This window comes from Pseudomonas sp. NPDC007930 (genome assembly GCF_042958985.1).
In the GTDB taxonomy this organism is placed as follows: domain Bacteria; phylum Pseudomonadota; class Gammaproteobacteria; order Pseudomonadales; family Pseudomonadaceae; genus Aquipseudomonas.
Genome location: NZ_JBIBKC010000002.1, coordinates 502276 through 558139 on the forward strand (window position 1 = coordinate 502276; position 55864 = coordinate 558139).

A 55864-nucleotide genomic window follows, 5' to 3' on the forward strand; every position below is an offset into this window, starting at 1 on the left:
ACAGCCTGGCCTTCACCCTCAGCCACGGCGCGCACAGCTTCCTGGTCGGCTGGCAGCAGGTGAACGGCAACGAATACTTCGACTACCTGCACGAAACCAACGGGATCTTCCTGGCCAACTCGCTGTTGTCTGACTTCAACGGCCCGAACGAGAAATCCCTGCAGTTCGCCTACGGCCTGAACATGGCCGAATACGGCGTGCCGGGGCTGAAGTTCAACGCCTACACCGCCCGCGGCTGGGGCATCGACGGCACCCACTACAACAGCAGCGGCTATACCGATGTGAAGGCCCAGAACGGCGAGAGCCATTACGAATACGGCGTGGGCGCGGCCTACACCCTGCAGAGCGGCGCGCTGAGGAACAGCAGCGTGCGCGCCACCTACAGCGCCCATCGCGCCAGCGCCAACCAGGTCGATGGCAGCCTCAACGAACTGCGGGTGGTCACCACCATTCCGTTCAACATCCTGTAATACCGCGCCCCTGCCGGCAGCACGCCCGGCAGGGGCAACTACGCTATCAACAGCAGAGGGCCCAGCATGAAACAGCCTGCACTACGCACTGCCCTGGCGGCGCTACTGTTCAGCGCCAGCGCCAGCACCCTGGCCAAACCCTTGGTGGTGTGCACCGAGGCGAGCCCGGAGGGCTTCGACATCGTGCAATACACCGCAGCCACCACCGCCGACGCCTCGGCCGAGACGCTGTTCAACCGCCTGGTCGAGTTTGCCCCCGGCACCACCGACATCCAACCCGGCCTGGCCGAGCGCTGGGAGATCAGCGACGACGGCCTGCAATACACCTTTCACCTGCGCCCCGGGGTGAAATTCCACAGCACCGAGTACTTCACCCCCAGCCGCACACTGAACGCCGACGACGTGCTGTGGAGCTTCAACCGCCAGCTCGACCCCAACCACCCCTGGCACAACCAGGCCCCGATGGGCTACGGCTACTTCGAGTCGATGGGGCTGCAGGCGCTGATCCACAGCATCGAAAAAACCGACCCGATGACCGTGGTGTTCCACCTCAACCGCCCGGAAGCGCCGTTCCTGCGCGACCTGGCCATGGGCTTCGCGTCGATCTACTCCGCCGAATACGGCGACCAACTGCTCGCCGCCGGCACCCCGGAAAAACTCAACAGCCAGCCTATCGGCACCGGGCCGTTCATCTTCAGCCGCTATGCCAAGGACTCCCAGGTTCGCTATAAAGCCAACCCGGATTACTACAAGGGCAAGCCACCGGCCGACCCGCTGGTGTTCGCCATTACCATCGACGCCAACACCCGCCTGCAGAAGCTGCGCGCCGGCGAGTGCCAGGTGGCGCTGTACCCCAAGCCCGAGGATGTGGCCGCGCTGAAGGCCGAGCCGGCGATCAAGGTCGAGGAACTGCCCGCGCTGGTGGTCAGCTACGTGGCGATGAACACCGAGCGCCCCTGGCTCAAGGATGCCCGCGTGCGCCAGGCAATTGCCCTGGCGGTAGACAAACCCAACCTGGTGCGTACCCTGTTCGGTGAAGGCAACGCGGTGCTCGGCACCGGCCCCTACCCGCAAACGGTGCTGGGCTTCAATCATCACCTGGTCAACCCGCAACATGACCCGGCCAAGGCCCGCGAACTGCTCAAGCAGGCGGGTGTGCCCGAGGGCACCACGTTTACGGTGTACACCCGCAACGGTGGCGGCGTGACCAACCCCAACCCGGGGCTGTCGGCGCAATTGTTGCAGGCAGACCTCGCCAAGGTCGGCCTCAAAGCGGACATCCGCATGATGGAATGGGGCGAGATGGTCAAGGCGGTGAAACTCGGCCAACACGACCTGGTGTTCTACGGCTGGGCCGGCGACAACGGCGACCCAGACAACTTCGTGACACCCAACCTCAGCTGCGATGCAGCCAAAAGCGGTGAAAACGCCGCGCGCTGGTGCAATGCCGATTTCGACCGGCTGATCACCCAGGCCCGGGGCGAAACCGAACCTGCCAAGCGCGCCGCGCTCTATGAGCAAGCACAGGATGTGTTTAGCCAGCAGCACCCCTGGATCAGCCTGGCCTACCCCAAGCTGTTCGTGGCGCTGCGCAAGAACGTCGAGGGGTACCACATCAGCCCCCTGACCAATAACAACTTCGCCACTACCCAGGTGAAGTAAAAGAACGAAAGCCCGGCGTAACCCGCCGGGCACCAGTGCCTGACCGGCCGATGAGGTAAACACACACATGCTCAGTTTCATTGCCCGCCGCGTGGGGTTGTTGATACCCACGTTCTTCGGCATCACCCTGCTCACCTTCGCGCTGATCCGCCTGATCCCCGGCGACCCGGTCGAAGTGATGATGGGCGAGCGCCGGGTCGACCCTGAAATGCACGCCCAGGCCATGGAGCGCCTGGGGCTGAACAAGCCGTTGTACCTGCAGTACTTCGACTACGTGGGGCAACTGGCCCACGGCAACCTCGGTGAGTCGTTGCGCACCCGCACCAGCGTGTGGACGGAATTCCTCAACCTGTTCCCGGCCACCCTGGAGCTGTCGATCTGCGCGCTGATCTTCGCCGGGGTGCTCGGCCTGCTGGCCGGGGTGATCGCCGCGCTCAAGCGCGGTTCGATCTTCGACCACGGGGTGATGGGCATCTCGCTGGCCGGTTACTCGATGCCGATCTTCTGGTGGGGGCTGATCCTGATCATGGTGTTCTCGGTCAGCCTCGGCTGGACGCCGGTCTCCGGGCGCATCGACCCGCTCTACGACATCGAGCCACGCACCGGCTTCATGCTGATCGACGCCCTCTACAGCAGCGACGAAGGCGCCTGGATCGACGCGCTCAAGCACCTGATCCTGCCGTCGATCGTGCTCGGCACCATCCCGCTGGCGGTGATCGCCCGGATGACCCGCTCCTCGATGCTCGAAGTGCTGCGCGAGGATTACATCCGCACCGCCCGGGCCAAGGGCCTGTCGCCCGCGCGGGTGGTGTTCGTGCACGGCCTGCGCAACGCGATGATCCCGGTGCTGACGGTGTTCGGCTTGCAAACCGGCACCCTGCTGGCCGGCGCGGTGCTGACCGAAACGATCTTTTCCTGGGCGGGCGTGGGCAAATGGCTGATCGATGCCATCGGCGCCCGTGACTACCCCGTCGTGCAAAACGGCATCCTGCTGATCGCCTGCCTGGTGATCCTGGTCAACTTCGTGGTGGACATCCTCTACGGCCTGGCCAACCCACGCATTCGCCACCAGCGCTGAGGCCCCTTATCCATGAATAGCCAAACCCCTGTAACCGCGGCTGACCCCAGCCTGCTCTACCCCTCGCCGCTGAAGGAATTCTGGCAGGCGTTCGCGCGCAACAAAGGCGCGGTGGCCGGCCTTGCCTTCATGCTGCTGGTGGTGTTCTGCGCGCTGTTCGCGCCCTGGGTCGCCCCACATGACCCAAGCGAGCAGTTCCGCGACGCCCTGCTCACGCCACCGTCGTGGCTCGAAGGCGGGCAGTTCACCTACCTGCTGGGCACCGACGAGTTGGGCCGCGACCTGCTCTCACGGTTGATCCACGGCGCCCGCCTGTCGTTGCTGATCGGGTTGTCGTCAGTGGTGATGTCGTTGATCCCGGGGATTCTCCTCGGCTTGCTGGCGGGGTTCTTCCCACGCGCCATGGGCCCGGCGATCACCCGCCTGATGGACGTGATGCTCGCCCTGCCGTCGCTGCTGCTGGCGGTGGCGATCGTGGCCATTCTTGGCCCTGGGTTGATCAACACCGTGATCGCCATCGCCGTGGTGTCGCTGCCCAGCTACGTGCGCCTGACCCGCGCCGCGGTGATGGGCGAGTTGCACCGCGACTACGTGACCGCCGCGCGCCTGGCCGGCGCCAGCCTGCCACGGCTGATGTTCGTCACCGTGCTGCCGAACTGCCTGGCGCCGCTGATCGTGCAGGCCACCTTGAGTTTTTCTTCGGCGATCCTCGATGCCGCGGCGTTGGGCTTTCTCGGCCTGGGCGTGCAACCGCCAACGCCGGAGTGGGGCACCATGCTGGCCTCGGCCCGCGACTACATCGAGCGCGCCTGGTGGGTGGTGAGCCTGCCGGGCTTGACCATCCTGCTCAGCGTGCTGGCGATCAACCTGATGGGTGACGGCCTGCGCGACGCGCTGGACCCGAAACTGAAGAACGCGATTTGAGGGTTTTCACATGGCATTGCTAGACATCAAGAACCTCAGCGTGCGCTTCGGTGACCACAACGCTGTACCGGTGGTAGACGGCCTCAGCCTGAGCGTGGAGCGCGGCGAAGTGCTGGCCATCGTCGGCGAGTCCGGCTCGGGTAAATCCGTGACCATGATGGCCCTGATGGGCCTGATCGACGCGCCCGGGATCATCACCGCCGACACGGTGAACTTCGACGGCAACGACATGCTGCGCCTGGGCCGGCGGCAGCGCCGCAAGGTGGTTGGCAAAGACCTGGCGATGGTCTTCCAGGACCCGATGACCGCGCTGAACCCCAGCTACACCGTGGGCTACCAGATCGAAGAAGTGCTGCGCACGCACCTGGGCCTCAAGGGCAAGGCTGCCCGCCAACGCGCCCTGGAACTGCTGCGCAAGGTGGAGATTCCGGCCCCGGAAAGCCGCCTCGACGCTTACCCCCACCAGCTCTCCGGCGGCATGAGCCAACGGGTGGCGATCGCCATGGCGATTGCCGGCGAGCCCAAGCTGCTGATTGCCGACGAGCCGACCACCGCGCTCGACGTGACCATCCAGGCGCAGATCATGGAGCTGCTGCTGAGCCTGCAGAAGGAACAGGACATGACCCTGATCCTGATCACCCACGACCTCGCCGTGGTGGCCGAAACCGCCCAGCGGGTGTGCGTGATGTACGCCGGCCAGGCGGTGGAACTGGGCCATGTGCCGCAGTTGTTCGATGAACCCGCCCACCCCTACAGCGAAGCGCTGCTGGCGGCGATCCCCGAGCACAGCGAAGGCGCCGAGCGCCTGGCCACCCTGCCGGGCATGGTCCCGGGCCGCTACGACCGCCCCCAGGGCTGCCTGCTGTCGCCACGCTGCCCCTACGCCCAGGCCGACTGCGCCAGCAACCGCCCAGGGCTGGACCCTAAACGGCAAAGCCTGGCGCGTTGTTTCTACCCATTGAACCAGGAGGTGGCGTGATGAGCGTCGTACTCACCGCGCGCGACCTCACGCGCCATTACGAAGTCTCCACCGGGCTGTTCAAGCCCCACGCGCTGGTACGCGCGCTGAACGGCGTGTCGTTCCAGCTCGAGGCCGGCAAAACCCTGGCGGTGGTGGGCGAGTCCGGTTGCGGCAAAAGCACCCTGGCGCGCGCCCTGACCCTGATCGAAGAGCCCACCAGCGGCTCGCTGCAGATCGCCGGGCAGGAAGTCGCCGGCGCCACCAAGGCCCAGCGCAAGGTGCTGCGCCGCGACGTGCAAATGGTCTTCCAAAGCCCTTACGCCTCGCTCAACCCGCGGCAGAAGATCGGCGACCAATTGGGCGAGCCGCTGTTGATCAACACCGACCTGTCCCGCGAGCAACGCCGCGAAAAAGTGCAGGCGATGATGCAGCAGGTGGGCCTTCGCCCAGAGCATTACCAGCGTTACCCGCACATGTTCTCTGGCGGCCAGCGCCAGCGCATCGCCCTGGCGCGGGCGATGATGCTGCAACCGAAGGTACTGGTGGCCGACGAGCCCACCTCGGCGCTGGACGTGTCGATCCAGGCGCAGGTGCTGAACCTGTTCATGGACCTGCAGCAGCAGTACCAGACCGCCTACGTGTTCATCTCGCACAACCTGGCGGTGGTGCGCCACGTAGCCGACGACGTGCTGGTGATGTACCTGGGCCGGCCGGCGGAGATGGGGCCGAAGGAGGACCTCTACACCAACCCGCTGCACCCTTACACCCAGGCGCTGCTGTCGGCCACCCCGACGATCAAGCCAGACCCAGCCAAGCCACGGATCAAGATCGCCGGCGAACTGCCCAACCCGCTCAACCCGCCACCGGGCTGCGCGTTCCACAAGCGCTGCCCCTATGCCACGGAGAAGTGCGCCACTGAAGAGCCGGCGCTGCGGCCGATCGGAACGCGGCAGGTGGCGTGCCATTATGCGGAGCAGTTCGTGGCCTGAGGGTGGCATGGCAGGCCCCTCGCCCGGCACAGCCGGCCTCCCACCAGATTTGTGTAAGTGCTTGATTTAAGAGCCAACACAGAACCCGTGGGAGGCCGGCTGTGCCGGGCGAAGGGCCCTGAAGGTCACAAGATAATCTGCGTTCCCAACAACGTCAGAAACGCCGCCAACCACGCCGGGTGCGCCGGCCAGGCGGGGGCGGTGACGAGGTTGTCTTCGACGTGGGCCTGGCTGACTTCGATGTCGATATAACGCCCCCCGGCCAGCTTCACTTCCGGCGCACAGGCCGGGTAGGCGCTGCACTCACGCCCATCCAGCGCCCCGGCGGCGGCCAGCAGCTGCGCGCCGTGGCACACCGCGGCAATCGGTTTACGCTGCTCGGCAAAGTGCTGCACGATCGCCAGCACATCCTCGTTCAGGCGCAAATACTCCGGCGCCCGGCCGCCAGGAATCACCAGCGCGTCGTAATCCACCGCGCTGACCTGGCTGAAATCATGGTTCAGGGCAAACCGATGCCCGGGCTTTTCGCTGTAGGTCTGGGCGCCCTCGAAGTCATGGATCGCCGTGTGCACCGCCTCCCCGGCGCGCTTGCCGGGGCACACCGCGTGCACGCTGTGGCCCACCATCTGCAGCGCCTGGAAGGGCACCATCACCTCATAATCTTCGACGTAATCGCCGACCAGCATCAGGATTTTTTTTGCGCTCATGGCTTAGGCTCCGGGCAGGGTTACCTGAGCGTAGACCGTTTCATGCCCCGCGGCTAAGCGCCCCCAAGCGCCGCGACAATTCCTGCATGCCCCGGCTCAGCCCAGACAGCGCACCAGCATCGCGCGCGCCGGCGTCGGCGGCTTGCTGGATGCGCACCGCCAGTTCGTTGATCTCCTGGGTCACGTGGCTTTGTTCCTGGGCCGCCACGGCGATTTGCTGGGCGCGCTGGACGATGTCATCGAACGCCGTGACCGTTGCACCAAGCGAGGCCACCAGCACATCGGCCTGCGCCACCACGGTGCGCGTGCGGTCTTCGCCGGCGACCATGGTGGTCACGGCGCGGGCCGAGGCGCTGCGCAGCTCGGCAATCATCTGCTGGATCTGCTCGGCCGAGGCCTGGGTACGCCCGGCCAATGTGCGCACCTCGTCGGCCACCACCGCGAAGCCCCGGCCCTGCTCGCCAGCGCGGGCGGCTTCGATGGCGGCGTTGAGCGCCAGCAGGTTGGTTTGCGCGGAGATCGACTTGATCACCTCAAGCACCCCGCTCACGCTTTCGATGTCTTCGCCCAACCCCGTGATGGCTTGGGCCACGCCGGTCAGGTCGGTGGCCAGCGAGCCAATCGCTTCGCTGTTCTGCCCCACGTGCTGCTGGCTGCCGCGGGCGCTATCGAGCGAGCCCTTGGCGGTGTCGGAGCAATCCACCGTGGTGCGCGCCACTTCCTGGGCGCTGGAGGCCATTTCGGTGATTGCCGTGGCCAGCAGGTCGTTGTCTTCGCGCTGTTTGTCGGCGCGTTCGGCCATCAGCGTCGACAACCGCGCCACGTCATCGGCCTGCTGCTGCAGGCTGGCGGCTTCGGCGGCGATCGCCCGGAGCATGTTGCGCAGGGTGCCGGCGTAGCGGTTGACCGCGCCGCGCAGGGCGCCGATCTCGTCGGCGCGGCGGATGTCCAGTTGCTCAGCACCGGCACCGCCCTGGCTGAGGCGGTCGATCTGCGCGGTGGTTTCGTCGACCTGGCGCAAAATCGAACGCCCGGCCAGCCAGGCCAGGCCGAACACCACCAGCAGCAGCGGCAGCAGAATGCTGAGGATGTCGACGGTCAAGCGTTTGGCCACGGCGGTCATCTGCGCCTGCGGGGTGACCAGGCCGATCACCCAGCCAGTGGCGGGGATCCGCGTCAGGCTTACGTAGGCGGCGCCGCCCAACTGGGCTTCGTTGGCCACCGGGAAGGTGGTCGCCGGCGCCTGGGCGCGGCTGCGCCAGTCACTGACCTGGCTGAACCACGGCTGCGCCGCCAGCAGGGCTTTTTCATCCGCCTGGGCGGCACCGGGGAAGTACAACACCTTGCCCGAGCGGTCGAGGGCGAAGGCATAGCCGCCGGTGACCGCGCCATTCTGCTTGAGGAAATCCGCCAGGCCGGAGAGCGTCATGTCGATCGTGGCCACCCCGGCAAAGCGCCCGGCGCGTTGGTAGGGCACGGTGCAGGTGGTCATCAGGATCTTGCTGACCGGGTCTTCATAGGCGTCGGACCAGCCACAGCGGCCGGGGCTCGAGGCTTTGCCCTGCAGGTACCAGTCGGCGCTCTGGTAGGGGTCCGCGCCGGGGGCGTTGTATTCCTCGGAGTAGCCCAGGCCTTGGCCGCCGCGTGCCCAGTAGAAGCTGCGGCGCTCGGTGCCAGCGCTGAAGGCGTTGGGTTCGGGCCACAGGCCACCGCCAGCGATGGCGGGGTCCCCTTGGGAGTCGATAATGGGCGCCAGGTTGGCCTTGACCAGCTCTACATCGGCCGGCAGCGTGCCACCGAGGTTGGCCAGTGCCGCCACCCGGCCTTCGACCTCGCCCAGTTTGATCGACAGTTGCCCGGCAATCGCCGCGGCGGATTGCTCGGCGCGCAGGGTGTTGGTCTGGATCAGCTTGGGCTCGCCCGACAGCACCATCACGGCATAGATGGCCGTGGCGGTGAGGGCCACGATGAACAGCATCGCCCAACTCAGGCGGGCGATGATTTTGATGGGTAGCAGGCTCACGGTGGTTCCTTGACAACTTTATGTAATAAAACCGTCACAGGCATTTCCCGTGCCAGCCGGCTAGCTGCGCCGGTCGAGCAGGTTGACTACCAGCCGGTCGAGCCAGCCCCACACCCGCTGCTGCACCCGGCGCCATAGCGGGCGGGCCTTCCAGGCCGCCAGGGTCACCTGCCGGCTGCGCTCGAAGTCGGCCTCGAAACTGGCCTGCACCGCGGCGGTCAGGCCTGGGTCCAGCGCCTCGACGTTGGCTTCGAGGTTGAAGCGTAGGTTCCAGTGGTCGAAGTTGCACGAGCCCAGGCTGACCCAGTCGTCGACCAGCACCATCTTCAGGTGCAAAAAGCACGGCTGATACTCGAAAATCTTCACCCCGGCGCGCAACAGCCTGGGGTAATAGCGGTGCCCGGCGTAACGCACCGAAGGGTGGTCGGTGCGCGGGCCGGTCAGCAGCAGGCGCACGTCTACCCCCTTGAGCGCCGCCCGGCGCAACGAACGGCGCACCTTCCAGGTCGGTAAAAAGTACGGTGTGGCCAGCCAGATGCGGCGCTGGCCGCTGTTCAGCGCGCGCACCAGCGATTGCAGAATATCCCGGTGCTGGCGTGCGTCGGCGTAGGCCACCCGGCCCAGTTGCTGGCCTTGCGGCGGCACCCGCGGTACCCGCGGCAGGCCAAAGTGGGTGGGCGGGCGCCACTCGGTGCGGCGCAGGTTGGCCCGCCACTGGCGGTCAAACAGCATCTGCCAGTCGGCTACCAGCGGCCCCTGGATCATCACCATCACCTCATGCCATTCGCTTTGCGCGGCGCCCGGCTCCCAGAACTGGTCGGTCACGCCGGTGCCGCCGACCACCGCCAGGTCGCGGTCGACGATCAACAGCTTGCGGTGGTCGCGGTACAGGTTGCGCCCACCGCGCCACCACTTCACCGGGTTGTACAGGCGCAGCTCTACCCCGGCGCTGGCCAGCCGCACCGCCAGCGCATTGCCCAACGCCAGGCTGCCGTAACCGTCGAACAGGCAGCGCACCGGCACGCCACGCCCGGCGGCGGCTTCCAGCGCCGCCACCACCGCCTCGGCGCACGCCCCGGCCTCGACCAGGTACAGCTCCAGGTCGATGTGCTCGCGGGCCTGCTCGATGGCCTGGAGCATGCGCGGAAAAAACCGCGGGCCGTCGATCAACAGCTCGAATTGGTTACCGCTACGCCAAGGAAAGACCGGGCCGGCCATCGCCACTCCATGTTAAAAAAGACCCACGCCACGCGCGTCACGCGCTGTCATTATCGCAACATCCGGTTACAGACAACCGCCACGCGGAAATATCTCCGAGGAAACGCCGCCTATGAACAGCGATATTCATTATTACGAGCCGGCCCTGGGCCACGGCCTGCCCCACGACCCGTTCAACGCCATCGTCGGCCCCCGGCCAATTGGCTGGGTGTCCAGCCGCGCGGCGGACGGCACCCTGAACCTGGCGCCCTACAGTTTTTTCAACGGCTTCAACTACATCCCGCCGATCATTGGCTTCAGCAGCGTTGGCCGCAAAGACAGCCTCAACAACATCGAGGCCAGCGGCGAGTTCGTCTGGAACCTGGCCACCTTCCCCCTCGCCGAGCCGATGAACCAAAGCTGCGCGGCGGTGGCGCCGGAGGTGAACGAGTTCGAACTGGCCGGGCTGACCCCGGCCCCCTCGCGCAAGGTCGCGGCGCCGCGGGTGCTGGAGAGCCCGGTGTCGTTTGAGTGCAAGGTCACGCAGATCGTTCGGTTGCAGACCGCCGCGGGAGAGGCCGTTAACAGTTGGCTGGTATTGGGTGAGGTGGTGGCGGTTCACATCGCCAAGGTGCTGCTGAAGGAAGGTGTGTACGACACGGCCGCGGCAGACCCGATCTTGCGTGGCGGCGGCCCCGCGGACTACTTCCGCCTGGGGGAAAAATTCCTGATGCGCAGGCCCGGGGCCTGATCAGCCGGCGCGGCGCAGTTGCGGTGCAGCGCTGCGGCTGTACACCGAGTCGAAGGTTTGCACGTCGATGCGGGTGACCAGTTGGTCGCGCACCAGCAGGCTGAACACCTCCATGCTCGGCGACGCGAGCCAGCCGCCCAGGGCTTCGTCGCTGGCCCATTGGGCGCTGAGCATCCAGGTGCCTTCGTCATGGGCCGCGCGCTGGGCGGCGCACTGCAGGCAGCCGGGCGCCTTCAAGGTACCTTCGACCAGGTGCGCCAGGCACTCGCCCAAGGCCGCACTGCGCCCGGGGAAGGCACTGATGAACACGCAATGGCTGACGGCGGGGAAATGAGTCATGGTGTCTCTCCCTGATAGGTGTGGGGCAATGCTTCACGGTTACAGAGAATACCCGCCGGGTTAACACCGCGTTATCTCGATCCTGCCCGGTACTTGCCTGATCCTGCGGGGCGCTGGAAACCCACCGGCCCGGCAGGGTAAAAGGTGTTCAGCAAGGGGCTGGCAAAAAGCCTGTAAACCGGCGTTCGGGCAGGATCAGGCAAGCATCGAGCAGGATCGGCCTACCCTGTTGCACTTGCACAGAATTATCCTGCAACGCATTCACCCCCTCCCCAGGAGCCGCCCATGAGCATGGCCGAGCCGACCGACAGCAGCGTGCCCGCCGCACTGGAAACCCAGCGCCTGGAACTGGCCGGGTTGATCCGCAAGCACACCCGCTCCAGCGCCACCGGCGACGCCCACCAGGCCTGCGCGGTGCCGGGCCTGCACCTGGTGCGCTACGAACATTGCCGGCCATCGGCGGCGAGCATCGCCCAGCCGGCGCTGTGCGTGTTCGCCCACGGCAGCAAGGAGGTGTACCTGGGCGATGAGCGTTACGTGTACGACCCGCTGCACTTTCTGGTGGTGTCGGTGGCGATGCCAGTCAGCGGCCGGCTGCTCAACGCCAGCCCCGAAGACCCGAGCCTGTTGATCCGCCTGGACATCGACCCGGCGGAGATCAACCAGTTGATCGCCGACGCCGGCCCGCTCAGCGTGCCCGCCCGCCCTGCCGAGCGCGGGCTGTATGTGGAGCGAATGGAAAGCACCCTGCTCGATGCGTTGATCCGCCTGGTGCGCCTGGTGGAAACCCCGCGCGACATCCCCATGCTGGCGCCGTTGATCCGCCGTGAAATCCTCTACCGCCTGCTGCGCGGCAAGCAGGGCCAGCAGTTGTACGAAATCGCCCTGTGCAACAGCCAGACCCACCGCGTCAGCCAGGCCATCGACTGGCTCAACGGCCACTTCGAAAAACCCCTGCGCATCGACGACCTGGCGCGCCGGGTCAACCTGTCCAGCTCTACCCTGCACCACCGCTTCAAGGCCATCACCTCGATGAGCCCGCTGCAGTATCAAAAGCAACTGCGCCTGCAGGAGGCGCGGCGGTTGATGCTCAACGAAGGGCTGGAGGCCGCGGCGGCGTGCTACCGGGTGGGCTATGAAAGCCCGTCGCAGTTCAGCCGCGAGTACAGCCGCGCCTACGGGGCGCCGCCTTCGCGGGATCTGGCGCGGTTGCGGGCGGGGGCTTGAAGGGCCCATCGCCCGGCACAGCCGGCCTCCCACGGGTTCTGTGTTTACCTGTAAATCAAGTACTTACACAGATCTAGTGGGAGGCCGGCTGTGCCGGGCGATGGGCCCGCCAAGCCTTACCCAAGCCCCGCCTTCACCACATGCTTCACCTCCTGAAACGCCGCCAACCCCCACGGCCCCAACTCCCGCCCCAGGCTGCTCTGCTTGTACCCGCCCCACGCCGTTTGCGGGAAGATCGCCTGCGGTGAGTTGAGCCACACCGTGCCCGCGCGCAAGCGGTTGGCCACCGCCTCGAGCACGGCATCGTCTCCCCCGACCACGCTGGCGACCAAGCCGTATTCGGTGTCGTTGGCCAGGCGTACGGCTTCGTCCAAATCCGCGAACGGCCGCACACACAGCACCGGGCCAAAGATTTCTTCGCGCCACAGCGCGCTGGCCAACGGCACCTCGGTGAACACCGTGGGCGCGATGAAATAGCCCTGGCGCAGGTGCGCCGGGCGCCCACCGCCGCAGCGCACTACCGCGCCAGCGGCCTGGCCTTGGCGCACATGGGCCAGCACGCGCTGGTACTGCGTGGCATTTACCAGCGGGCCGATGTCGGTGCCCGCTTGCATGGCCTCGGCGGCGGCCACCAAGCGGGCGAGAAACGCCTCGTACAGCGGCGCGGCCACCAGCACCCGGCTGGTGGCCGAGCACATTTGCCCGGCGTTGAAGAAGCCGCCCCCGGCGGCCAGCGTGACGGCCTGGTCGAGGTCGGCGTCTTCAAGCACCAGCAGCGCGCTCTTGCCGCCCAGCTCCAGGCTAACGCCCTTGACCGTGTGCGCCGCGCTCTGCATCACCCGCACGCCCACGGCGTTGCTGCCGGTAAAGGATATCTTGGCGATGCCGGGGTGGGCGGCCATCGCCGCGCCCACCGCCTGGCCGGTGCCGCAGAGTACATTGAACACCCCGGCCGGCAGGCCGCTGGCGGCGACGATACGGGCCATGGCCAGCTCGGCCAGCGGGGTGACTTCGCTCGGCTTGAGCAGCACAGTGCAGCCGGCGGCCAGGGCGGGGGCGAGCTTCCAGGCGGTGGTGACCATGGGGAAGTTCCACGGCACGATCAGCCCGACCACGCCACAGGCTTCCCGGCGCAGGCGGGCGCTGAAGCCTTCTACCGGCAGTGGCACCTCGGCGTCGGCCTGGCTGGCGGCCAGCCCGGCGTAGTACTCGAAGGTGGCGATGGCGTCGTCTACGTCCAGTTCCGCTTCAAAACGCGGCTTGCCGTTGTTGGCGCATTGCAGCGCCAGCAGCGCTTCACGCTGCTCGGCCAGGCCTTGGGCGATGCGCCGCAGGCAGGCGGCGCGTTCGCCAGGGGCGGTAGTGGCCCAGCCGTCGAAGGCGCGTCTGGCGGCGGCCACCGCCCGCTCAACATCGGCCGCGGTGGCGCCGGCCACGGCTGCCAGGGGGGCTTCGGTGGCCGGCGCGATTACCTCCAGCAGGTGCTCGCCGGCCTGCCAGTGGCCATCGATGAACAGGCCGGGTTCGGCATTAAAACGGGGCGTGGGCATAGTGTTCGGTCCATGTGTGCTGGTCGATTTCGATCAGGGTGGGGCGTTGCCCGGCGGCGGCCTCGCGCACCGCGCTGAGCAGGCCGGCGCGGTCGGCCACGGCCAGGGCATGGCAGCCCATGGCGCGGGCGATGCCGACGAAGTCCGGGGTGTAGATGTCGACGCCGACCGGGGTAATGCTGCGGCGCTCCATGTAGCGTTTTATTTCTTCATAGCCCTGGTTGTTCCAGAGGATCACCACCAGCGGGATGCCCGCCTCAACGCCACTGGCCAGCTCCGCCAGGGTGAACTGCAAACCGCCGTCGCCGATCAGGCACAGGGTGGGCGCGCCGCTGCCGAGCCAGGCGCCCATGGCCGCCGGCAGCGCGTAGCCGAGGGTGCCGTAGCCGGTGGAGGCATTGAACCAGCGGCCGGGGGCGGGCATGTCGAGGGTGAGGTTGCCGCTGTACACCGGCTGGGTCGAATCGCCGACCAGCACTGCGCCGGGCAGCGCTTCGAGCAGGCTGGTGAGCAGCGCAGTTTGCGCGCGCATCGGCAGGTCCTGCTCGGCCGCCTGGGTGGCGCGCACCTCGGCCACCCGGGCGGCGCCCCAGCCGGCTTCGGCCGCGGCGGTGGCCGGCAACGCCGCCAGCAGCGCTTCGGCGGCGAGCCGGGCATCGGCCACCAGCGCCTGGGTGGGTGGGCAGTTGCGCACGGTCTGGTCGGGGTCGATGTCGACCCGCAGCAGCTCGCCCTTGACGCTAAAGGGGTTGGCGAAGGTGATGTCGTAGTCGGTGTCGGCCAGTTCGGTGCCGATGGCCAGCACTACGTCGGCCGCATCCACCAGCGCGCGGCTGGGCGCCAGCGATTGGGTCGAGCCCACCAGCAGCGGGTGCCCGGCTGGCAGCAGGCCTTTGCCGTTGATGGTCAGCAGCACCGGCGCCTGCAGCCGTTCGGCCAGGGCCCGCAGCGCGGCGCCCGCCTTGAGCGCCCCACCGCCAGCGAGAATCAACGGCCGCCGCGCCTGGCCCAGGCGCTCGGCCATCCGCGCCAGCGCTGCGGGCGCCGGGCCGGCGCGGTCGATACGCACCGGCGCGGTGCCGAGCAGGTGGCCGGCCGGCTGCACGATCACGTCCAGCGGGATTTCAATGTGCACCGGCCGCGGCCGCGCGCCGTCGAACACAGCAAAGGCCCGCGCGAGCACGGCGGGCAGGTCGTCGGCGCTCATCAGCGTGTGGGAAAACGCGCACACTCCGGCCACCAGCGCGCGCTGGTCGGGCAACTCGTGCAGGTTGCCGCGCCCGCCGCCCAGGTGCTGGCGGGCCTGGGTGCTGGAGATCACCAGCATCGGAATCGAGTCGGCGTAGGCCTGGCCCATGGCAGTGGTGATGTTGGTCATGCCGGGGCCGGTGATGATAAAGCACACCCCCGGTTTGCCCGCGCTGCGCGCGTAGCCGTCGGCCATGAAGCCGGCGCCCTGCTCGTGGCGCGGGGTCACGTGGCGCAGGCTGGAGGCGGCCAGGCCGCGATAAAGCTCGACGGTGTGCACACCGGGAATGCCGAACACCTGGGTCACGCCATAGCGCGCCAGAAGGGTCACCAAAACTTCGCCGCACGTGGCCATGGGGGCTGCGCCTATCTAAGAAACCAGCCGCCATTGGGCCGCCCCGGGCTGGCGGCGACAAGGCAAATCTCGTCATACTAGCCATGAGCCCACGTCATGCCTGGCCCGCCATGAAACGCCTACCGCCGTTGCCCACGCTGCACACCTTCCAGGTGGTTGCGCAGTGCCTGAACTTCACCCACGCCGCCGCGCGCCTGCACATCACCCAAGGCGCGGTGAGCCGGCAGATCGCCGCGCTGGAAAGCCACCTGGGCTACCCGCTGTTCTTGCGCCAGGCCCGTGGCTTGGCGCTCACGCCCCAAGGCCAGGCGTTGTTTCCGCGGATCGAGCAGGTGTTCGCGCTGATCCACGACGCGGTGGGCGCCGCCGCCGGCGAAGGCGAAGCGCTGCGCCTGAAGGCGCCGACCTGCGCGATGCGTTGGCTGTGGCCACGGCTGATGCGCTGGCGGGATGAACACCCCAACCGGCCGGTGGAGCTGACCACCACCGTCGCCCATGGCGTGGCCTTCCACCGCGAGGCCTTCGACGCCGCGCTGGTGTACGGCCCGGCGCCGACCGGCGCGGTCAGCGCGGTGCACCTGTTCGACGAGCAACTCACCCCGGTGTGCTCACCGCGCCTGCTGGCAGGGCCCTTGCCCCTGGCGGCGCCGGCGGACCTGGCCCGGCACATGCTGCTGCACCCCACCTGCGATGAAACCGACTGGGGCCGTTGGCTGAAGGCGGCCGGTGCCGAGGTGCCGGGCCTGGCCAAGGGGCAGCACTTCGAAACCCTCGACCTGGCCATGAGCGTGGCCGCCCAGGGGGCCGGGGTGGCGATCGGGGATTATGCGTTGATCGCCGAGGATCTGGCCGAGGGCCGGCTGGTGGCGCCCTTTGCGTTGCGGGTGGCCACCGGCATGGGCTATTGGCTGGTGGCGCCGCGGCGGGAGCGGGAGGACCCGCGGGTGGTGGCGTTGTTTGGATTCTTGGCGGGGGCGGCCGGCGCCTCGCCCGGCACAGCCGGAGTGCTGTTCACTTAAGCAATCAAAGCGCTGAATTGAGGTTGAGAAGCCCTGATTCCTCATAGGGTTTTACTGAGTGCATGACCTGACCGGCCCATCGCCCGGCACAGCCGGCCTCCCACCAAGTTTGTGTAACTACTTGATTTACCGGGCAATACAGAACTGGTGGGAGGCCGGCTGTGCCGGGCGATGGGCCATTGGCCCTCACCTAAACACTAGATCTTAGGCCCCTTCGGCTGCGATTCGGCCATGTCCCGCAGTTCCTGGTTCTGGTCGGTGTGCTTGGCCGGGTCGTCGTCGTTGCCGCCGTAATCCTTGTGCAGGTCGTCGTCCAGGCGGTTTTCCGATGAGCCGTCTTTTTGTGGGGTGTCGTCGAAGTGCTCCCACTCGGCTTCCTGGAAGCGGAACAGGCTGTCGTCTTCCGGGGCTTCGCGGCCGTCGTAGTGGTAGATCGAATAGTGCGCGTATTCCACCTTGTCGGCCCAGTCGTCCTGCAGCAAGCCGTCGGCGGCGAGGTCGCGGTACCAGTCGTTCTCTTCTTCGGTGGCCTTCTGTTTTTTGTTGTGGTCCACAAAGTAACCGACGATCCCGCCCACCACCGCCAGCACCACCCCGACCAGAAAGAACGGCCCGGTGAGCGCCGCCGCCGAGCCGGCACCGAACAGCGCCGCGGCGCCGAGCACCCCGGCCGAGGCGCCAAAGGCCCCGGCGGCAATCTGTAGGCCGCCCTGGGCCTTGACCAGCGGGTCGTTGGTTTCCACCCCGCTCTTGATGGTAAAGGCGCCGAGCACGATGTCGGCGAAACCGCCGGCCAGGTCCGTGGCCGGGCCGAGCACCTTGATCACCGAACCGGCGATTTTCGCCGCCTTGCCGGCCGAGAGCTTGCCGCCGGTGGCGCCTTGCAAGCGCTCGCCAATGCTGCCGCCGAGGGCGTCGGCCGCCTGCTGGCCGCCGGCGCCGTCACCCAGCACATCGTTGAGGTCGCCGTATTTGTAAGAGGCCGAGCTGTCCAGCGCGGTCTCGATCTTGGCCTTCATCGACGGCGGCAGCTTGCTGGTTTCAAACTCGAAGTTCGGCCCCTGCACGCCGTTCTTGCCCCAGATTTCCGGGAGGGTGCTGTCTAGCCCGAGGAAGTCGACCAGGTTGCCCTTGCCCAGCGCCTCGCTGACCGCGCTACCCACCTTGACGAACTGCCCCGAGGCGCCGGCAAAGCTGAGGAAATCCTTGGCGATGGCCAGCCGCTGCTGCGGCGTTTCGCCGAGCTTGCCGCCGTCGCCGACCAACTGGTAAATGCCCGAGAACAACGACACGCCGGCACCGATCGAGCCCAGGATGCCCTTGCTGTTCAGCGCGCTGAACACTTCCCCTAGCTTGCCGCGCTCGGCGATCGGCACGTACGAGCGGTTCAGCGCGGTGTTCAGGTCGGCCTCGGAGATCACGCCGTTCTTTTTGTACACATCGCCCAGTTCTTCCAGGGCTTTGGTCACCGCCGAGGATTTTTCCTTGCCGTTCAGCCCCTCTTCGAGGAATTTCTCGATGGTTTCCTGGGTACGCCGCGGCAGGTCGACCAGCTCGCCCTTGAGCACGCCCTTGAGCAGGCCGAACAGGTCCTTGGTGGCCAGCTCTTTGTTTTCGTCGCTGATCTTGCTCGGGTCTGCGACCAGGTCGTTGAGGTCGCTGGTCAGGCCGTCGGCCTGAATATCCTGGGCCGCCTTGGTGGCGGCGTCGGGGTCGAACATCGACAGCGACGTGAGGGTGTCAGAGAGGTCTTGCTGGGCCTCGGTGAGCTTGCCCTGGTCTTTCAGGTCCTTGAGGTAGGCCACGTATTCATCGCGGTTCTTGCCCACCAGGTCGAGCAGTTTCTGCTTGATCTCGTCTTTGTTCGGCAGTTTGTCCAGGGCGCCGTCCATCTTCGCCTTGTAGTCGGCGGAAATGGTCGGGTCGGAGAACAGCTTGCCGATTTCTTCCTGCAGCTTGGGCCCGTCGATGATGTCGTGCATGTCGGCGCCGGTGAGCTGGGTCTGGCCGTCGTCGAACTCACGCCAGGTGCCGCCAAAGGCGCCCTGGGCCTCGGTGTAGCCGGTGATGCCGCGGCCGTTGGCGTACGCGGCCTGGGCTTCGAGGGCGCGCACCAGCTTGGCGCGCGGGTCGTCCTTGGCGATCGAGCCGTCTTCCACGCCGGCGCGGTATTCCTCGATGAGGTTTTGCGTGGCCAGTTCGCTGACGGTCAGCTCTTCGGAATTGGGGTCGTCTTTGTCGACATGCTCGCCGGTTTTCAGGTTGAGCACGTCGAGCTCGTCCTGGCTGGGCAGGTCATGCTTGGCGCGGGTGTCGTCCACCCCGCCCTGGCTCCAGTCGGTCCACTTGGCGAGCACGTCGTCGTACAGCTGCGGGCTGATGTCTTTGGACACGATGAACTTGCCGTCTTCGTTCTCGTAGCGGATCAGGCCATCGCCGAGTTCATCGGGCGAACCGAAGGTCATGTCCTGGTTTTTCAGGAAGTCATTCGGCCCGGCGAGCGTGTAGCCGTCGGCTTCGCTGGAGTGGATCTTGTCCCAGGTCTCGTGCAGGTTGGCGACGGTTTCGAACAGCTCCGGGGCCACGTCCTTGCTCACCACATGAGTGGTGCCGTCTTGGGTTTTGTAGGTAAGGACGTTGTCTTCTTCGCCCACCTGCCAGGAAAAGTCAGTGATGTCGTTCAGGCCGGGCAACGGCGTGTTGGCGTCGTCGAACACCGCGCCACCGTTGATGGCGCCCTCTACGGCGCTTTTCTTGCCGGGGTCGGTCATCACTTCGTACATGCCGGCCAGGTAGTCGAACAGCTTGGGGTTGTCGTCTCGGGCGACCACCACCTTGTTGCCATCGGCGTCTTTGTAGCGGATCAGGTCCGGGCCCATTTCATCGGGTGGGCCGATCTCAGTGCCGCTGTACGGCGGCCAGGTTTCGTTGTCGCCGGCGGCGCGGTAGCCGTCGTCGATGCTTTTGTTCTGGCCGGTGATCTGCTCACCGGCGGCCTTGATGAAGTCGAACAGGCCGGGGTTGTCACGCTCGGCCACCACCACCTTCTCGCCGTCTTTGGTCTCGTAGCGGATCACCCCCGGGCCGACCTCATCCACGGGGCCGACCACCGTGATGTCAGTGTACTTTTCCGGCACCGCTTCATCGGCGCCGGCGCGGCGGTAGCCGCTGTTCTCGCTGGCGTTGATGCCACTGAGGGCCTTGTAGTCTTCGCTGAGCTGCTTGAACAGCTCGGGGTTGTCCTGCTCGGCGACGATCAGCTTCTTGCCGTCGGCGGTTTCCACCCGGATCAGCCCTTCGCCCATTTCGCCGGGTGGGCCGATGCTCTTCTCGTTGAGGGTTTCCGGGGCCTGCACGTCGGCGCCCGCCAGTTCGTAGCCGTCGTCCAGGCTTTGGTTCACCCCCTGCACCTGCTCGCGGATCGCCTCCAGGCGGTTGAACAGGTCGGGGTTGGTCGACTTCGCCACGATCACGTGGTCGCCGTCTTTGCTCACGTAGCGAATGGTGTCGGCGCCGGCAGTGCCCGGCGCTTCGATCTCGGCGAAGTCGCCCAGGCCCGGGGCTTTTTCATCCGGGCCGGCGGGGCGGTAGGTGGCGTTCTTGCTTTCGCTGCGCTCTAGCACCTTGCTGAAGGCCAGCAACGGGTTGAGCTTGGCGAGCTTGGGATCGGGGCTGTTGCTGAGCGGGCTGGTAGACATCGTACGGGCTCCTAGAAAACTTCAGCGCGAAAGCCACCCTCGGCCCAGGCGAAAGCGTGCCGGGCCACTACGGAGGGGAAAGGGGATCAATGCAGTGCTTGATCGGAAGGTAACAGCCAGCGGGAAAAAAGGGAGGGAAAGCGGGGAACAATTCACAACGTTTCACAGAGCTGTGGTAAAGCGGGAGCCTATCGCCCGGCACAGCCAGTGTGCCGGGCGATCGGCCCTGGCGTCAGGCCCCGAACTTCTCCCCATCGGTATACGCCGGGTTGTAGAACACCGAGTCTCCTTCCTCGATGCCCATCCCGCCGACCAGCTTCAGGTAGGCCTCCAGGTCATCGGTGCTGAGCTTGCCGTCGCCGCCGTCGCGCTTCCAGAACACGTCGAGCATGTCGAAGAAGCCCTTGTTATCGAGCAGGAACTTCGCGGCGTCCTTTTCTTGCTGGCTGCCGTCGCCGTTGGCGATCTTGTTCAGGTCTTTGTCGCTGACGATCTTGTCCTTGCCGTTCCAGTCGTCCCAACGGGAATGGATATAGTCGATCACGTCTTTGTTTTTTTCGTAGAACGCCTTGCCGTATTCGTCCATCGCCAGGCCATTGGTGTTGTAGCCAACGATGCCGTTTTCATCCTTGTGCAGGCTTTCGTCGAGGCGGTTTTCCGACGAGCCATCTTCCTGCGGGGTGGCGTCGAAGTGTTCCCACTCGGCCTGCTGGAAGCGGAACAAGCTGTCGTCGGCCGGGGCTTCGCGGCCGCCGTAGTGGTTGATCGAGTAGTGGGCGTATTCCACCTTGTCGGCCCAGTTGTCCTGCAGCAGGCCGTCGGCGGCGAGGTCGCGGTACCAGTCGTTTTCCTTTTCGGTGGCCTTCTGCTTTTTGTTGTGGTCAACGAAGTAACCGATGATCCCCGCCACCACGGTCAGGGCGATCGCCACCAGGAAGAACGGCCCGGACAACGCCGCCGCAGAGCCGGCGCCGATCAACGCGGCGCCACCCAGCACGCCGGCCGAGGCACCGAAGGCGCCAGCGGCGATCTGGATGCCGCCCTGGGCCTTGGTCAGCGCATCGTTGCTGGTGATGCCGGATTTCAGCGTGAAGGCGCCGAGCACGATGTCGGCAAAGCCGCCCACCAGGTCGGCGGCCGGGCTCAGTACCTTGATCACCGAGCCGGCGATCTTCGCCGCCTTGCCGGCGGAAACGCCGGTGGTTTCGAGGCGCTGGCCGATGCTCTGGCCGAGTTTGGCGGCGTCTTCGGCGGAGCCGGCGCCGTCGCCCAGAAGCGTGTTGAAGTCCATCTTGTAGCTGGGCACATCGTTGAGCGCGGTTTCGATCTTGGTGCGCAGGGCCTCGGGCACCTCGCCCTTGAAGTCCACCTTGGTGCCTTGCGAACCACCCTTGCCCCAGATTTCCGGCAGGCTTTTGTCCAGCCCCAACAGGTTGCCTACCCCGCCCTTGCCAACCAGGCCGGCGACGGCGTCACCGGCCTTGACGAAGTGGTTCGAGGCGCCGGCGAAGCTGATGAAGTCCTTGGCGATAGCCAGGCGTTGCTGCGGGGTTTCACCCAGCGCGCCGCCTTTGCCGACCAACTGGTAGATGCCGGAGAACAGCGACACGCCGCCACCCAGCGAGCCGAGAATGCCCTTGCTGTTCAGCGCGCTGAAGGCCTCGCCGATGGCCCCGCGGTCGGCGATGGGGATGTACGACTTGCTCAGGGCCTTGTCGATGTCGCTCTGTTTGATGCTGCCCTGGTTCTTGTACACCTGGCCCAGCTCTTCCAGGGCCTTGCTCACCCCCGAGGCCTTTTGCTTGCCGTTCAGGCCTTCCTCGAGGAATTTCTCGATGGTTTCCTGGGTGCGCCGCGGCATGTCGAGCATCTCGCCCTTGATCACGCTCTTGAGCAGGCCGAACAGGTCTTTGGTGGCTTCGACCTTGTTCTCATCGCTGACCTTGCTCGGGTCCGCCACCAGGTCGTTGAGGTCGCTGGTCAGGCCGTCGGCCTGAATATCCTGGGCGGCCTTGGTGGCGGCGTCGGGGTCGAACATCGACAGCGACGTGAGGGTGTCGGAAAGATCCTGCTGGGCCTCGGTGAGCTTGCCCTGGTCTTTCAGGTCCTTGAGGTAGGCCACGTACTCGTCGCGGTGCTCGCCGACCATGTCCAGCAGCTTCTGCTTGATTTCATCCTCGTTCGGCAGGGTGTCGATCGCGCCGTCCATCTTCGCCTTGTAGTCCTTGGCGATGGTCGGGTCGGCGAACAGCTTGCCGAGGGTTTCCTGCAGCTTGGGGCCGTCGATGATGTCGTGCATGTCGGCGCCGGTGAGCTGGGTCTGGCCGTCGTCGAACTCGCGCCAGGTGCCGCCGAACACCCCCTGCGCCTCGGTGTAGCCGGTGATGCCGCGGCCGTTGGCGTACGCGGCCTGGGCTTCGAGGGCGCGTACCAGTTGGGCGCGCGGGTCGTCCTTGGCGATCGAGCCGTCTTCCACGCCGGCGCGGTATTCTTCGATGAGGTTTTGCGTGGCCAGCTCGCTGACGGTCAGCTCTTCGGAATTGGGGTCGTCTTTGTCGACGTGCTGGCCGGTTTTCAGGTTGAGCACGTCGACTTCATCCTGGCTCGGCAGGTTGTGCCCGGCGCGGGTGCTGTCGACACTGCTGTCGGTGGAGGCGGTCCACTTGGCGACAACGTCGTCGTACAGCTGCGGGCTGATGTCTTTGGACACGATGAACTTGCCGTCTTCGTTTTCATAGCGAATCAGGCCATCGCCGAGTTCATCTGGCGAGCCAAAGGTCATGCCCTGATTTTTCAGGAAATCATTCGGCCCGGCGAGCGTGTAGCCGTCGGCTTCGCTGGAGTGAATCTTGTCCCAGGTTTCGTGCAGGGTCGCCACCTGGTCGAACAGCTCCGGGGCCACGTCCTTGCTCACCACATGGGAAGTGCCGTCCTGGGTTTTGTAGGTCAGCACGCTGCCCTCCTCGCCCACCTGCCAGGAAAAATCGGTGATGTCGTTGAGGCCGGGCAACGGCGCATTGGCGCCCTCGAACACCGCGCCACCGTTGATGGCGCCCTCTACGGCGCTCTTCTTGCCGGGGTCGGTCATCACCGCGTACATGCCGGCCAGGTATTCGAACAGCTTGGGGTTGTCGTCACGGGCGACCACCACCTTGTTGCCGTCGGCGTCTTTATAGCGAATCAGGTCCGGGCCCATTTCATCGGGTGCGCCGATTTCGGTGCCGCTGTAGGGCGGCCAGGTTTCGTTGTCACCGGCAGCGCGGTAGCCGTCGTCGATGCTCTTGTTCTGGCCGCTGATCTGCTCGCCGGCGGCTTTGATGAAGTCGAACAGCTCGGGGTTGTCGCGCTTGGCCACCACCACCTTTTCGCCGTCTTTGGTCTGGTAGCGGATCACCCCGGGGCCGACTTCGTCCACCGGGCCGACCACGGTGATGTCGGTGTACTTCTGCGGCACCCCTTCGCCAGCGCCGGCGCGGCGGTAGCCGTTCTTTTCACTGGCGTTGATGCCGCTGAGGGTTTTGTAGTCTTCGCTCAGTTGCTTGAACAGCTCGGGGTTTTTCTGCTCCGCCACGATCACCTTGTTGCCGTCGGCGTCGACGAAGCGAATCAGCCCTTCACCCACCTCGCCCGGGGCGCCAATGGCCTGCTCGTTGAGGCTTTGCGGGATCTTCTCGTCGGCGTTGGCCGGGCGGTATTCGCCGTTGTTGTTCTGGCTGCGCTCAAGCACTTTGCTGAACGACAGCAATGGGTTGAGCTTGAGGTCGGGGCGGTTGTTGACCGGGCTGGTAGACATGGCGGGGTTCTCCTCGCAAGGGCAGCGGCAGGGCCGGGTGAACAGGCAATGGCAAGCCTCGGCCAGGGTGCTGATTGCCCCCTACCACTGCGAGGAAAGTTGCCTGTTTAGAAGTAACGCATGCCCGGGAAGCTAACCTTCGAATATTAAAAATAAAGGCTCGAAGTTGCGCTTTCACAACGTTTCACAGGGCGCTTTTGGAACCGCTTGCGGGCCGCCGAAAAAGCCGTTTGGTTAACGGCATCAATATTATGTCGCGAAAAATACTGCTTACATATCAGTGATTTATCGATGTAAAAACGCAACGCATCACTGCATTTCGCAAAGGGTTCCAAGTTTTCACAACGTTTCACAGCGGGGTTGAAATTGGCCTGAGTAGTATTTGAATCGTGCAGCGCAGGCCGCTCCTGTTTCACGGTACTGACTGCGGTGTGCACTTTTTCAGTCTGCCCCTGGCGGCTGAGCCAACTGATCCGAATCCTTAACCCCTGCAAGGAGAAACATCATGGCCGATACCCCAACCGTAAGCTCGGGCAACGCCGACGCCGCCATCGCCAAAATGGAAGCGACCTTCAACATGGCTATCGAGAAGTCCGCCAAGATCACCGAGATCTCGACCGCCAAGAAAGCTGAGCTCGACGCGACCAAACAACGTCCGCAGAACTGACGTTGCCGTGCGGGCGGCCTTCGCGCCGCCCGCGCACCTCGGCTTTTTCGCTCCACCTGCTGTAACCCTCCTGTGGATCCTACGGTGGTACTGCGACCATGACAGCCCTGACTTCCCATGCCCAACTGCCCCCAACCGCGGCAGAAGGCACCACGGGCACCGCGGTGCTCGACATCCTCGCTGGCCTGCACCAGGGCGTAACCCTGGGCCTGGACCGCGACCAATACACCCTCGGCCGCGCCAGCAGCGCCGATGTGGTACTGCATGACGACGCCGTTGCCGAACGCCACGTGCGCCTGCGCCTGAACGGCCAGCGGCTCACGGTAGAAGCGCTCGGCGGCGATGTGCGCGTACGCGCCGCGCAACAGCCACAACAGCACGTGCCCAAAGGCCACGGGCTGATCACCGAACTGCCGGTAGAGCTGCACGTGGGCCAGGCGCGCCTGGCCATCCGCAGCACCCAACCGGTGGCGGCCACCCCGGCCTGGCGCAAGCCGCCAGCCGTGCTGGGTGTGGCGCTGATGCTGGTGTGCGGCTCGGTGTTCGCCCTGCGCGAGCCGGCCGGTGAAGACTTCTCGGTCACCCTGCCCGCCACCGCCGCCGCGCCCAAGGCCGTGCCCAGCGTGGCCCAGGCGCGCACCTGGCTGGACCACCAGCTTGACCAGGCCGGCCTTGCCAGCACCATCCACACCGATGCCGGTGAGCATCAGATCAGCGTGGCGGGCAGCTTCACCCCGGCGCAAAAAGCCAGTTGGGACGCCGTGCAACGGGGCTTCGACAGCCGCTACGGCGAGCACATGGTGCTGCACGGCAACGTCGCCCAGGCGGTGGAAGCCGACGCGCCACGGGTGCGCTTCCAGGCGGTGTGGTTCGGCAAGAACCCCTACGTGATCGACGGCACCGGCCGCCACCTGTTCCCCGGCGCCGCGCTGGAAGACCGTTGGGTGCTCGACACCATCGACGCCGGCAAGGTGGTGCTGGCCCGCGGCGAAGAACGCTTCACCTTCACCCTATGAGGGTAGAGCCCCGGCCCCTGCTGCCGCCGGGCAGCGAACCGGCGCAACGCCCCGAGCACGTCAACGGCATCACGCCGGTCAGCCCCCGCCAGAGCGCGCGTTTCGACGCGCTGCTCGGGCGCCGGCAGGCCAGCGCGCGCAAGGCGCTGCGCGACGAGGTGGAACAGGCCAGCGACCTGCAGGCCCTGGACCCCGCGTTGTTTTCGGCGCCGCGCTCGCTCGAGCTGCTCGGCCATATTCTCGATGAGGTGCTGCCGCGCCTGGACCTGGAACCCGACATCCGCGCCCTGGCCGAAGACCTGATCCGCGAGGAGATCCACATGCGCCACCTGTTGCAGGGCCAACGCGGCGAGGCCGACGAAGCATGAGTGCCCAGCACGAACGCGACAGCCTGCACCTGCTGCGCGGCCTGGGCGACCTCTACCGCCGCGCCGGCCAGTCTCAGCGGGGCCTGGTGATGCTGTTGATCGCCGCGCACATGGCCCCGGCCGACCCTGCCCTGCTGCGCAGCCTGGCCCTGGCCTTCACCGACAGCGGCGACGCCCAGCGCGCGCTCACCGCGCTGGACCGCCTGCACGCGCTGGGCAACCCGGAGCCCCACGACACCCTGCTGCGCGCCCGCGCGCTGTGGTGCGGCGGTGCCCACGCCGAAGCCCGCGCCTGCTTCAAAGACTACCTGGCCTTGAGGAGGGCCCGCCCATGACCGCCGCACCGCTCAGCCGGCTCAACGGCCTGGCCCGCATGGCCGCCCAGCGCACCGACGTGATCATCGTGGCCTTTATGTTGATGGCCATCGTGATGATGATCATCCCGCTGCCCACGCCGCTGGTCGACACCCTGATCGCCATCAACATCGCCCTGAGCATTCTGGTGCTGGTGGTGGCGTTTTATATTTCCCACTCGGTGGAGTTCTCCGCGCTGCCGCCGTTGATCCTGCTCAGCACGCTGTTCCGCCTGGCGCTGTCGATCACCACCACGCGGCTGATCCTGCTCCACGCCGACGCCGGCCACATCGTCAAAGCCTTTGGCGACTTCGTGATCGCCGGGCAAGTGGTGGTGGGCCTGGTGGTGTTCCTGATCATCACCGTGGCGCAGTTCGTGGTGATCACCAAGGGTGCCGAGCGGGTCGCCGAGGTGGCCGCGCGCTTCACCCTCGATGCCATGCCGGGCAAGCAGATGAGCATCGACAACGACCTGCGCAACGGCGACATCGACCAGGCCGAAGCGCGCCGCCGGCGCTCGCGCCTGGAGCGTGAAAGCCAGATGTTCGGGGCCATGGACGGGGCGATGAAGTTCGTCAAGGGCGACGCCATCGCCGGGCTGGTGATCCTCGCGGTCAACCTGCTGGGCGGCATGCTGATCGGCATGGTCGAGCGCGACATGGCCTTTGGCGCCGCCGTGCACACCTACTCGCTGCTCACCGTGGGTGACGGCCTGATCGCGCAAATCCCCGCGCTGCTGATTTCGGTGGCCGCCGGTACCGTGGTCACCCGGGTGAACAGCGCCGGCGCCGCGCAAGACCTCGGCAGCGAGATTGTCAGCCAACTGGGCAACAGCTACCGCGCCCTGGCCCTGACCGCGGCGATCCTGCTCGGCGTGGCGCTGCTGCCGGGCTTCCCGGCGTTGGTGTTCCTCGGCCTGGGCGGTGGGCTGGGTGCCTGCGCGTTCATGCTCTGGCGCCGCCAGCACCGCGCCGCCCAGCAAGAGGCCGCGGCCCAGGCGGCACCGGCGATCAGCGCCGAAGCGCTGCCAGCCGAACCCAGCGAAGAAATCTTCACCAAGCCGGTGGATGCCCGCGTGCTGCTGTGCCTGGGCAGTGGCCTGGCCGAACAGGCGCCGGAGCAGATGCTGCGCCAGCGCATCGAAAGCCTGTGCCACGACTTGCGCAGCGAGCTGGGCATCGACGTCCCGGTGCCACAGCTTTACCTCGACCGCGCCGCCCCGGCGCAACGCTACGTGGTCGAGCTTGAAGGCGTGCCGGTCAGCGAAGGCGAACTGCCCGCCGGCCAGTTGCTGCTGCGCGACGACCCCGTACATGCGCGGCTGCTGGAGGTCGAACCGTTCGAAGCCAGCTCGCCATTGAACCAACGCCCCGGCCATTGGGTAGCCCGCGAACACCAGGCCACCCTGCAAGACGCCGGGGTGGCCTTCCTGTTGCCCGACGAAGTGCTGCGCGGTTTGCTCGAGCGCACCCTGCGCCGTTACGCGGCGGATTTTCTCGGCATCCAGGAAACCCGCCTGCTGCTGGAGCGTATCGACGGCCAGTACGGCGAGCTGATCAAGGAAGTCACCCGCAGCGTGCCGCTGCAGCGCCTGGCCGAAACCCTGCGCACCCTGGTCGCCGAAGGCGTGTCGATCCGCAACCAGCGCGCGCTGCTCGAAGCCATGGTCGAATGGGGCAGCCACGAACCCGACGCTGGCCGCCTCGGTGAGCATCTGCGCGCGGCGTTGGCGCGGCAGATCAGCCACCAGTATGCAGACCCACAACGGGTGATCAGCGCCTTCGTGCTCGCCCATGGCGTGGAAGAACAACTGCGTGGCGCCCTGCGCCGCAACGACAAGACCTCGCAGAACTTCCCCGAAGAGCTGGCGCGCAACCTGCTGGCGCAACTGCGCCATGCCTGGCAGCGCCTGCCCGAAGACGACCGCACGGTGATACTGGTGCACCCCGAACTGCGCCGCGGCATCCGCCGCCTGTGCCAACGTGGCGAGGTACCGCTGCCGGTGCTGTCGTTCCGCGACCTGGCCGGCGAATACAGCGTGCAGGCGGTGGCCAACATCAGCCTCAGCGACATCACCCCCCGCGCAGTGCCCAAGGGCGCGGCGGCAACCCCCCTGGCGAATGCTTCATGACCCGACCTACGTACCTGGCTGTTTCGCGCTGGCTGTTCGGCGCCACCTCGTTGTTGCTGGCCCTGCTCGCCCACGGCGAAACCATTGCCCCGGGCGCCCAGCGCACCCTCGAGCTGGCCGCCGGCCAGGGGCGCATCCTGCACTTTGCCGCGCCGGTAGCGTCGGTGCTGGTGGCAGACCCGACCATCGCCGACCTGCAAGTGGTCGCCCCCGGCGTGCTGTACATCTTCGGCAAGGCCGCCGGCAACACCAGCTTGATCGCCCTGGGCAACAACGACCGCGAAGTGGCCAACTTGACCCTCGCCGTGGGCGCCAGCACTGGCGCGGTGGCCGCGCCACTGGCGCAGTTGCACCCCGGCAGCCAGGCCCAGGTGAGCGCCGCCGGCAACCGCATGGTCGCCCACGGCCAGGTTGCCGACGTGAGCGAGGCAACCGACCTCAACGCCCTGCTGAGCATCGAGAACCAAGGCCTGCAGGCGGCGCTGAACACCACCACCATGCCCGGCTCGGCGCAGGTGAACATCCGCGTGCGCTTCGCCGAGGTGTCGCGCTCGCAGTTGCTCAGCTACGGGGTGAACTGGAACGCGCTGTTCAACAACGGCACCTTTTCCTTCGGCCTGCTGACCGGCGGCCCGCTGGCCTCGGCGGCCTCGGTCAGCGGCGCGAGCAACCTGATCAGCGCCGGGCTGAGCAGCGGCAATGTGAACATCGATGCCGTACTGGACGCGCTGCAAAGCAACGGCGTGTTGGAAGTGCTGGCCGAGCCGAACATCACCGCCATGACCGGGCAAACCGCGAGCTTCCTCGCCGGCGGCGAAGTGCCGGTGCCGATCCCGGTCAACCGCGACACCGTGGGCATCGAGTACAAGCCCTACGGCGTGTCGCTGCTGTTCAACCCCACCCTGCTGCCGAACGGGCGCATCGCCCTGCAGGTGCGCCCGGAGGTGAGCAGCGTGGTCACCCAGAACTCCACCGTGGCCAACGGCATCGCCGTGCCGGCCTTCCGCGTGCGCCGGGCAGACACCCGGGTCGAGGTGGGCAGCGGCCAGACCTTCGCCATCGCCGGGTTGTTCCAGCGTGAAAACCAACAGGATGTCGACAAAGTGCCAGGCCTGGGCGAAATGCCCGTGCTCGGCAACCTGTTCCGCTCCAAGCGCTTCCAGCGCAATGAAACCGAACTGGTGATCCTGATCACCCCGTACCTGGTCGAGCCAGTGCGTGAACGGGTGGTTGCCACCCCGCTCGACGCCCAGCCCGGCAACACCACCGCCCAGGCCGGGCCGCGCACCGGCGGCGCGTTCGGCTTTTACCTGAATTGAGGCCGCGCCCATGAACAGAACGGCCATTTACCTTGCCTGCGCCCTGCTCGGCGGTTGCCAGACCCACCTGCCGCCGGCCAGCTACTCGCCGCATTACCAGGGCTTTACCGACGCCAACGGCCACAGCGGCCTGATGCCGGTGCAGTGCCTGGCGCCGGCGGCCGACGACCTGATCGGCCTGGGCGACGACTACCAGCCCAAGCTGGCGCCGGGCTGCGCCAACAACCTGGTGCTGCTGCAGATGGTCGAGTCACGCCGCGACCTGCAACAGGGCCGCGCCACCGGGCCGACCATGGCCGCGCCCGTGGGCCGCGCCGCGCAGGTGTACATCGACGGCTATGACCGTGAAGAACTGCGCCGGCGCCTGAAGGAACAACAGGCGGCGGCGAAGAACCAGGAGGGCAGCGAGTGATGCGCCTACTGCGCCTTCACCAAACCCATGGCGCGGGCCTGGGCGGCCGGGTCGCCAAGGGCCTTGATCTGCCGCGCCTGCTCGAGCAGGGCGGCGCGCTGCGGGGCGGGGACTTCGTCCAGCGGCAGGCTGGCCACGGCGGCCTCGCGGCCGGCGAGCACGGCGATCAGCACGGCGTTGCGCTGGTGGCGGGCCTGCACCCGCGGCGACTGCACCACCGCCTGGATGCCATTGAAGGCCGCCGCGCCATCACCGCCCAAGGCTTGCGCCAGGGCCAGGTTGCACTGGGTGTCGAGGTCATTGGGGTTGAGGCTGCGCGCCTTGCCGAAGGCGGTTTGCGCGGCGTTGGCCTGGCCGCGGAGGATCTGCGCGATGCCCAGGCGGTTCCACGCGCTGGCCTGGTTGCCGAGGTCGGCGGCCTGGGTCAGGGCGATCACGGCGCGGTCGTAACGGCCTTGCTGCAACTGCGCGGTGCCCAGCCCGAGCAGCGCGTCGGCGTTGTTCGGCGCGTCTTCCAGCGCTTGCTGGTAGGCACGCTCGGCCGCGCGGGCATCGCCCATGTCGAGCCGCGCCTGGCCCAACTTGACCCAGGCCTCAACGCCGGCGTCGGGCAACTGGGTGGCTTTGTCGTAGAGCGACGCGGCGCTGACCGGGTCGCCACGGCTGGCGAGGTCGTCGCCCAGCCGCAGGTAGCGCGCGTAGGCCGGGTCGGTGGGCGCTTGGTGGGCACAAGCGGTGAGCAGCAAACTGCCGAACAGCAGAGGGGCAACGCGATGGAGCATATGCAGGTCTCTTCAGGCGGACGGAACGAGTGTAACGGGTTCGACAGTATGCCGCTGCGCTTGTTACAGCGCGGCGGCCGCTGGCTGCTGGCGCTCGCCAGCGCCTGGCTGCTATGCACGGCACCGGCCCAGGCCGCCCCGGCCGACAACCCCGAATGGTTCGCCGAGCCCTACCCCTACGTGCTGGTCGAGCAAGACCTGCGCAAGGCGATGGAAGAATTCGGCCAGCACCTGGACCTCACCGTGGTGTTCTCCGACAAGGTGCGCGGCAAATCCCGCGGGGTAGTGCGCGCCAAGGAAGCCGGCGAGTTCTTGCAGAACCTCTGCGATGCCAACGGGCTGTCGTGGTACTTCGACGGCAACGTGCTGTACCTGAACAACGACGATGAAGTCACCACCCGCCTGTTCAAGCCTCAGAACGCCAACCTCGGCGAGCTGCGCAGTTACCTGGGCGGGCTGAACGTGTACGGCGAGCGCCTGGCGATGCGCGACAGCCCCGCCGGCGGCGAGCTGATGGTTTCCGGCCCGCCCGCTTACCTGGCCCTGGTGCAGGAGCACGTCGACCAGGTGCGCCGCCCCGCCGCCGCCGTGGCGCGCGCGCCCAGCAGCCATGGCATTCGAGTTTTCCGAGGCAACACCGTCAGCGAGGAAGCCCCTCGCTAGCGTTTTCATCCACCTGCAATCAGGAGCCACCATCATGGCCGTGACCCCGGTAGACAGCACCCAGAGCAGCACCGACACCCAGGCCCAGTTCGACGCCGCGGTAGACAGTTCCAGCGAGATGACCGACGAAGAGCTCACCAATGAACTGGTGAGCCAGGGCGTGATCATCGGTGGGCAATTCATCCTGATGCCCAAGGCGCAGGAAATGCTCAACGACGCCATGTCGGATGACGATGACGAATAAGAGGCCCGCCGCATGAGCGTGAACCTTTCACCGACCACGGCGGCCATGCCGCCGGGAGGTAACCAGGCTTCCCAGAGCCTGTTCGAACACATGGCCAACACCGCCCGCGGCCCGGATGGCGCGGGCCCGTCGCAGTTGGGCGAAAACCTGATGAACCGCCTCGACGGTTTCATGGACCGCTCCCACGCGTTCAACGCCAAGGCCGATGCCCTCGCCAGCCCCGCCGGCAGCCCGCCGCCGGTGCAGGTGGCCAGCAACGCCGATGCCGGCGCGGCCGCGGCGCGCTCGGCGAGCACCACCCAGGTCGACCAACTGGTGCACTCGCTCGGCAAGATGTTCGATTACTCCATCGAAACCCAGATGGTGGTACGCGGTGCCACGCAGATTTCCGGCTCCGCCAACACCCTGCTCAAAGGTCAATAACGCCATGAAACTCGCCCGCCTGATGCTCGTTCTCGTATTTGCCGGCCTGCTGGCGGCGTGCGACACGGCCCTGTACAGCAACCTCGACGAACGCAGCGCCAACACCATGGTCGCGGCGTTGCTGCAGGCGGGCATTCCCGCGTCGCGCAAGCTGCAGGACAACGGCCAGATGACCGTGATGGTCGATGAAAAACGCTTCGCCCAGGCCATGGCGGTGCTCGACGGCGCCGGCTTGCCGGGCGAGAAATTCGCCAACATGGGCGAGGTCTTCAAAAGCAACGGGCTGGTGTCTTCACCGGTCCAGGAGCGCGCCCAGATGGTCTTCGCCCTGAGCGAAGAACTCTCCCACAGCGTGTCGCAGATCGACGGCATCGTTTCGGCGCGGGTGCACGTGGTGCTGCCCGACAACGACCTGCTCAAGCGGGTGATCTCGCCGTCGTCGGCCTCGGTGCTGGTGCGCTACGAGCCAGGCACCAACATCAACACCCTGCTGCCGCAGATCAAAACCCTGGTGGCCAATGGCATCGCTGGGCTGAGCTACGACGGCGTGTCGGTCACCGCCATCGAGGCCCACACCCAGCGCAACGCCGCGATGCAGCCGGCGATGGCCAGCTTCATGGGCGTATGGATGCTCGAAAGCGACCTGCCGCGCGCGCAATGGCTGTTCGGTGGCGCGCTGGTGCTGGCCTTCGGGCTGCTCGGCGCGTTTGCCTGGCAACACTACAAACGCCGCCAGGGCCAACGCACCTACGTGCTCAAGGAGGCTGAATGAACTGGCAAACGTTGCGCGAGCAACCGCTGGATTTCGTGCGCCCCGAAGCGCTGGCCGCGTGCCTGGGTGAAGGCCCCGAGCAATGGCGCGAGCAGGTGCTTGGGCACCCGCGCTTTCGTGAGCGGCTGACCCACTTGATGCTGGCCTTCCACGAGCTACAACCGCTGGAACAAGTACCGCCCCCGGACGCTGCGACCCTGGCGGTGTTGCAACTGCCGGCGCTGCGGTTCGCCCGCTTGGCGCGCCAGTGCGGGGCGATCTGGCATGCCGCTACGCTGGCCAAGGAAGTGCGCGGCGAAGTGCTCCAGCAACTGCGTGAACGGCTGGGCCAAGGCGTGTACGAACAAGCCCTGGCGCACCGCGAACTGGCCGGTGCCGCCGACCTGCTGCGCGAGCCCAGCGCCCTGCTGGCGGCCATCGACCAAGACGGCGCCGCCTGCCTGAGCCAGTGGCTGCAGGCCCAACCCGAAGCCCTGCGGGCCTGGCTGCAACTGCGCTTCGAGCTGCCCAGCGCCAAGCCGGTGGGCCCGGCGGTGAACCCGGCGATCGTCGGCGTGGCCGCGCGCGCCCTGCTCGCCCCTGAGGAGGTGGCCCCATGAACCTGCCCAGCCGCCCGACCGGGCGTATTCTGCGCCGTGAAGACGCCGGCCTGTGGCTCGACGGCTACGCCCTGCTCAGCGCCGCGCAGGTTGAAGCCCAGCGCCTGCGCGACGACGCCGGCCAGTGCCAGGCCGATGCCCGCGCCGAAGGCTACGCCCACGGCCTGGCCGAAGGCCGCGCGCACATGGCCGCCGCCCTCGCCCAGCATCAGCAGCGCCTCGACCACTGGCTGGCGGACATCGAGCCGGCCGTGGCAGACCTGGCCTTGAACATTGCCCGTGAGCTGATCGGCGAACTGGCCCCGCGCGAGCGCCTGCTGGCGCTGACCCGCCAAGCCCTGAGCGGCTTCCGCCAGGGCCAGGCGCTGGCCCTGCACGTGCCCCCGGCTGAGGTAGAGCCGGTGCGCCAGCACATGGCGCAGGCCGGCCTGGGCGTCAGCGTTGAAGGCGACGATCTGCTACAGCCCGGCCAGGCCCGCCTGGCCAGCCCACAAGGCTCGGTCGAGCTGGGCGTGCACGAACAACTGCAGCAACTGCGCCTGGCCCTGCTGCCGTTCGCCGAACAGGAGCCGGGGCAATGAACAACGCCCTTGGCACGTTGCTGCCGCGCCTGCACGAGCGCCTGGCCCAGGCCCGCCCACGGCCGATGCGCGGCACCCTGCGCAGCCTGCGCGGGGTGCTGCTGCGCGCCAGCGTGCAGGGGGTGAGCATCGGCGAGCTGTGCGAGCTGTTCGACCCGGCCAGCGGCCGCACCCTGGCCGCCGAGGTGATCGGTTTCGAGGAAGACGAAGCGATCCTCTCGCCGATCGGCGACATGCAGGGGTTGTCGAGCCGCACCCGCATCACCCCCAGCGGCCGCGCCCTCGGCGTGCTGGTGGGGCCTGGGCAGTTGGGCCGGGTGATCAGCCCCATGGGCGAATGGCTCGACGGCGCCGCCCCGGCCAGCGGGCTGCTGCGCTACCCGCTGCACGCCGAGCCGCCGGCGCCGTTCAGCCGGCAGTTGATCGAACAACCCATGGCCTTGGGCGTGCGCGCCATCGACGGCCTGTTGACCCTCGCCCGCGGCCAGCGCATGGGGATTTTCGGTGAGCCCGGGGTGGGCAAGTCGTCGCTGCTGGCGAGCATCGTGCGCCACACCGACGCCGAGGTGATCGTCATCGGCCTGATCGGCGAGCGCGGCCGCGAGGTGCGTGAGCTGCTCGACGTGCAACTGGGCCGCGACGCCCGCGCGCGCACCGTGGCGGTGGTGGCCACCTCCGACCGCCCGGCCGCCGAGCGGGTGCGCGCGGCGTTCGCCGCCACCGCCATCGCCGAGTACCACCGCGACCAGGGCAAGCACGTATTGCTGCTGATGGACAGCCTCACCCGCTTCGCCCGCGCCCAGCGCGAACTCGGCCTGGCCGCCGGCGAGCCGCCGACCCGCCGCGGTTATCCGCCGTCGTTCTTCTCGGCACTGCCGCGCCTGCTCGAACGCGCCGGCCCCGCCGCCACCGGCAGCATCACCGCGCTGTACACCGTGCTCACCGAAGGCGACGTGGCCAGTGACCCAGTGGCCGAAGAAGCGCGGTCGATCCTCGACGGCCACATCGTGCTCAGCGCCGACCTCGCCCAGCGCAACCACTTCCCGGCGGTCGACGTGCTGCGCAGCCGCAGCCGCTTGATGGACCACGTCGCCCCGGAGGAACAAAAACGCCTGGCGCGCCGCCTGCGCGAGCTGATGGCCCAGCACGAAGCCATCGAGATGCTGGTGCGGGTGGGCGAATACGCCGCCGGCAGCGACCCCTTGGCCGACGAAGCGCTGGCCCGCGCCGCGGCCATCCAGGGCTTTTTGCGCCAGGCGGCGGATGAGCCCTCGAACGCCACGCAAACCCTCCAGCAACTGCGCAAGGTGCTGGCATGAAAACCCGCGAACTCGAACAACTGCAGGCATTGCGCACGCTGCGCGAAGACCGCGCCGCGCGCCAGTTGGCACGCCAGCGCCAGCAGCACCTGGCCGCCGTGGCCGCCGAGGCCCAGGCCCTGGCGCAACTGCAGGCGCACCAGCAGCAACTGGCCGAGCACGCCGAACGCCTGGCCGCCCGCGCCGCCAGCGGCCTGCCGGTGAACACCTGGCAGCAGGCCCAGGCCCAGTTGGCGGCGCTGGCCGAAGACGGCGCAGCGCTGCAGGCCAGCCTCGACGGCGCCCGCCAAAGCACCGCCAGCGAGGCCGAGCTGCACGCCAGCCGCCGCCGCGAACACCTCGCCGCGCAGCGCCAGCGCGAAGCCAGCGAGGTACTGATGCAACGCCGGCAGGCCGCCGAACGGCTTGCCCAGGAACGCCATGAAGACGCCGAAGCCCAGGCCACGCCACAGGTATTGCCATGAATTGCCGTAGCCAGGATTTGCCGCTGCCCTTGCACGGGCTCCCCACGTTCAGCGCCGCCGAGGCGGCGCTGCTCAACCGCCTGCACCGGCGCCTGCAACCCTGGCAGGGCCACTGGCGAGAACTGCCGCTGCAGTTGCACTGGGCCCCCGCCCCCAGCAGCCAGCCCATGCTCGAAACCGAAGCCCTGTGGGGCCGCGCGCCACTGCGCCTGGCCCTGCCTGGGGCGCTGTTCAGCAGCATGGCGGCCGGCTTTGGCGAAGGCCCGGCCGGCGCGCTGTGGCTGGAGGCCGCGCTGCTGCCGCTGCTCGAAGCGCTCGAAGGCGCCAGCGGCCAGGCCATCCAGCTGCAGCCGCTGGGCCAGCCGTTCACGCCATTCGCGCACCTGCGCTTGAGCCTCAACTGGGGCGATGACGCCGGCTTGCCGCTGGAGCTGAGCCTCAGCCAGGCCGCTGCCGTGCAACTGGCCGCGCTGCTCGACCCACACCCCGCCGCCCCGGCGCCGTTCGCCAGCCTGCCGTTGCCGGCGCTGGTCAGCGCCGGCGAGGCGCCGTTGGCCTTGGCCGAACTGCGCAGCCTGCGCGAAGGCGATGTGGTGATGCTCGACGGCAACGGCGAGCTCAGCCTGCACTGCGCCGGCCGCCAGGCCCGCCTGCGCCGCGAGCAAGACCGTTTGCACCTGCTGCACCCCCTGACCCCAAGGACACTCCCGACCATGAGCGACACCCCCGCAGCCGCCACGCCCGACGCCACCCTCGACAGCCTCGAACTGACCCTCACCTGCCAGGTGGGCCGCCTTGACCTGACCCTCGGCCAACTGCGCGAGCTCGGCGAAGGCAGCCTGCTCGCCCTCGAGGCACGCAGCGACGACGCCGTGGAACTGATGGTCAACGGCCGCCGGGTCGGCCATGGCCAACTGGTGCGCATCGGCGATGGCCTGGGTGTGCGCGTGCTGAGCTTTGCCAGCCTATGAGCGGGTACCAGCCCAACCTGATCGAGATCATCCTGGTTGTTGCGACCATCGGCCTGATCCCCCTGGCCGTGGTCACCCTCACCGGGTTCATGAAGATCTCCGTGGTGTTGTTCCTGATCCGCAACGCCCTCGGCGTGCAGCAAACCCCGCCAAACCTGGTGCTGTACGGCATTGCGCTGATTCTCTCGGTGTACGTGACCACGCCGTTGATCGGCGAGATGTACCAGCAGGTGCAGGGCCGCGAACTCACCTTCGAGAACGCCGCCCAGCTCGAAGAGCTGGGCGATGCGCTGCGCCCACCGTTGCAAACCCACCTGTCACGCTTCGCCAACCCCAGCGAACGCGGGTTCTTCATGCAGGCCACCGAAACCATCTGGTCACCGGAGGCCCGCGCCAACCTGCGCGACGATGACCTGGTGGTGCTGATCCCGGCGTTCGTCAGCTCCGAGCTGACCCGCGCCTTCGAGATCGGCTTCTTGCTGTACATCCCGTTCCTGGTGGTCGACCTGCTGGTGTCGAACGTGCTGATGGCGATGGGCATGTCGATGGTTTCGCCCACATTGATATCCATCCCGCTGAAAATCTTCCTGTTCGTTTCGCTCAGCGGCTGGTCACGGCTGATGCACGGGTTGATCCTGAGTTACGGGAGCTAGCCGCCATGGGCCAGGACGTTTTCCTCTCGTTGATGAAACACGCGCTGATGACCGTGCTGCTGCTGTCGGCGCCGGCGCTGGGCATCGCCATCGTGGTGGGGCTGTCGGTGGGGCTGTTGCAGGCGCTCACGCAGATCCAGGACCAAACCCTGCCGCAGGTGGTCAAGCTGGTGGCGGTGCTGCTGCTGGTGGTGTTCGTCGGGCCGTTGCTGGCCGGGCAGATCATGGAGCTGGGCAACCAGGTGCTCGACAACTTCCCGATGTGGACGCGCTAGCCTGATGGATGCCACCTTCGCCACCGCGTTCGTCGAGGTTGCCTACCCGGTGATCAGCTCCGCCGCCCTGGCCGCCGCCCGCGCCACCGGGCTGGTGCTGGTGACCCCTGCCTTCAACCGCCTCGGCCTCACCGGGATGATCCGCAGCTGCGTGGCCGTGGCCATCTCGGTGCCGATGTTCTTCCCGATCTTCGCCGAGTTCACCACCCTGCCCCAACACGGCGGCTTGTACCTGGCCGGGTTGCTGATCAAAGAGATGCTGATCGGCGTGCTGGTCGGGCTGCTGTTCGGCATTCCGTTCTGGGCCGCGGAGGTGGCCGGCGAGCTGATCGACCTGCAACGCGGCTCGACCATGGCGCAACTGGTAGACCCCCTCGGCTCGAACGAATCCAGCGTGATGGCCACGTTACTGGTGGTGATCATCATCGCGCTGTTTTTCATGTCGGGCGGGTTCATCCTGATGGTCGACGGCTATTACCACAGTTACCAACTGTGGCCGGTGATGGCCTTCACGCCGATTTTCGCCCAGGACGCGCTGATGGCCGTGTTGTCGATCCTCGACCAAGTGATGCGGGTGGGGGTGCTGATGGTCTCGCCGTTGGTGATTGCCCTGCTGGTCACCGACCTGATGCTCGCCTACCTGGCGCGGATGGCGCCGAACTTCCACATCTTCGACCTCTCGCTGCCGGTGAAGAACCTGTTCTTCACGGTGCTGATGGTGGTGTACGTGGGCTTTTTGATCCCAGTGATGCTCGACCAACTGGCGGAATTTCGCGCCACCATCGAATTCCTCAAAACCCTGGCGGGGGGCCTCTGAGCGATGGCCGATACCAGCGAAGAGAAATCCCAGCCGGCAACAAAAAAGAAGCTCAAGGAAGCCCGCGAAAAAGGCCAGGTGGCGAAAAGCCAGGACATGGTCTCCGGCGTGGTGATCCTCTTCTGCTCGCTGTGCATCGCGGTGATCGAGCCGCGGGCACGGGCGGAGATCGCCGCCCTGCTCGAGCTGGTGGCGAGTATCTACGTGCAGCCGTTCGCCGAGGTGTGGCCGCGAGCGATCGACACCGCCCAGCAATTGCTGATCAGCCTGACCCTGCCCGTGGTGGCGGTGACCGTGGGCGCGGTGATTCTCACCAACCTCACCACCATGCAGGGCTTTGTGTTTTCCGGCGAGCCGATCAAGCCGGAGTTCAAGCGGATCAACCCGGCCGAGGGGCTGAAGCGGATTTTCGCCCTGCGTAACCTGGTGGAATTCCTCAAGGGGGTGTTCAAGGTCGGCGGCCTGGCGCTGGCGTTCTACGTGGTGGGGCGTAATGCGTTGCAGGCGATGATGGAGTCCTCACGCTGCGGCGCGGGCTGCATCGAGTCGACCTTTTACCTGGTGCTCAAGCCGCTGGTGTTCACCGTGATCGCGGCGTTCTTGCTGCTGGGGGCGGTCGATGTGCTGATGCAGCGCTGGCTGTTCGGCCGCGACATGAAGATGACCCGCTCCGAGCAGAAGCGCGAGCGCAAGGACCAGGAAGGCGACCCGCTGATCAAGCGCGAACGCAACCGCCAGCGCCAGGAAATGCAAGCCATGAGCGGCAAGACCGGGATCGGCCAAGCGTCGATCCTGCTCGGTGGCGGCGGCGGCGCGATGGTGGGGTTGCGCTATGTGCGCGGCGAAACACCGGTGCCGGTGGTGGTGTGCCGGGCCGCCCCGGAAGAGGTCGCCGCGCTGCTCGAACAGGCCCAGGACCTGGGCATCCTGCAGGTGCACGCGCCGGAGCTGGCCGCCGACATCGCCCGCCGCACCGTGCCCGGCGAGCCGGTGCCGGACCACACCTTCCAGGCCGTGGCCGATATTCTGGTGGCCGCGCGGTTGATCTGACTGGCCCATCGCCCGGCACAGCCGGCCTCCCACGGGGTGTGTTGCGCCCAAAATCAATGGCTCACACAAAACTGGTGGGAGGCCGGCTGTGCCGGGCGAAGGGCCCTCAGCCTGAAATACTCAGCCGGCCCGCTCCAACGAACCCCGCTCATTGGCCAGCCCTGCCCGGCGCGGGCCCTGCAGGCGCGCCAGGTCGGTTTCGATGCGCGACAACCAGAACACCGCGCCCTGGGCCTGGGCCGCTTCGCGGGCCTGCTCGAGGGTGGCCAGCGCCGCTTCACGGCCGGCGTTGCCCTGGGCTTGCTGCAGCAATGCCGCCTTGACCCGCAGCAGCTCAGGCAGGAACCAACGCTCCTGGCGTTCGCACACCCGCGCCAGGGTTTGCTCCAGCGCGTCCAGGCCCCACTGCGGCAGGCCCAACGCGCCCAGCGCCTGTACGTACTCACTGCTGAACAGGCTGTAAAGCGGCGTGTCGTTCTGCTCGCGCAAGGCGCCGAGCAGCTCGCCGAGCTGGGCCACGGTGTCTTCGCGCACCTGCTTGCGCAACTGCACCACACACTCGAAGCACTGGCTGTAGCGCCACCACAACGGCAGCTCCTGGCTGGTGATGCTGCCCTTGAGCAGCCCCAGGTATTCCCCGGCCTTGTGCTCGCTGCCCGCCAGCAGGGCCACCGGCAAGGCGCTGTAGCACAGGCAATACCACAGCGTGGCCGGGTGGTTGAGGTTGATCGCATCGCCCAGGTAGCTGTCGAGCGTCACCAGCGCTTGGCCGAGGTTGCCTTCGAGCATCTGCACCTGGGCCTTCAGCGCGCGGGCCGCCAGGCGCTGGTCGAAGTGCACGTCGATGATGTGCGAACGCGGCGCGAACGGCGAACTGAGCGCCTCGCCGATGGCCTGGCGGGCCCCGGCGAGGTCGGCCTGGTAGAACAGCGCGATGGCCAGCATGCGCTTGCCCATCAGTTGGCGGTCTTCAACGTGGTCGCGCTGGCTCAGCGCCAGGTAACGCTTGGCCAGGGCCAGCGCCTCGACGTGCTGGTTGCAGCACACGCGGTCGTTCCACAGGCCCCACAGGGCGCGCAGTTGGTGCTGGCTGTCGGCGAGCAGCTCGGCGTCGGCCAGCACCCCTTCCCAGGCCTGGCGCACCCGCGGGCCACCGCCATGGGTGAGGGTGAGAATGCTCGCGGCAAAGGTGCGCAGCACCATCCGCGTGCCCGGCTGGGCTTCGCCTTCATCGACCCGCTGCAGGCCTTGTTCGATCCACGCCTGGCACTCGCCCAGCAGCGACAAACGCAGCCACAGCGGCGCGCTGAGCAGGGTCAGCTCCACTCCCAGGGCCACCTCGCCGCCTTCGGCGAAGGCCCATTGCAGGGCGGTGCGCACGCTGTCGATTTCCGAGGCGTGGCGGGCCAGCCATTTGCCCGGCGGCAGGCGGTCGAGCAAGGCCAGGGCCTCGGTCAACTGGGCCTTGACGTGGTGGGCGTGGCGGTAGCCGATGTGCGCCGCCTCGCCGTGCTGGTTGAGTTTTTCCAGCGCGTACAAGCGGGTGGTTTCGAGCAAGCGGTAGCGCTTGCCCTGCTGGTGTTCGAAGGCAGTGAGCAGCGACTTACCTACCAGGCTTTCCAGCGCGGGGGCCACTTCGAAGGCCGGCTGCGGTTCGATGTCGACCACCGCCTTGACCGTTTCCAGGCTGAAGCAACCATTGAACACCGCCAGTTGCCGGAGCATCGCCTGCTCGTGCTCGCTGAGCATGGCGTAGGTCCAGTCGAGGGTGGCGCTGAGGGTGCGGTGGCGCGGCAGCGCGGTGCGCCGGCCGGTCATCTGCAGGCGGAAGCTGCTGTCGAGCAGTTCGACCAGGTCATGCACGCCGAACGCCCGCGCGCGCGCCGCGGCGATTTCAATGGCCAGGGCGTTGCCATCGAGCTTGCGGCAAATAGCCGCCACGGCGTCGACGTCGGCGTCCTGGAAAACGAAATCCGGGTCGTGGGTGGCCACCCGCTTGATGAACAGCTCAACCCCCGGGTAAGCCATCGCCTGCTTGATGCCCAGGCCCGAGCGCGGCGCCGGCGCGGCCAGCGGCGGGAGGTCTTGCACGTATTCGCCCTCGGCGTGCAGCGGCTCGCGGCTGCTGACCAGCACGAAGTACTGCGGGCCTTGCTGCAGCAACGTTTCTACCGCGCCGGCGAGGTGGTCGAGCACGTGCTCGCAGTTGTCGAGCACCAGCAGGAAACGCCCGCTTTCATTGGGCGCTACCTGCAGCAGCGGCGCCTGGCCCGGCACGCTGATGCCCAGCGCGTTGGCGAGCATGCCCTGCACCTGGTAGGCCGAGGCCGCCGCGGCGAGGTCAACGAAGGCCGAACCGAGGCTGAAGGCCTCACGCAGGCAGTTGGCGGCGGCCAGGGCCACGGTGGTCTTGCCCACCCCGCCAGGGCCGGTGAGGGTGACGAAGCGGCGCCGCAGCAGTTGTTCGGTCAGGCCCTGGATCACCTCGTCACGGCCGATCACCCGGGTGGCCAGGTTCGGCAGGCTCGCCGGCGCCATCGGCAACGCCGCCGCGGCGGGCTCGAGGGCCGGCTGGCTCACCGGCGCGATAAAGCGGTAGCCGCGCCCCGGCACCGTGACGATATAACCGAAGTCGTCGTTTTCACCCAACGCCCGGCGCAGCGCCACCACCTGCGCGCGCAGGTTGCACTCCTCGACCACCGCCTTCGGCCAGACCAGGCTCAACAGCTCGTGTTTCTCCACCAGTTCACCGGGCCGGGTGGCCAACGCCACCAGCAGGCTCAGCGCGCGGCTGCCGAGGTTTACCGGCTCGCCACCACGCAACAGCATGTACTGCTGGGGGTACAGCACGAATGGGCCGAACGCCAGGCAGGGGTCGGCCTCTGCGCCGTCACTGCCACGGGAGGTAACCACTTCTTCGAGACCGATGCTGTTGAGTGCCATGGGTAAACCTTTTTTGATGAGGTTTTCAGCGGCGATCAGCCCACGGGGCGGTGGGCGGAACCACCGCCACGCTGTCGCCTTGACGAACGTGCGCAGCCGATCAGGGGGGTATTGTCCTGACCGATGGTTACTGTTTGGGGATGCACCCCAGGGTCGGCGGATGGCTAAGTGCCACGGATGACCGTAAAAATCAGGCTTTGTTCAAAAAGTGCCCTGCGGGTATTTGTTATTTTGAGCATTGCTTCGCATTCCTGGCAGGTGTGCACCATCAAAGGGCAACTTCTGCCGCCATGGCACGGGTGCCGTACGCTAGCAGAAAGTTATGACGGAAAGTTTGCAAGCACTGTGCCATGGCGGCTAAGCGTGATATTTTCTCAACTAATTGAAACATCTAGATACACGCTGAACCAGGCATTCCAAGGGGCTTGCGTTCGGTTTCCCGACGATTACCGATAACTTCGTTCGGAAACCCGAACAACTAACACCCCTTCGGAAGTTGCATCAGGCGAAAAGCCTGCGCACTTTCGGCGCACACTGCTTACTCACGGAGCCTGGCAGTTAGTTGCACATCGCCAGCATTGTTGAGTTGAACAGGTTAGTCCAACCCCGGCACTTCGCACCGTTCATCCCCGCACTCGCCGCTGCCCCGCGCAGCGGTGTGGCGGCGCTATACTGATCATCAGGACGACACACACTCCGGCAGTAGGAGGTCTACGTCATGGGCATAAAAACAAGAAGATGCCTGATGGTTGTTTCGATGTGTGCGCTGGCGGCGCTGTATGCCGCCGCCGTGTTCCGCGCCGAGCAGATGCGCACCCAGCGCTACGCGCAAAGCTGCGCCTACGCCCAGTGCGTGCCGCAGTCTGCCTCGTTCAGCGCGCTGCGATGACGGCCCACGGGTAACCCCACGCGGATAGATCGGTAGCCGGCTATCGGATAAACTGGCACAGCCCTCCCTTGCCAGGCGCCCTGCCGTGACCCAAGCCGAACCCCATGCGCCAGCCTTGCGGTCGATCCTGACCGCGTTGATGCTGGCGATCTTTCTTGGCGCCCTCGACCAGACCATCGTCGCGGTGTCGATGCCGGCCATTTCCGCCCAGTTCAAAGACCTTGCCCTGCTCGCCTGGGTGATCGCCGGCTACATGGTGGCGATGACCGTGGCCACGCCGGTGTACGGCAAGCTCGGCGACCTCTACGGGCGGCGGCCGATGATCCTCTTCGGCGTGGGGCTGTTCACCCTCGCCTCGCTGTTTTGCGGGCTGGCGCAGAGCATGGAGCAGTTGGTGCTGGCGCGGGTGATCCAGGGCATCGGTGCCGGCGGCATGGTGTCGGTGAGCCAGGCGATCATTGGCGATGTCGTGCCGCCCCGCGAACGGGGCCGCTACCAGGGTTACTTCAGCAGCATGTACGCCGCGGCCAGCGTGCTCGGCCCGGTGCTGGGCGGCTACATGACCGAATACCTGTCGTGGCGCTGGGTGTTCTGGATCAACCTGCCCCTGGGCCTGGGCGGCTGGCTGTACATTCGCCGTACCCTGGCCGGGCTGCACAGCCCGCAGCGCCAGGCGGTGGTGGATTATTTCGGCGTGGTGCTGATGATCACCGGGCTGACCTCCCTGCTGATGGCGGTGACCCTGGCCGGCCAGGGCCACCCGTGGGCCAGCCCGCCATTGCTGGCACTGTGGGCTTGCGCGTTGCTGGCGCTGGGGGTGTTCATCTGGCACGAGGCACGCTTTCGCGAGCCGCTGCTGCCACTGCATCTGTTTCGTAACCGGCCAGCGGTGCTGTGCTGGTGCACGGTGTTCTTTACCTCGTTCCAGGCCATTTCGATGACCGTGCTGATCCCGCTGCGCTACCAGGCGGTACTCGGCGCCGGCGCCGACAGCGCCGCGCTGCACGTGCTGCCGCTGGCCATGGGGCTGCCGCTGGGGGCGTTCTTTGGCGGCCGGCACACGGCGCGCCACGGTTACTTCAAACCGGTGATCCTCGCCGGCGCCGCGCTGATGCCGCTGGCCATCCTCGGCCTGGCGTTCACCCCGCCGCAGGCCAGCCTGCTCAGCAGTGTGTTCATGCTGCTCACCGGGGTGGCCGGCGGGTTGCAGTTCCCCACCTCCCTGGTGGGCGCGCAAAACGCCGCCCAGCCCAAAGACATCGGCGTGTCGACCAGCACCACCAACCTGTTCCGCTCCCTGGGCGGCGCGGTGGGGGTGGCGTGCATGTCGGCCTTGTTGCTGGCCTTGCTGCACGGGGGGCATGTGGGCGGGGCGGTGGGCTTGAGCGAAGGCAGCGGCAACCCGTTGCTCGATGGCCTCAACGCCGTTGACGGCAGCGCGCGCGAGGCCTTGCGGGGGCAATTGCAGGGGACCTTCCGCCAGTTGTTCCTGGCCAGTGCCGCGGTGGCTATGCTGGGCCTGGCGGCGGCGCTGGCGCTGCCGAACCACCCGCTGCGCGGGCGCGCCTAGGCTGGCTGCGCTTTAAATGAAATAAATTTTGAACAGCCGCCGGCGCTTCGCTTAATGCATTGGCGGCAGAAATAGTGTAATCAAGGTTTGCCAAGGTTCATGGCCGTAGGCCATTTAAGCCGCGCCTTTACGCAACGCCGGGCTCAGCCGCAGCATGTCGAGCATGGCCTCGACCAGGCGCTCGGCGTTGCGCTCCAGCGGCTGGCTTTCCGGCAACAGCAGCCACAAGCCAATGTGGCCATCGATGTAAGCGTGCAGTGACAGCGCCGCCAGGCGGGTGTCGAGGTCCGCGGGCAGTTGCTCGCGGTTCACTGCGTTACGCAAGGACAGTTCGATGCGGTCGTTGCACTCGTCGCTCACGGCTTTACGCTGGCGGCGCAAGTCGCACATCTCGTCGGTGAACTCGCATTTATGGAAGAGGATCTCGTTGATGCGTCGGGTTTTGGGGTCGAGCGCCAGCTGCCGAAACAATTTGACAAGTAATTGTTTGACGCAGCCCAGTGGGTCCGGCTCGTGCTCGTCTTCCGAGGCGCGGGCCAGCTCATCCAACGGCTCGGTCATGCTGTCGAGCAGCGCCTGCACCAGATCGGCCTTGTTACTGAAATGCCAGTAGATCGCCCCCCGCGTCACCCCCGCCAGCGCGGCGATGTCGGCCAGCGTGGTGCGCGCCATACCGCGGTCGTAGAACGCTGCTTCAGCGGCCTCGAGGATCTGCTTGCGGGTTTCCAGGGCTTCTTCTTTGGTACGGCGGACCATGGCGTTACAACCTTTGGTATTCCCCGGTTGGCCGGGGGCATTGTTCTGATCGCTCCCGGCAGCGGCAGCACCCGCGTTAAAGGGGCTGCGGCGTTGGGTCACGGCTGTTTACAAACAGGCGTGAATGTAAGTATATTCGATAGCAAGCTACTAATCCAGCTACAGCCGAATTCTCAGTTCCATCACTCTTGAGCGTCTTGCGCGTACACGCCTCCGAGGATCTTCATGCAATTCAAGCCAGCCGTTCCCGCTTTGGTGTCCGCCATTGCCCTGGCCACGCTGCTCAGTGGCTGCAACAAGGAGCAGGCCGCGCCCGCCGCGGCGCCCACCCCGCAAGTCGGTGTGGTCACCCTGCAACCCAGGACCGTGAACCTGTCCAGTGACCTCCCCGGGCGCACCAGCGCCTACCGCGCCGCCGAAGTGCGCCCGCAGGTCGACGGGATCATTCTCAAACGCCTGTTCAAGGAAGGCTCGGACATCAAAGCCGGGCAACAGCTGTATCAGATCGACCCCTCTACCTACGAGGCGACCCTGGCCAATGCCCAGGCCAGTGCCGAGCAATACCGCTCGCTGGCCAACCGCTACCGCCAGCTGATCGACGAACAAGCCGTCAGCCGCCAGGAATACGACACCGCCCACGCCCAGCAACTGCAGGCCGAAGCCCAGGTGAAAACCGCGCAGATCAACCTGCGTTACACCAAGGTGCTGGCGCCGATCGACGGCCGCATCGGCCGCTCGGCGGTGACCGAAGGCGCACTGGTGTCGAATGGGCAAACCACCGCACTGGCGACCATCCAGCAGCTCGACCCGATCTACGTCGACGTGACCCAGTCCTACACCGACATGCTCAAGCTGCGCCGCGCGCTGGACAGCGGCCAGTTGCAAAAGGCCGGCGACAACGCCGCCAAGGTCAACCTCAAGCTCGAAGACGGCAGCCAGTACCCGCTGGACGGCAAGCTGGAGTTCTCCGAGGTGTCGGTGGATGAAACCACCGGCTCGGTGACCCTGCGCGCGGTGTTCCCGAACCCGGACCACCTGCTGCTGCCGGGCATGTTCGTGCACGCCAGGCTGCCGGCCGGTATCGCCCAGCAGGCCATCCTCGCGCCGCAGATCGGCGTGACCCGTGACCTCAAGGGCAACCCGACCGCCATGGTGGTGACCGCCGACAACAAGGTCGAGCAGCGCCAACTGAAATCGAGCCGCACCATCGGCACCGACGTATTGGTCGAAGACGGCCTGAAGGCCGGTGACAAGGTGATCGTCGAGGGCCTGCAGTTCGTCAAGCCAGGCGCCACGGTCAACCCTCACGAGGCCCAGGCCGCCGCTGCGGCTAATGCCCCCGCGGCCAACGCCGGCGCGAAAACGGAGTAACCCATGTCGAAGTTTTTCATCGATAGGCCCATCTTCGCCTGGGTGCTGGCGCTGGTGATCATGCTGGTGGGGACGCTGTCGATCCTCAACCTGCCGATCAACCAGTACCCCGCGATCGCGCCGCCGGCCATCGCCATCCAGGTGACCTACCCGGGTGCTTCCGCACAGACCGTGCAGGACACCGTGGTGCAGGTCATCGAACAGCAGATGAACGGCATCGACAACCTGCGCTACATCTCCTCGGAGAGTAACGCCGACGGCAGCATGACCATCACGGTGACCTTCAACCAGGGCACCAACCCGGACATCGCCCAGGTACAGGTGCAGAACAAGCTCAACCTCGCCACCCCGCTGCTGCCGCAAGAGGTCCAGCAACAGGGCCTGCGCGTGACCAAAGCGGTGAAGAACTTCCTGCTGGTGATCGGCCTGGTGTCGACCGACGGCAAGCTGGGCAAGGAAGACCTCTCCAACTACATCGTCTCGAACATCCAGGACCAGATCTCGCGTACCCCGGGTGTGGGTGACTTCCAGGTGTTCGGTGCCCAGTACGCCATGCGTATCTGGCTCGACCCGGCCAAGCTGAACCAGTACCAGTTGACCCCGGTCGACGTGAAAACCGCCATCACCAACCAGAACGTGCAGATCTCTTCGGGCTCGCTCGGTGGCCTGCCGGCGGTCAAAGGCACGGTGTTCAACGCTACGATCATCGGCAAGACCCGCCTGCAAACGGCCGAGCAGTTTGGCGACATCCTGCTCAAGGTCAACACCGACGGCTCCCAGGTGCGCCTGCGCGACGTCGGCAGCATCGGCCTGGGCGGCGAGAACTACAGCATCGACGCGCAGTTCAACGGCAAGCCGGCTTCCGGTATGGCGATCAAGTTGGCCACCGGCGCCAACGCGCTGGACACCGCCAAGGCGATCCGCGCGACCATCGACAAGCTCAAGCCGTTCTTCCCGCCGAACGTCGAAGCGGTGTACCCGTACGACACCACCCCGGTCGTGACCGAATCGATCAGCGGTGTGGTACACACCCTGGGCGAGGCGATCGTGCTGGTGTTCCTGGTGATGTTGCTGTTCCTGCAAAACCTGCGGGCAACCATCATCACCACCATGACCGTACCGGTGGTACTGCTCGGCACCTTCGGCATCCTCGCCGCTGCCGGCTTCACCATCAATACCCTGACCATGTTCGGGATGATCCTGGCCATCGGCCTGTTGGTCGACGACGCCATCGTGGTGGTGGAGAACGTCGAGCGGGTGATGGCCGAGGAGCATTTGTCGCCCAAGGAAGCCACGCGTAAATCGATGGAGCAGATCCAGGGCGCGCTGGTCGGTATCGCCCTGGTGCTGTCGGCGGTACTGCTGCCAATGGCGTTCTTCGGCGGTTCCACCGGGGTGATCTACCGGCAGTTCTCGATCACCATCGTCTCGGCCATGGCGTTGTCGGTGTTCGTGGCCTTGGTGTTCACCCCGGCGCTGTGCGCCACCATGCTCAAGCCGATCGACGAGGCCAAGCACGGCCAGCCGAAGAAAGGCTTCTTTGGCTGGTTCAACCGCGGCTTTGACGCCTGCGTGCGCAGCTACGAGCGTGGCGTGGGGCGGATCATCCGCCACAAGGTCCCGGCCTTCGTGGTGTACCTGATCATCATCGCCGGCATGATGTGGCTGTTCACCCGCATCCCCACCTCGTTCCTGCCCGAGGAAGACCAGGGGGTGATCTTCACCCAGATCCAGACCCCGCCCAACAGCTCGGCCGAGACCACCCAGAAGGTGCTCGACCGCATGCGCACCTACCTGCTCGACCCTGAGCATGGCGAGGGCAAGGGTGTGAACTCGGTGTTCTCGGTCAACGGCTTCAACTTCGCGGGCCGTGGGCAAAGCTCGGCACTGGCGTTCGTGATGCTCAAGCCGTGGGATGAGCGCAACAGCGACAACACCGTGTTCAGCATCGCCCAACGCGCCCAGCAGCACTTCTTCGGCTACCGCGACGCGATGGTGTATGCCGTAGTGCCGCCGTCGGTACTTGAGCTGGGTAACGCCACCGGCTTTGACTTCTACCTGCAAGACCAGGCCGGCGTAGGCCATGAAAAACTCATGGAAGCGCGCAACAAGTTCCTCGGCATGGCCGCGCAGAGCAAGATCCTCGCTGGCGTGCGCCCGAACGGGCTGAGCGACGAGCCGCAATACCACCTGACCATCGACGACGAGCGCGCCAGTGCCCTGGGCCTGTCGCTGTCGGACATCAACACCACCCTGTCGGTGGCGTTCGGTTCCAGCTACGTCAACGACTTCATCGACCGCGGCCGGGTGAAAAAGGTGTACGTGCAAGGCCAGCCGGCTTCGCGCATGCGCCCTGAAGACCTGAACAAGTGGTACGTGCGCAACAGCGAAGGCAAGATGGTGCCGTTCTCGGCGTTTGCCAGCGGTGAATGGGTGTACGGCTCGCCGAAGCTGTCGCGCTACAACGGCGTGCAGGCCGAAGAGGTACTCGGTACCCCGGCGCCAGGCTACAGCTCGGGCCAGGCCATGGCCGAGGTCGAACGCCTGGCCAAAGACCTGCCACCGGGCGTAGGCCTGTCGTGGACGGGTTTGTCGTACGAAGAGCGGTTGTCTGGCTCGCAGGCCCCGGCGCTGTACGCGCTGTCGATCCTGGTGGTGTTCCTCTGCCTGGCGGCCCTGTATGAAAGCTGGTCGATCCCGATCGCGGTGATCCTGGTGGTGCCGCTGGGGGTAATCGGTGCGCTGATGGCCACCAGTTTGCGCGGGCTCTCCAACGACGTGTTCTTCCAGGTGGGCCTGTTGGTCACAGTGGGCCTGGCGGCGAAAAACGCCATTCTCATCGTGGAGTTCGCCAAGGAGCTACACGAACAGGGCAAGACGCTGTTCGATGCCGCGGTCGAGGCGTGCCGCATGCGCTTGCGCCCGATCGTGATGACCTCCGCCGCCTTCGTGCTGGGTGTGGTACCGCTGAGTATCTCCACCGGCGCCGGCTCCGGCAGCCAACACGCCATCGGCACCGGGGTGATCGGCGGTATGATCACCGCCACGGTGCTGGCGATCTTCTGGGTGCCGATGTTCTTCGTTACCGTTTCGTCTCTGTTCAAGGGTAACCGCATGAAGCAAGACGAAGCCCCTTCTCGCGATGAGGCTGGCCAATGAGCAAGTCGTTAATCTCCCTCGCGGTCGCCGCGGCCGTGCTCAGCGGCTGCTCGCTGATCCCCGAGTACAACCGCCCGGCCGCCCCCGTGGCCGCGCAGTACCCCCAAGGGCCGGCCTACTCGGCGGCCCAGGCGCCGGCGCAGGCCGCCGCCGAACAGGGCTGGCGCGAGTTTTTCCGCGACCCGGCGCTGCAGCAGTTGATTCAAACCTCGCTGGCCAACAACCGCGACCTCAAGGTCGCGGCGTTGAACGTCGAGGCCTACCGCGCGCAGTACCGCATCCAGCGCGCCGACCTGTTCCCGGCGGTGAGCGCCACCGCCAGCGGCACGCGCCAGCGCACCCCGGCAGACCTTTCGCAAAGCGGCCAGGCGGGTATTTCCAGCCAGTATGGGGTCAACCTGGGCATCAGCTCGTATGAGCTCGACCTGTTCGGGCGCATTCGCAGCCTCAGCCAGCAGGCCCTGGAAACCTACTTCGCCGGCGAAGAAGCGCGCCGTTCGACGCAGATCAGCCTGGTCGCCAGCGTGGCCAACGCCTACCTCACCTGGCAGGCCGACCGCGAGCTGCTCAAGCTGACCCAAGACACCCTCGGTGCCTACGAAGAAAGCCTGCGCCTGACCACCCGCAGCAACCAGGTGGGCGTGGCCTCGGCGCTGGACTTGTCGCAAGCGCGCACCTCGGTGGAAGGCGCCCGCGCCAGCCTGGCGACCTACCAGCGCCAGGTCGCCCAGGACGAAAACGCCCTGGTGCTGCTGCTCGGCACCGGCCTGCCGGGCAACCTGCCGCAGCCGCAACCGCTGGCCAACGCGATGCTCGCCGAAGTACCAGCCGGCTTGCCGTCAGACCTACTGACCCGGCGGCCCGACATCCTCCAGGCCGAACACTCGCTCAAAGCCTCCAACGCCAACATCGGCGCGGCGCGCGCGGCGTTCTTCCCGAGCATCAGCCTGACCGCCAACGCCGGCACCGCCAGCGCGGACCTCGACGGGCTGTTCAAGGGTGGCTCGGGCAGTTGGGTGTTCACCCCGACGATCAACCTGCCGATCTTCAACGCCGGCTCGCTGAAGGCCAGCCTGGACTATTCCAAGCTGCAAAAAGACATCGGCGTGGCCAACTACGAGAAGGCCATCCAGACGGCCTTCCAGGAAGTCTCGGATGGGCTGACGGCGCGTAAAACCTACGTCGACCAGCTGCAGGCGCAGAACGATCTGGTCAAGGCCAGCCAGGACTACTACCGCCTGGCCGAGCGCCGCTACCGCATCGGTGTGGACAGCAACCTGACCTTCCTCGACGCCCAGCGCTCGCTGTTCAGCAACCAGCAAACGCTGATCAGTGATCGGCTGGCGCAGTTGCAGGCGGAGGTGAACCTGTACAAGGCGCTGGGGGGTGGCTGGTATGAGAATACCGCCCAGGACCAGCAGGCCAGCCGCTAAAGCCGCGTGAATGAAGGGGGCCGCACAGGCCCCTTTTTTTGTGCCTGGCATTAGGGCCCTACCCTTTCCTATTTCCCCCAAACAGTCCAAAATCCCGCCTTTTTTTCATGGCCGCGCCCCGACCTGCCCGCTGTAATCGTCGCCGCGGCCCTACATAGAGCCTTGCCCACGGAGTTCCCGCATGAACAAGCAGGCCACCGGCGTCGACGCACGCCTTGAAAACGCCCCGGCACGCGCAAGCGGCTGGGGCCGTGAAGACACCACCTGGATGCTCGGCCTGTTCGGCACCGCCATCGGCGCCGGCACCCTGTTCCTGCCGATCAACGCCGGCCTCGGCGGCTTCTGGCCGCTGCTGGTGCTGGCGGTGCTGGCCTTCCCGATGACCTTCTACGCCCACCGCGGGCTGACCCGCTTCGTGCTGTCTGGCCGCGATGGCGCCGACATCACCGGCGTGGTCGAAGAACACTTCGGCGCCAAGGCCGGCACGCTGATCACCCTGCTGTACTTCTTCGCGATCTTCCCGATCCTGTTGATCTACAGCGTGGCGCTGACCAACACCGTTGGTAGCTTCCTTGAACACCAACTGCACATCGCGCCGCCGCCGCGGGCGCTGCTGGCGGCGTTGTTGATCGTCGGCCTGATGATCATCGTGCGCTGCGGCGAGCAGGCCACGGTCAAGGTGATGAGCCTGCTGGTGTACCCGTTCATCGCCGCGCTGGTGCTGCTGGGGCTGTTCCTGGTGCCAAGCTGGACCGGCGGCATCCTCGCCACCGCCAGCGAAGTACCGAGCGCTTCCAGCCTGCTGCGCACGCTGTGGCTGGCGATCCCGGTGATGGTCTTCTCGTTCAACCATTCGCCGATCATCTCGGCCTTCGCGGTCGACAGCAAACGCCGCCATGGCGCCGCCGCTGAAGCGCAAAGCAGCCGCGTACTGGGCCGCGCCCACGCGCTGATGGTGGTCACGGTGTTGTTCTTCGTGTTCAGCTGCGTGCTCACCCTCTCGCCGGCCCAGCTGGCCGAGGCCAAGGCGCAGAACCTGTCGATCCTCTCGTACCTGGCCAACCACTTCGCCAACCCGGCGATCGCCTTCGCCGCGCCGCTGATTGCCTTCGTTGCCATCGCCAAGTCGTTCCTGGGCCATTACATCGGCGCCAGCGAAGGCCTCAAGGGCCTGATCGTCAAAAGCGGCCGCCAACCCAGCGCCAAGGCGATGAACCGCATCGTCGCGGTGGCCATGGCGGTGGTCTGCTGGATCGTCGCCACGCTTAACCCGAGCATCCTCGGCATGATCGAAACCCTCGGCGGCCCGGTGATCGCGGCGATCCTGTTCCTGATGCCGATGTACGCCATCCGCCGCGTGCCGGCGATGCGCAAGTACGCGGGGCAGGGGTCGAACGTGTTCGTCGTGGTAGTCGGTGTGGTGGCGATTTCGGCGTTGGTGTATTCGTTGGTATAGCTTGACGGGCCCATCGCCCGGCGCAGCCGGAGTGCCGGGCGATGGGCCAGATCAGGTCGTACGCTCAGTAAAACCACCGGGAGAAATCCGGGCAAAAAACCCGCCAAAGTGTGCTTCGGATGCTACAGGGCCTCCCCAGCCTCACCGCCTAACCCAACACCCCACCGCACTCCCGGCAATCGCCAGCGCGGCCAGGCCAAACACCCAGGGCGCCGAGGCCACGGGCAGCAACAGCCCGGCCAGCAGCGGCCCGAGGCCGGCGCCGATGTCACGCCACACGGCGTTGGAGGCCAATGCCGCGACCCGCGCCGGGCCGGGGTTGCGCTCAGCGACCAAGGTGGTCACCAGCGGCAGTTGCAGGGCCCGCAGCACCAGCACGGCGGCGGCGCCGAACACCACCCAGAAGCTACCGAAGGCGGCCAACGCCAAGGCGCTGAGCACCGAGAACAGCAGCAGCATCTGGGTCGCGCCGAAGGCCTGGGCGGCGCGGCCGCCGAAAGGGCTGAGCAGCACTTCGCTCAGGTAACGCAGCGCCATCAACAGCCCGGCGATGATCAGCGCGTCGCCCCCCAGCAGTTTTTGCGCCTGCAACGACAAGCCGAAAATAAACAGCCCATCCAGCGCCACCCCCTCGATGAACGACCACACCGCTACGCTATCGGGCAGGCGAAAGCGCCGCGGCGCGCTGCTGGCGAGGTCATGCCCCAGGCTTGGCAGGCGGTGCGCCAGGCACACCCCCACCGCGCAAGCCAGCGCCAGCACCCAGAACACCGCGCGCGGGGCGATGGCTTCACTGGCCAACGCGCCCAGCGGCAGCGCCAGCATCGGCCCCAGGGCGATCAACGCCCGCGACTGCCCCGAGCGCCGGGCCGCGCCGGTGGGCTCGGCGGTGGCCAGCACCTGGGTAGAGAGGTTCAGCGCGGCAAAGCACAACCCCCACACCAGCCGCAGTACCAACAACGCGGCAAAGCCACTGAACCAGGCGTTGCCGATGGCGCAGCACAGCGCCGCGCCGGCGGCGAGCATCAGGGTCGGGCGGTCGCCGTGGCGGCCGTAGAAGCGCAGCACGTGGCTGTAGCCGAAAATCCGTACCAGGCGGTTGGCGGCCAGCAACACACCGGCCTGGGCCAGGGTAATGCCGAAGGCTTCCGGGTGCATGGGCATCAGCAGGTAGAGCAGCACGTCGCTGGGCAGGCAGAAGGCTAACGTCAGCGCGGCAAGGCGGGCATTGCGGTTGGCGTAGTGCTCGGGGGCGTCAGGCATCGGCTGGTCATATGTTGAAATAATTTCTTCACATGATCAGCCGGTTGCCCGCGCAGTTCAAGCCAAACGCTTATTCGGCGTCTTGCTCGGCCCAGATCGCTTCGGCCAGGTGGAAGGTGGCATTGGCCGCCGGGATGCCGCAGTAGATGGCGCTCTGCAGCAGCACCTCTTTGATTTCATCGCGGCTCACGCCGTTGTTGCGGGCGGCGCGCAGGTGCAGCTTGAGCTCGCCTTCGCGGTTCATGCCGATCAGCATGGCGATGGTGATCAGGCTGCGGGTGTGCCGTGGCAGCCCGGGGCGGGTCCAGATGTCGCCCCAGGCGTGGCGGGTGATCATTTCCTGGAATTCACCGTTGAACTCGGTGATGTGCTGCAGGCTGCGATCCACGTGGGCGTCGCCGAGCACCGCGCGGCGCACTTGCATGCCGGCTTCGTAGCGTTGTTTTTCGTCCATGCTTCAAGCCTCCAGAAGGAATTTCACAACGGCCGCGGTGAACGGCTGGCCCACCTCGACGCTGGACAAATGCGCGGCGTGGAACTGCACATGCTGCGCGCCCGCCACCCGCTCACGGATGAATTCGCCGTCGGCGGGGGTGGTCACGGCGTCTTCGATGCCGGAAATCACCAGCAACGGCGCCTCGATACGGCCCAGTTGCTCACGGAAGTCGGCATCGCGCACTGCCGCGCAGTTGGCCGCGTAGCCGTCGGGCGAGGTGGCTGCGAGCATCGCGGTGATGCGCCCGGCAATCTGCGGGTTGGCCTCGGCGTAGGCGGCGGTGAACCAGCGGGCGATGGACGCATCGCGCAGGCCGGCCATGGCCGCTTCGCGGTCACGCAGCACGGTTTCGATGCGCGGGTTCCACACCTCGGGGGCGCCGATTTTCGCGCCGGTGTTGCACAGGATCAGCTTGGCGATGCGCTGCGGCGCGTTGATCGCCAGCCACTGGCCGATCTGCCCGCCCATCGACAAGCCGCAAAAGTACACACGCTCAAGCTTCAGGTGATCGAGCAGGGCGAGGACATCCTGGCCCAGCTGGGCAATGCTGTAGGGCCCTGGGCTCACCAGCGAGCCACCGTGGCCGCGGGTGTCGAAGCGCAGTACGCGAAAGTGCTCGAGCAGGCCTGGCACCTGGTTGTCCCACATGTGCAGGTC

General features: G+C 66.6%; 49 protein-coding genes and 1 pseudogene (2 of these 50 running past the window's edge). 35 read left to right on the plus strand and 15 right to left on the minus strand.

Annotation, left to right across the window (positions count from 1 at the left end; all coding sequences use genetic code 11):
* The 6 genes from ACFZCE_RS06810 to ACFZCE_RS06835 form a co-directional block, all read left to right on the plus strand.
* Positions 1-470, plus strand: partial view of an OprD family outer membrane porin gene (locus ACFZCE_RS06810; protein WP_390937259.1) — the final stretch only. It extends 913 nt beyond the left edge of the window; only the last 470 of its 1383 coding nucleotides appear in the window; its start codon lies beyond the left edge, outside the window; its stop codon occupies positions 468-470.
* 66 nt (positions 471-536) lie between these two features.
* On the plus strand, positions 537-2132 hold the full coding sequence (locus ACFZCE_RS06815; protein ID WP_390937261.1) for an ABC transporter substrate-binding protein: 1596 nt from the start codon (positions 537-539) through the stop codon (positions 2130-2132).
* 67 nt (positions 2133-2199) lie between these two features.
* Positions 2200-3210, plus strand: coding sequence for an ABC transporter permease subunit (locus ACFZCE_RS06820; RefSeq protein ID WP_390937263.1), 1011 nt, complete (start codon positions 2200-2202; stop codon positions 3208-3210).
* Positions 3211-3222: 12 nt separating this feature from the next.
* Positions 3223-4134: an ABC transporter permease subunit gene (locus ACFZCE_RS06825; protein ID WP_390937265.1), complete on the plus strand. Its 912-nt coding sequence runs from the start codon at positions 3223-3225 to the stop codon at positions 4132-4134.
* Between the two features lie 10 nt (positions 4135-4144).
* Positions 4145-5113: an oligopeptide/dipeptide ABC transporter ATP-binding protein gene (locus tag ACFZCE_RS06830; protein ID WP_390937267.1), complete on the plus strand. Its 969-nt coding sequence runs from the start codon at positions 4145-4147 to the stop codon at positions 5111-5113.
* A complete protein-coding gene (locus ACFZCE_RS06835) occupies positions 5113-6084 on the plus strand; it encodes a dipeptide ABC transporter ATP-binding protein (RefSeq protein WP_390937269.1) in 972 nt (323 codons plus the stop codon). Before ACFZCE_RS06830 ends, ACFZCE_RS06835 begins: the two co-directional genes overlap by 1 nt.
* Before the next feature lie 125 nt (positions 6085-6209).
* On the opposite strand, the gene ACFZCE_RS06840 is transcribed toward ACFZCE_RS06835, so the two are convergent.
* The 4 genes and pseudogenes from ACFZCE_RS06840 to ACFZCE_RS06855 all read right to left on the minus strand — a co-directional run bounded on the left by ACFZCE_RS06840 (position 6210) and on the right by ACFZCE_RS06855 (position 10032).
* On the minus strand, positions 6210-6791 hold the full coding sequence (locus ACFZCE_RS06840) for a DJ-1/PfpI/YhbO family deglycase/protease (RefSeq protein ID WP_390937270.1): 582 nt from the start codon (positions 6789-6791) through the stop codon (positions 6210-6212).
* A 40-nt stretch (positions 6792-6831) separates the two neighbouring features.
* Positions 6832-8220, minus strand: a complete 1389-nt coding sequence (locus ACFZCE_RS06845; protein ID WP_390937511.1) for a methyl-accepting chemotaxis protein — start codon at positions 8218-8220, stop codon at positions 6832-6834.
* A pseudogene (locus tag ACFZCE_RS06850) lies at positions 8212-8769 on the minus strand (cache domain-containing protein); the annotation flags it as partial. The gene ACFZCE_RS06845 and the pseudogene ACFZCE_RS06850, both read right to left, overlap by 9 nt.
* 105 nt (positions 8770-8874) lie before the next feature.
* A complete protein-coding gene (locus ACFZCE_RS06855; protein ID WP_390937272.1) occupies positions 8875-10032 on the minus strand; it encodes a phospholipase D-like domain-containing protein in 1158 nt (385 codons plus the stop codon).
* 112 nt (positions 10033-10144) lie between these two features.
* Here ACFZCE_RS06855 and ACFZCE_RS06860 point away from each other — a divergent pair, with 112 nt between their 5' ends.
* Positions 10145-10762: a flavin reductase gene (locus ACFZCE_RS06860; protein ID WP_390937274.1), complete on the plus strand. Its 618-nt coding sequence runs from the start codon at positions 10145-10147 to the stop codon at positions 10760-10762.
* On the opposite strand, the gene ACFZCE_RS06865 is transcribed toward ACFZCE_RS06860, so the two are convergent.
* Entirely contained in the window at positions 10763-11101 is a 339-nt protein-coding gene (locus ACFZCE_RS06865) for an antibiotic biosynthesis monooxygenase (protein ID WP_390937276.1), read from the minus strand.
* Between the two features lie 285 nt (positions 11102-11386).
* On the opposite strand from ACFZCE_RS06865, the gene ACFZCE_RS06870 reads away from it, so the two are divergent.
* The gene (locus ACFZCE_RS06870) at positions 11387-12328 is read left to right on the plus strand and encodes an AraC family transcriptional regulator N-terminal domain-containing protein (protein WP_390937278.1); all 942 of its coding nucleotides are present in this window, start codon (positions 11387-11389) and stop codon (positions 12326-12328) included.
* Positions 12329-12444: 116 nt separating this feature from the next.
* Here ACFZCE_RS06870 and ACFZCE_RS06875 read toward each other — a convergent pair whose 3' ends face one another.
* Together ACFZCE_RS06875 and ACFZCE_RS06880 are read right to left on the minus strand one after the other, a co-directional pair.
* Positions 12445-13878 carry an aldehyde dehydrogenase family protein gene (locus tag ACFZCE_RS06875; protein ID WP_390937280.1) on the minus strand — a complete coding sequence of 478 codons (1434 nt, stop codon included), beginning with the start codon at positions 13876-13878 and terminating at the stop codon, positions 12445-12447.
* On the minus strand, positions 13859-15481 hold the full coding sequence (locus tag ACFZCE_RS06880) for a 5-guanidino-2-oxopentanoate decarboxylase (RefSeq protein ID WP_390937282.1): 1623 nt from the start codon (positions 15479-15481) through the stop codon (positions 13859-13861). Before ACFZCE_RS06880 ends, ACFZCE_RS06875 begins: the two co-directional genes overlap by 20 nt.
* Positions 15482-15591: 110 nt before the next feature.
* Between ACFZCE_RS06880 and ACFZCE_RS06885 the strand changes: the two genes are divergently transcribed.
* Positions 15592-16500, plus strand: a complete 909-nt coding sequence (locus tag ACFZCE_RS06885) for a LysR substrate-binding domain-containing protein (protein WP_390937283.1) — start codon at positions 15592-15594, stop codon at positions 16498-16500.
* 197 nt (positions 16501-16697) lie between these two features.
* Here ACFZCE_RS06885 and ACFZCE_RS06890 read toward each other — a convergent pair whose 3' ends face one another.
* Both ACFZCE_RS06890 and ACFZCE_RS06895 read right to left on the minus strand, forming a co-directional pair.
* Positions 16698-20198 (minus strand): hypothetical protein, encoded by a 3501-nt coding sequence (locus tag ACFZCE_RS06890; RefSeq protein ID WP_390937285.1) that lies wholly within the window; start codon positions 20196-20198, stop codon positions 16698-16700.
* Positions 20199-20430: 232 nt separating this feature from the next.
* A complete protein-coding gene (locus ACFZCE_RS06895) occupies positions 20431-23991 on the minus strand; it encodes a hypothetical protein (RefSeq protein WP_390937287.1) in 3561 nt (1186 codons plus the stop codon).
* A 505-nt stretch (positions 23992-24496) separates the two neighbouring features.
* Between ACFZCE_RS06895 and ACFZCE_RS06900 the strand changes: the two genes are divergently transcribed.
* From ACFZCE_RS06900 to ACFZCE_RS06930, 7 genes are all read left to right on the plus strand, one after another.
* On the plus strand, positions 24497-24658 hold the full coding sequence (locus ACFZCE_RS06900; protein WP_390937289.1) for a hypothetical protein: 162 nt from the start codon (positions 24497-24499) through the stop codon (positions 24656-24658).
* Between the two features lie 98 nt (positions 24659-24756).
* Positions 24757-25674 carry an FHA domain-containing protein gene (locus ACFZCE_RS06905; RefSeq protein WP_390937291.1) on the plus strand — a complete coding sequence of 306 codons (918 nt, stop codon included), beginning with the start codon at positions 24757-24759 and terminating at the stop codon, positions 25672-25674.
* The gene (locus ACFZCE_RS06910; protein WP_390937292.1) at positions 25671-26042 is read left to right on the plus strand and encodes a hypothetical protein; all 372 of its coding nucleotides are present in this window, start codon (positions 25671-25673) and stop codon (positions 26040-26042) included. Before ACFZCE_RS06905 ends, ACFZCE_RS06910 begins: the two co-directional genes overlap by 4 nt.
* Positions 26039-26377: a tetratricopeptide repeat protein gene (locus ACFZCE_RS06915; protein ID WP_390937293.1), complete on the plus strand. Its 339-nt coding sequence runs from the start codon at positions 26039-26041 to the stop codon at positions 26375-26377. The genes ACFZCE_RS06910 and ACFZCE_RS06915 overlap by 4 nt, the downstream gene beginning before the upstream one ends.
* Positions 26374-28527, plus strand: a complete 2154-nt coding sequence (gene sctV, locus ACFZCE_RS06920; RefSeq protein ID WP_390937295.1) for a type III secretion system export apparatus subunit SctV — start codon at positions 26374-26376, stop codon at positions 28525-28527. Before ACFZCE_RS06915 ends, sctV begins: the two co-directional genes overlap by 4 nt.
* Positions 28524-29846: a pilus assembly protein N-terminal domain-containing protein gene (locus ACFZCE_RS06925; RefSeq protein WP_390937297.1), complete on the plus strand. Its 1323-nt coding sequence runs from the start codon at positions 28524-28526 to the stop codon at positions 29844-29846. Before sctV ends, ACFZCE_RS06925 begins: the two co-directional genes overlap by 4 nt.
* A 10-nt stretch (positions 29847-29856) precedes the next feature.
* Positions 29857-30258, plus strand: coding sequence for a hypothetical protein (locus ACFZCE_RS06930; RefSeq protein ID WP_390937299.1), 402 nt, complete (start codon positions 29857-29859; stop codon positions 30256-30258).
* A 5-nt stretch (positions 30259-30263) separates the two neighbouring features.
* On the opposite strand, the gene ACFZCE_RS06935 is transcribed toward ACFZCE_RS06930, so the two are convergent.
* Complete coding sequence (locus tag ACFZCE_RS06935; protein ID WP_390937301.1) at positions 30264-31040, minus strand: tetratricopeptide repeat protein; 777 nt, start codon at positions 31038-31040, stop codon at positions 30264-30266.
* A gap of 48 nt (positions 31041-31088) precedes the next feature.
* Between ACFZCE_RS06935 and ACFZCE_RS06940 the strand changes: the two genes are divergently transcribed.
* From ACFZCE_RS06940 to ACFZCE_RS07000, 13 genes are read left to right on the plus strand one after another with little or no spacing between them, the layout of a single operon-like run.
* Positions 31089-31703: a type III secretion protein gene (locus ACFZCE_RS06940; protein WP_390937303.1), complete on the plus strand. Its 615-nt coding sequence runs from the start codon at positions 31089-31091 to the stop codon at positions 31701-31703.
* Positions 31704-31737: 34 nt separating this feature from the next.
* On the plus strand, positions 31738-31947 hold the full coding sequence (locus ACFZCE_RS06945) for a hypothetical protein (RefSeq protein WP_390937304.1): 210 nt from the start codon (positions 31738-31740) through the stop codon (positions 31945-31947).
* A gap of 12 nt (positions 31948-31959) precedes the next feature.
* Positions 31960-32370, plus strand: a complete 411-nt coding sequence (locus ACFZCE_RS06950) for a hypothetical protein (protein ID WP_390937306.1) — start codon at positions 31960-31962, stop codon at positions 32368-32370.
* A gap of 4 nt (positions 32371-32374) precedes the next feature.
* Positions 32375-33142 carry a type III secretion system inner membrane ring lipoprotein SctJ gene (gene sctJ / locus ACFZCE_RS06955; RefSeq protein ID WP_390937308.1) on the plus strand — a complete coding sequence of 256 codons (768 nt, stop codon included), beginning with the start codon at positions 32375-32377 and terminating at the stop codon, positions 33140-33142.
* A complete protein-coding gene (locus ACFZCE_RS06960) occupies positions 33139-33741 on the plus strand; it encodes a type III secretion protein (protein WP_390937310.1) in 603 nt (200 codons plus the stop codon). Before sctJ ends, ACFZCE_RS06960 begins: the two co-directional genes overlap by 4 nt.
* Complete coding sequence (sctL, locus tag ACFZCE_RS06965; RefSeq protein ID WP_390937312.1) at positions 33738-34322, plus strand: type III secretion system stator protein SctL; 585 nt, start codon at positions 33738-33740, stop codon at positions 34320-34322. The genes ACFZCE_RS06960 and sctL overlap by 4 nt, the downstream gene beginning before the upstream one ends.
* A complete protein-coding gene (locus ACFZCE_RS06970) occupies positions 34319-35641 on the plus strand; it encodes a FliI/YscN family ATPase (protein ID WP_390937314.1) in 1323 nt (440 codons plus the stop codon). The genes sctL and ACFZCE_RS06970 overlap by 4 nt, the downstream gene beginning before the upstream one ends.
* Complete coding sequence (locus ACFZCE_RS06975) at positions 35638-36105, plus strand: hypothetical protein (RefSeq protein ID WP_390937316.1); 468 nt, start codon at positions 35638-35640, stop codon at positions 36103-36105. Before ACFZCE_RS06970 ends, ACFZCE_RS06975 begins: the two co-directional genes overlap by 4 nt.
* Complete coding sequence (gene sctQ, locus ACFZCE_RS06980) at positions 36102-37076, plus strand: type III secretion system cytoplasmic ring protein SctQ (protein WP_390937318.1); 975 nt, start codon at positions 36102-36104, stop codon at positions 37074-37076. The genes ACFZCE_RS06975 and sctQ overlap by 4 nt, the downstream gene beginning before the upstream one ends.
* Positions 37073-37729: a type III secretion system export apparatus subunit SctR gene (sctR, locus tag ACFZCE_RS06985; RefSeq protein WP_390937320.1), complete on the plus strand. Its 657-nt coding sequence runs from the start codon at positions 37073-37075 to the stop codon at positions 37727-37729. The genes sctQ and sctR overlap by 4 nt, the downstream gene beginning before the upstream one ends.
* Before the next feature lie 5 nt (positions 37730-37734).
* Positions 37735-38004, plus strand: coding sequence for a flagellar biosynthetic protein FliQ (locus ACFZCE_RS06990; RefSeq protein WP_390937322.1), 270 nt, complete (start codon positions 37735-37737; stop codon positions 38002-38004).
* 4 nt (positions 38005-38008) lie between these two features.
* Positions 38009-38821 carry a type III secretion system export apparatus subunit SctT gene (gene sctT, locus ACFZCE_RS06995; RefSeq protein ID WP_390937324.1) on the plus strand — a complete coding sequence of 271 codons (813 nt, stop codon included), beginning with the start codon at positions 38009-38011 and terminating at the stop codon, positions 38819-38821.
* Between the two features lie 3 nt (positions 38822-38824).
* Positions 38825-39871 (plus strand): EscU/YscU/HrcU family type III secretion system export apparatus switch protein, encoded by a 1047-nt coding sequence (locus ACFZCE_RS07000; RefSeq protein WP_390937325.1) that lies wholly within the window; start codon positions 38825-38827, stop codon positions 39869-39871.
* A 120-nt stretch (positions 39872-39991) separates the two neighbouring features.
* On the opposite strand, the gene ACFZCE_RS07005 is transcribed toward ACFZCE_RS07000, so the two are convergent.
* Positions 39992-42814, minus strand: coding sequence for a winged helix-turn-helix domain-containing protein (locus ACFZCE_RS07005; protein ID WP_390937327.1), 2823 nt, complete (start codon positions 42812-42814; stop codon positions 39992-39994).
* 745 nt (positions 42815-43559) lie between these two features.
* On the opposite strand from ACFZCE_RS07005, the gene ACFZCE_RS07010 reads away from it, so the two are divergent.
* Complete coding sequence (locus tag ACFZCE_RS07010) at positions 43560-43703, plus strand: hypothetical protein (protein ID WP_390937329.1); 144 nt, start codon at positions 43560-43562, stop codon at positions 43701-43703.
* Positions 43704-43842: 139 nt separating this feature from the next.
* The gene (locus ACFZCE_RS07015) at positions 43843-45273 is read left to right on the plus strand and encodes an MFS transporter (RefSeq protein ID WP_390937513.1); all 1431 of its coding nucleotides are present in this window, start codon (positions 43843-43845) and stop codon (positions 45271-45273) included.
* Positions 45274-45387: 114 nt separating this feature from the next.
* Here the strand turns inward: ACFZCE_RS07015 and ACFZCE_RS07020 are convergent, their stop codons facing one another.
* Positions 45388-46029, minus strand: coding sequence for a TetR family transcriptional regulator (locus ACFZCE_RS07020; protein WP_390937331.1), 642 nt, complete (start codon positions 46027-46029; stop codon positions 45388-45390).
* 225 nt (positions 46030-46254) lie between these two features.
* On the opposite strand from ACFZCE_RS07020, the gene ACFZCE_RS07025 reads away from it, so the two are divergent.
* From ACFZCE_RS07025 to ACFZCE_RS07040, 4 genes are all read left to right on the plus strand, one after another.
* Complete coding sequence (locus tag ACFZCE_RS07025; protein ID WP_390937333.1) at positions 46255-47400, plus strand: efflux RND transporter periplasmic adaptor subunit; 1146 nt, start codon at positions 46255-46257, stop codon at positions 47398-47400.
* 3 nt (positions 47401-47403) lie between these two features.
* Positions 47404-50559, plus strand: a complete 3156-nt coding sequence (locus ACFZCE_RS07030) for an efflux RND transporter permease subunit (RefSeq protein WP_390937335.1) — start codon at positions 47404-47406, stop codon at positions 50557-50559.
* Positions 50556-51992: an AdeC/AdeK/OprM family multidrug efflux complex outer membrane factor gene (locus ACFZCE_RS07035; protein ID WP_390937336.1), complete on the plus strand. Its 1437-nt coding sequence runs from the start codon at positions 50556-50558 to the stop codon at positions 51990-51992. The genes ACFZCE_RS07030 and ACFZCE_RS07035 overlap by 4 nt, the downstream gene beginning before the upstream one ends.
* Positions 51993-52173: 181 nt before the next feature.
* Positions 52174-53448: an aromatic amino acid transport family protein gene (locus ACFZCE_RS07040; protein ID WP_390937337.1), complete on the plus strand. Its 1275-nt coding sequence runs from the start codon at positions 52174-52176 to the stop codon at positions 53446-53448.
* 141 nt (positions 53449-53589) lie between these two features.
* Here ACFZCE_RS07040 and ACFZCE_RS07045 read toward each other — a convergent pair whose 3' ends face one another.
* The 3 genes from ACFZCE_RS07045 to pcaD all read right to left on the minus strand — a co-directional run.
* A complete protein-coding gene (locus tag ACFZCE_RS07045; RefSeq protein ID WP_390937338.1) occupies positions 53590-54711 on the minus strand; it encodes an MFS transporter in 1122 nt (373 codons plus the stop codon).
* Positions 54712-54781: 70 nt separating this feature from the next.
* On the minus strand, positions 54782-55165 hold the full coding sequence (gene pcaC / locus ACFZCE_RS07050; RefSeq protein WP_390937340.1) for a 4-carboxymuconolactone decarboxylase: 384 nt from the start codon (positions 55163-55165) through the stop codon (positions 54782-54784).
* Between the two features lie 3 nt (positions 55166-55168).
* A protein-coding gene (pcaD, locus tag ACFZCE_RS07055; RefSeq protein WP_390937342.1) for a 3-oxoadipate enol-lactonase crosses the window boundary here: on the minus strand, positions 55169-55864 show its 3' portion. The gene runs 96 nt beyond the window's last position; the window shows 696 of its 792 coding nt (coding positions 97-792); the start codon falls outside the window, past its right edge — the gene reads right to left on this strand; its stop codon occupies positions 55169-55171.

What these genes read in the sequence shown, in the direction of transcription:
- ACFZCE_RS06940 (WP_390937303.1), top strand. Translation starts at nt 31,089, where the DNA reads ATGCCGCTGCGCTTGTTACAGCGCGGCGGCCGCTGGCTGCTGGCGCTC.
- ACFZCE_RS06960 (WP_390937310.1), top strand. Translation starts at nt 33,139, where the DNA reads ATGAACTGGCAAACGTTGCGCGAGCAACCGCTGGATTTCGTGCGCCCC.
- ACFZCE_RS07025 (WP_390937333.1), top strand. Translation starts at nt 46,255, where the DNA reads ATGCAATTCAAGCCAGCCGTTCCCGCTTTGGTGTCCGCCATTGCCCTG.
- sctV (WP_390937295.1), top strand. Translation starts at nt 26,374, where the DNA reads ATGACCGCCGCACCGCTCAGCCGGCTCAACGGCCTGGCCCGCATGGCC.
- ACFZCE_RS06825 (WP_390937265.1), top strand. Translation starts at nt 3,223, where the DNA reads ATGAATAGCCAAACCCCTGTAACCGCGGCTGACCCCAGCCTGCTCTAC.
- ACFZCE_RS06970 (WP_390937314.1), top strand. Translation starts at nt 34,319, where the DNA reads ATGAACAACGCCCTTGGCACGTTGCTGCCGCGCCTGCACGAGCGCCTG.
- ACFZCE_RS06820 (WP_390937263.1), top strand. Translation starts at nt 2,200, where the DNA reads ATGCTCAGTTTCATTGCCCGCCGCGTGGGGTTGTTGATACCCACGTTC.
- ACFZCE_RS06875 (WP_390937280.1), bottom strand. Translation starts at nt 13,878, where the DNA reads ATGCCCACGCCCCGTTTTAATGCCGAACCCGGCCTGTTCATCGATGGC.
- ACFZCE_RS06830 (WP_390937267.1), top strand. Translation starts at nt 4,145, where the DNA reads ATGGCATTGCTAGACATCAAGAACCTCAGCGTGCGCTTCGGTGACCAC.
- ACFZCE_RS06950 (WP_390937306.1), top strand. Translation starts at nt 31,960, where the DNA reads ATGAGCGTGAACCTTTCACCGACCACGGCGGCCATGCCGCCGGGAGGT.
- ACFZCE_RS06990 (WP_390937322.1), top strand. Translation starts at nt 37,735, where the DNA reads ATGGGCCAGGACGTTTTCCTCTCGTTGATGAAACACGCGCTGATGACC.
- ACFZCE_RS06815 (WP_390937261.1), top strand. Translation starts at nt 537, where the DNA reads ATGAAACAGCCTGCACTACGCACTGCCCTGGCGGCGCTACTGTTCAGC.
- ACFZCE_RS07015 (WP_390937513.1), top strand. Translation starts at nt 43,843, where the DNA reads ATGCTGGCGATCTTTCTTGGCGCCCTCGACCAGACCATCGTCGCGGTG.
- ACFZCE_RS06945 (WP_390937304.1), top strand. Translation starts at nt 31,738, where the DNA reads ATGGCCGTGACCCCGGTAGACAGCACCCAGAGCAGCACCGACACCCAG.
- ACFZCE_RS06900 (WP_390937289.1), top strand. Translation starts at nt 24,497, where the DNA reads ATGGCCGATACCCCAACCGTAAGCTCGGGCAACGCCGACGCCGCCATC.
- ACFZCE_RS06905 (WP_390937291.1), top strand. Translation starts at nt 24,757, where the DNA reads ATGACAGCCCTGACTTCCCATGCCCAACTGCCCCCAACCGCGGCAGAA.
- ACFZCE_RS06910 (WP_390937292.1), top strand. Translation starts at nt 25,671, where the DNA reads ATGAGGGTAGAGCCCCGGCCCCTGCTGCCGCCGGGCAGCGAACCGGCG.
- pcaC (WP_390937340.1), bottom strand. Translation starts at nt 55,165, where the DNA reads ATGGACGAAAAACAACGCTACGAAGCCGGCATGCAAGTGCGCCGCGCG.
- ACFZCE_RS06855 (WP_390937272.1), bottom strand. Translation starts at nt 10,032, where the DNA reads ATGGCCGGCCCGGTCTTTCCTTGGCGTAGCGGTAACCAATTCGAGCTG.
- ACFZCE_RS06880 (WP_390937282.1), bottom strand. Translation starts at nt 15,481, where the DNA reads ATGGCCACGTGCGGCGAAGTTTTGGTGACCCTTCTGGCGCGCTATGGC.
- sctR (WP_390937320.1), top strand. Translation starts at nt 37,073, where the DNA reads ATGAGCGGGTACCAGCCCAACCTGATCGAGATCATCCTGGTTGTTGCG.
- ACFZCE_RS06915 (WP_390937293.1), top strand. Translation starts at nt 26,039, where the DNA reads ATGAGTGCCCAGCACGAACGCGACAGCCTGCACCTGCTGCGCGGCCTG.
- ACFZCE_RS06835 (WP_390937269.1), top strand. Translation starts at nt 5,113, where the DNA reads ATGAGCGTCGTACTCACCGCGCGCGACCTCACGCGCCATTACGAAGTC.
- ACFZCE_RS06930 (WP_390937299.1), top strand. Translation starts at nt 29,857, where the DNA reads ATGAACAGAACGGCCATTTACCTTGCCTGCGCCCTGCTCGGCGGTTGC.
- ACFZCE_RS06865 (WP_390937276.1), bottom strand. Translation starts at nt 11,101, where the DNA reads ATGACTCATTTCCCCGCCGTCAGCCATTGCGTGTTCATCAGTGCCTTC.
- ACFZCE_RS07035 (WP_390937336.1), top strand. Translation starts at nt 50,556, where the DNA reads ATGAGCAAGTCGTTAATCTCCCTCGCGGTCGCCGCGGCCGTGCTCAGC.
- ACFZCE_RS07040 (WP_390937337.1), top strand. Translation starts at nt 52,174, where the DNA reads ATGAACAAGCAGGCCACCGGCGTCGACGCACGCCTTGAAAACGCCCCG.
- sctT (WP_390937324.1), top strand. Translation starts at nt 38,009, where the DNA reads ATGGATGCCACCTTCGCCACCGCGTTCGTCGAGGTTGCCTACCCGGTG.
- ACFZCE_RS06895 (WP_390937287.1), bottom strand. Translation starts at nt 23,991, where the DNA reads ATGTCTACCAGCCCGGTCAACAACCGCCCCGACCTCAAGCTCAACCCA.
- ACFZCE_RS06845 (WP_390937511.1), bottom strand. Translation starts at nt 8,220, where the DNA reads ATGACGCTCTCCGGCCTGGCGGATTTCCTCAAGCAGAATGGCGCGGTC.
- ACFZCE_RS06885 (WP_390937283.1), top strand. Translation starts at nt 15,592, where the DNA reads ATGAAACGCCTACCGCCGTTGCCCACGCTGCACACCTTCCAGGTGGTT.
- ACFZCE_RS06870 (WP_390937278.1), top strand. Translation starts at nt 11,387, where the DNA reads ATGAGCATGGCCGAGCCGACCGACAGCAGCGTGCCCGCCGCACTGGAA.
- ACFZCE_RS07030 (WP_390937335.1), top strand. Translation starts at nt 47,404, where the DNA reads ATGTCGAAGTTTTTCATCGATAGGCCCATCTTCGCCTGGGTGCTGGCG.
- sctJ (WP_390937308.1), top strand. Translation starts at nt 32,375, where the DNA reads ATGAAACTCGCCCGCCTGATGCTCGTTCTCGTATTTGCCGGCCTGCTG.
- ACFZCE_RS07005 (WP_390937327.1), bottom strand. Translation starts at nt 42,814, where the DNA reads ATGGCACTCAACAGCATCGGTCTCGAAGAAGTGGTTACCTCCCGTGGC.
- ACFZCE_RS06975 (WP_390937316.1), top strand. Translation starts at nt 35,638, where the DNA reads ATGAAAACCCGCGAACTCGAACAACTGCAGGCATTGCGCACGCTGCGC.
- sctQ (WP_390937318.1), top strand. Translation starts at nt 36,102, where the DNA reads ATGAATTGCCGTAGCCAGGATTTGCCGCTGCCCTTGCACGGGCTCCCC.
- ACFZCE_RS07045 (WP_390937338.1), bottom strand. Translation starts at nt 54,711, where the DNA reads ATGCCTGACGCCCCCGAGCACTACGCCAACCGCAATGCCCGCCTTGCC.
- ACFZCE_RS07000 (WP_390937325.1), top strand. Translation starts at nt 38,825, where the DNA reads ATGGCCGATACCAGCGAAGAGAAATCCCAGCCGGCAACAAAAAAGAAG.
- ACFZCE_RS06890 (WP_390937285.1), bottom strand. Translation starts at nt 20,198, where the DNA reads ATGTCTACCAGCCCGCTCAGCAACAGCCCCGATCCCAAGCTCGCCAAG.
- ACFZCE_RS07020 (WP_390937331.1), bottom strand. Translation starts at nt 46,029, where the DNA reads ATGGTCCGCCGTACCAAAGAAGAAGCCCTGGAAACCCGCAAGCAGATC.
- ACFZCE_RS06840 (WP_390937270.1), bottom strand. Translation starts at nt 6,791, where the DNA reads ATGAGCGCAAAAAAAATCCTGATGCTGGTCGGCGATTACGTCGAAGAT.
- ACFZCE_RS07010 (WP_390937329.1), top strand. Translation starts at nt 43,560, where the DNA reads ATGGTTGTTTCGATGTGTGCGCTGGCGGCGCTGTATGCCGCCGCCGTG.
- ACFZCE_RS06935 (WP_390937301.1), bottom strand. Translation starts at nt 31,040, where the DNA reads ATGCTCCATCGCGTTGCCCCTCTGCTGTTCGGCAGTTTGCTGCTCACC.
- sctL (WP_390937312.1), top strand. Translation starts at nt 33,738, where the DNA reads ATGAACCTGCCCAGCCGCCCGACCGGGCGTATTCTGCGCCGTGAAGAC.
- ACFZCE_RS06925 (WP_390937297.1), top strand. Translation starts at nt 28,524, where the DNA reads ATGACCCGACCTACGTACCTGGCTGTTTCGCGCTGGCTGTTCGGCGCC.
- ACFZCE_RS06860 (WP_390937274.1), top strand. Translation starts at nt 10,145, where the DNA reads ATGAACAGCGATATTCATTATTACGAGCCGGCCCTGGGCCACGGCCTG.